The 57,671-nt window shown below is 40.6% G+C and carries 44 protein-coding genes (1 of these 44 running past the window's edge); 20 read left to right on the forward strand and 24 right to left on the reverse strand.

Annotated elements, in window-relative coordinates; translation table 11 throughout:
• Positions 1-332 precede the first annotated feature (332 nt).
• Positions 333-2,969, reverse strand: coding sequence for a valine--tRNA ligase (locus J2X77_RS22415; RefSeq protein ID WP_209578972.1), 2,637 nt, complete (start codon positions 2,967-2,969; stop codon positions 333-335).
• A 287-nt stretch (positions 2,970-3,256) separates the two neighbouring features.
• Between J2X77_RS22415 and J2X77_RS22420 the strand changes: the two genes are divergently transcribed.
• Complete coding sequence (locus J2X77_RS22420) at positions 3,257-5,137, forward strand: LTA synthase family protein (RefSeq protein WP_209578971.1); 1,881 nt, start codon at positions 3,257-3,259, stop codon at positions 5,135-5,137.
• 4 nt (positions 5,138-5,141) lie between these two features.
• Positions 5,142-7,067 carry an LTA synthase family protein gene (locus J2X77_RS22425; RefSeq protein ID WP_209578970.1) on the forward strand — a complete coding sequence of 642 codons (1,926 nt, stop codon included), beginning with the start codon at positions 5,142-5,144 and terminating at the stop codon, positions 7,065-7,067.
• A 12-nt stretch (positions 7,068-7,079) separates the two neighbouring features.
• Here the strand turns inward: J2X77_RS22425 and J2X77_RS22430 are convergent, their stop codons facing one another.
• The 4 genes from J2X77_RS22430 to J2X77_RS22445 all read right to left on the reverse strand — a co-directional run bounded on the left by J2X77_RS22430 (position 7,080) and on the right by J2X77_RS22445 (position 13,921).
• On the reverse strand, positions 7,080-8,144 hold the full coding sequence (locus J2X77_RS22430) for a hypothetical protein (protein ID WP_209578969.1): 1,065 nt from the start codon (positions 8,142-8,144) through the stop codon (positions 7,080-7,082).
• A gap of 295 nt (positions 8,145-8,439) precedes the next feature.
• The gene (odhB, locus tag J2X77_RS22435; RefSeq protein ID WP_209578968.1) at positions 8,440-9,678 is read right to left on the reverse strand and encodes a 2-oxoglutarate dehydrogenase complex dihydrolipoyllysine-residue succinyltransferase; all 1,239 of its coding nucleotides are present in this window, start codon (positions 9,676-9,678) and stop codon (positions 8,440-8,442) included.
• Between the two features lie 63 nt (positions 9,679-9,741).
• The gene (locus J2X77_RS22440; RefSeq protein WP_209578967.1) at positions 9,742-12,483 is read right to left on the reverse strand and encodes a 2-oxoglutarate dehydrogenase E1 component; all 2,742 of its coding nucleotides are present in this window, start codon (positions 12,481-12,483) and stop codon (positions 9,742-9,744) included.
• Positions 12,484-12,664: 181 nt separating this feature from the next.
• Complete coding sequence (locus tag J2X77_RS22445; protein WP_310082585.1) at positions 12,665-13,921, reverse strand: deoxyribodipyrimidine photo-lyase; 1,257 nt, start codon at positions 13,919-13,921, stop codon at positions 12,665-12,667.
• 329 nt (positions 13,922-14,250) lie between these two features.
• Here J2X77_RS22445 and J2X77_RS22450 point away from each other — a divergent pair, with 329 nt between their 5' ends.
• The 3 genes from J2X77_RS22450 to J2X77_RS22460 all read left to right on the forward strand — a co-directional run bounded on the left by J2X77_RS22450 (position 14,251) and on the right by J2X77_RS22460 (position 17,492).
• Positions 14,251-15,120, forward strand: coding sequence for a hypothetical protein (locus J2X77_RS22450; RefSeq protein WP_209578965.1), 870 nt, complete (start codon positions 14,251-14,253; stop codon positions 15,118-15,120).
• Positions 15,121-15,264: 144 nt separating this feature from the next.
• Positions 15,265-17,103 carry a UbiD family decarboxylase gene (locus tag J2X77_RS22455; RefSeq protein ID WP_209578964.1) on the forward strand — a complete coding sequence of 613 codons (1,839 nt, stop codon included), beginning with the start codon at positions 15,265-15,267 and terminating at the stop codon, positions 17,101-17,103.
• Between the two features lie 53 nt (positions 17,104-17,156).
• Entirely contained in the window at positions 17,157-17,492 is a 336-nt protein-coding gene (locus J2X77_RS22460) for a HopJ type III effector protein (protein ID WP_310082587.1), read from the forward strand.
• Between the two features lie 160 nt (positions 17,493-17,652).
• Here the strand turns inward: J2X77_RS22460 and J2X77_RS22465 are convergent, their stop codons facing one another.
• A complete protein-coding gene (locus tag J2X77_RS22465) occupies positions 17,653-18,114 on the reverse strand; it encodes a VOC family protein (RefSeq protein WP_293882245.1) in 462 nt (153 codons plus the stop codon).
• Positions 18,115-18,275: 161 nt separating this feature from the next.
• Entirely contained in the window at positions 18,276-18,863 is a 588-nt protein-coding gene (locus J2X77_RS22470; protein WP_209578961.1) for a Crp/Fnr family transcriptional regulator, read from the reverse strand.
• Positions 18,864-19,098: 235 nt separating this feature from the next.
• Between J2X77_RS22470 and asnB the strand changes: the two genes are divergently transcribed.
• The 3 genes from asnB (at position 19,099) to J2X77_RS22485 (ending at position 23,650) form a co-directional block, all read left to right on the forward strand.
• Positions 19,099-20,787, forward strand: a complete 1,689-nt coding sequence (gene asnB / locus J2X77_RS22475; protein ID WP_209578960.1) for an asparagine synthase B — start codon at positions 19,099-19,101, stop codon at positions 20,785-20,787.
• A gap of 323 nt (positions 20,788-21,110) precedes the next feature.
• A complete protein-coding gene (locus J2X77_RS22480; RefSeq protein ID WP_209578959.1) occupies positions 21,111-22,679 on the forward strand; it encodes a M20/M25/M40 family metallo-hydrolase in 1,569 nt (522 codons plus the stop codon).
• A gap of 2 nt (positions 22,680-22,681) precedes the next feature.
• Positions 22,682-23,650 (forward strand): polysaccharide deacetylase, encoded by a 969-nt coding sequence (locus tag J2X77_RS22485; protein WP_209578958.1) that lies wholly within the window; start codon positions 22,682-22,684, stop codon positions 23,648-23,650.
• Here J2X77_RS22485 and J2X77_RS22490 read toward each other — a convergent pair.
• The 3 genes from J2X77_RS22490 to J2X77_RS22500 form a co-directional block, all read right to left on the reverse strand.
• Positions 23,647-24,258: a CDP-alcohol phosphatidyltransferase family protein gene (locus J2X77_RS22490; RefSeq protein WP_209578957.1), complete on the reverse strand. Its 612-nt coding sequence runs from the start codon at positions 24,256-24,258 to the stop codon at positions 23,647-23,649. The genes J2X77_RS22485 and J2X77_RS22490 overlap by 4 nt on opposite strands.
• Before the next feature lie 123 nt (positions 24,259-24,381).
• Positions 24,382-26,565, reverse strand: a complete 2,184-nt coding sequence (locus J2X77_RS22495; protein ID WP_310082592.1) for a DPP IV N-terminal domain-containing protein — start codon at positions 26,563-26,565, stop codon at positions 24,382-24,384.
• Positions 26,566-26,829: 264 nt separating this feature from the next.
• The gene (locus J2X77_RS22500) at positions 26,830-27,558 is read right to left on the reverse strand and encodes a DUF1080 domain-containing protein (protein ID WP_209578955.1); all 729 of its coding nucleotides are present in this window, start codon (positions 27,556-27,558) and stop codon (positions 26,830-26,832) included.
• 73 nt (positions 27,559-27,631) lie between these two features.
• Between J2X77_RS22500 and J2X77_RS22505 the strand changes: the two genes are divergently transcribed.
• The 3 genes from J2X77_RS22505 to J2X77_RS22515 all read left to right on the forward strand — a co-directional run bounded on the left by J2X77_RS22505 (position 27,632) and on the right by J2X77_RS22515 (position 29,459).
• Positions 27,632-28,000: a dihydroneopterin aldolase gene (locus J2X77_RS22505; RefSeq protein WP_293882260.1), complete on the forward strand. Its 369-nt coding sequence runs from the start codon at positions 27,632-27,634 to the stop codon at positions 27,998-28,000.
• Between the two features lie 78 nt (positions 28,001-28,078).
• Complete coding sequence (locus J2X77_RS22510; protein WP_310082594.1) at positions 28,079-28,789, forward strand: ATP-binding protein; 711 nt, start codon at positions 28,079-28,081, stop codon at positions 28,787-28,789.
• 226 nt (positions 28,790-29,015) lie between these two features.
• Positions 29,016-29,459, forward strand: coding sequence for an Hsp20/alpha crystallin family protein (locus tag J2X77_RS22515; protein ID WP_293882264.1), 444 nt, complete (start codon positions 29,016-29,018; stop codon positions 29,457-29,459).
• 169 nt (positions 29,460-29,628) lie between these two features.
• Here J2X77_RS22515 and J2X77_RS22520 read toward each other — a convergent pair whose 3' ends face one another.
• Positions 29,629-30,066: a thioesterase family protein gene (locus J2X77_RS22520; protein WP_293882266.1), complete on the reverse strand. Its 438-nt coding sequence runs from the start codon at positions 30,064-30,066 to the stop codon at positions 29,629-29,631.
• A gap of 118 nt (positions 30,067-30,184) precedes the next feature.
• On the opposite strand from J2X77_RS22520, the gene J2X77_RS22525 reads away from it, so the two are divergent.
• The 4 genes from J2X77_RS22525 (at position 30,185) to J2X77_RS22540 (ending at position 33,984) form a co-directional block, all read left to right on the forward strand.
• Positions 30,185-30,688 carry an RNA polymerase sigma factor gene (locus J2X77_RS22525; protein WP_293882268.1) on the forward strand — a complete coding sequence of 168 codons (504 nt, stop codon included), beginning with the start codon at positions 30,185-30,187 and terminating at the stop codon, positions 30,686-30,688.
• Positions 30,678-31,319 (forward strand): hypothetical protein, encoded by a 642-nt coding sequence (locus tag J2X77_RS22530; RefSeq protein WP_293882270.1) that lies wholly within the window; start codon positions 30,678-30,680, stop codon positions 31,317-31,319. Before J2X77_RS22525 ends, J2X77_RS22530 begins: the two co-directional genes overlap by 11 nt.
• Positions 31,320-31,470: 151 nt before the next feature.
• Positions 31,471-33,123: an AarF/ABC1/UbiB kinase family protein gene (locus J2X77_RS22535; RefSeq protein WP_293882272.1), complete on the forward strand. Its 1,653-nt coding sequence runs from the start codon at positions 31,471-31,473 to the stop codon at positions 33,121-33,123.
• A 75-nt stretch (positions 33,124-33,198) separates the two neighbouring features.
• Positions 33,199-33,984 (forward strand): SDR family oxidoreductase, encoded by a 786-nt coding sequence (locus J2X77_RS22540; RefSeq protein WP_209578947.1) that lies wholly within the window; start codon positions 33,199-33,201, stop codon positions 33,982-33,984.
• Positions 33,985-34,049: 65 nt separating this feature from the next.
• Here J2X77_RS22540 and J2X77_RS22545 read toward each other — a convergent pair whose 3' ends face one another.
• A complete protein-coding gene (locus J2X77_RS22545) occupies positions 34,050-34,643 on the reverse strand; it encodes a YceI family protein (RefSeq protein ID WP_209578946.1) in 594 nt (197 codons plus the stop codon).
• Positions 34,644-34,746: 103 nt separating this feature from the next.
• Positions 34,747-35,334, reverse strand: coding sequence for a Crp/Fnr family transcriptional regulator (locus J2X77_RS22550; RefSeq protein ID WP_209578945.1), 588 nt, complete (start codon positions 35,332-35,334; stop codon positions 34,747-34,749).
• A gap of 247 nt (positions 35,335-35,581) precedes the next feature.
• Between J2X77_RS22550 and J2X77_RS22555 the strand changes: the two genes are divergently transcribed.
• Positions 35,582-36,121 (forward strand): GNAT family N-acetyltransferase, encoded by a 540-nt coding sequence (locus tag J2X77_RS22555; RefSeq protein ID WP_209578944.1) that lies wholly within the window; start codon positions 35,582-35,584, stop codon positions 36,119-36,121.
• An 8-nt stretch (positions 36,122-36,129) separates the two neighbouring features.
• Here J2X77_RS22555 and J2X77_RS22560 read toward each other — a convergent pair whose 3' ends face one another.
• From J2X77_RS22560 to J2X77_RS22590, 7 genes are all read right to left on the reverse strand, one after another.
• On the reverse strand, positions 36,130-36,531 hold the full coding sequence (locus J2X77_RS22560) for a DUF1634 domain-containing protein (protein ID WP_209578943.1): 402 nt from the start codon (positions 36,529-36,531) through the stop codon (positions 36,130-36,132).
• A 78-nt stretch (positions 36,532-36,609) separates the two neighbouring features.
• Positions 36,610-37,443, reverse strand: a complete 834-nt coding sequence (locus J2X77_RS22565; RefSeq protein ID WP_209578942.1) for a sulfite exporter TauE/SafE family protein — start codon at positions 37,441-37,443, stop codon at positions 36,610-36,612.
• A 226-nt stretch (positions 37,444-37,669) separates the two neighbouring features.
• Positions 37,670-40,777, reverse strand: a complete 3,108-nt coding sequence (locus tag J2X77_RS22570; RefSeq protein ID WP_209578941.1) for an efflux RND transporter permease subunit — start codon at positions 40,775-40,777, stop codon at positions 37,670-37,672.
• Positions 40,778-40,798: 21 nt separating this feature from the next.
• Positions 40,799-41,890: an efflux RND transporter periplasmic adaptor subunit gene (locus tag J2X77_RS22575; protein ID WP_209578940.1), complete on the reverse strand. Its 1,092-nt coding sequence runs from the start codon at positions 41,888-41,890 to the stop codon at positions 40,799-40,801.
• Positions 41,880-43,214 (reverse strand): TolC family protein, encoded by a 1,335-nt coding sequence (locus J2X77_RS22580; protein ID WP_310082603.1) that lies wholly within the window; start codon positions 43,212-43,214, stop codon positions 41,880-41,882. Before J2X77_RS22580 ends, J2X77_RS22575 begins: the two co-directional genes overlap by 11 nt.
• 206 nt (positions 43,215-43,420) lie before the next feature.
• Positions 43,421-44,797, reverse strand: a complete 1,377-nt coding sequence (locus J2X77_RS22585) for a HAMP domain-containing sensor histidine kinase (RefSeq protein ID WP_310082605.1) — start codon at positions 44,795-44,797, stop codon at positions 43,421-43,423.
• Complete coding sequence (locus J2X77_RS22590; protein WP_310082607.1) at positions 44,794-45,480, reverse strand: response regulator transcription factor; 687 nt, start codon at positions 45,478-45,480, stop codon at positions 44,794-44,796. Before J2X77_RS22590 ends, J2X77_RS22585 begins: the two co-directional genes overlap by 4 nt.
• 159 nt (positions 45,481-45,639) lie before the next feature.
• Here J2X77_RS22590 and J2X77_RS22595 point away from each other — a divergent pair, with 159 nt between their 5' ends.
• Positions 45,640-48,153, forward strand: a complete 2,514-nt coding sequence (locus J2X77_RS22595; RefSeq protein ID WP_310082609.1) for a phosphocholine-specific phospholipase C — start codon at positions 45,640-45,642, stop codon at positions 48,151-48,153.
• Between the two features lies 1 nt (position 48,154).
• Here J2X77_RS22595 and bioB read toward each other — a convergent pair whose 3' ends face one another.
• Positions 48,155-49,246: a biotin synthase BioB gene (bioB, locus tag J2X77_RS22600; RefSeq protein ID WP_310082640.1), complete on the reverse strand. Its 1,092-nt coding sequence runs from the start codon at positions 49,244-49,246 to the stop codon at positions 48,155-48,157.
• Between the two features lie 128 nt (positions 49,247-49,374).
• On the opposite strand from bioB, the gene J2X77_RS22605 reads away from it, so the two are divergent.
• Positions 49,375-50,859 (forward strand): PLP-dependent aminotransferase family protein, encoded by a 1,485-nt coding sequence (locus J2X77_RS22605; protein ID WP_310082611.1) that lies wholly within the window; start codon positions 49,375-49,377, stop codon positions 50,857-50,859.
• Between the two features lie 372 nt (positions 50,860-51,231).
• Here J2X77_RS22605 and J2X77_RS22610 read toward each other — a convergent pair whose 3' ends face one another.
• From J2X77_RS22610 to J2X77_RS22620, 3 genes are all read right to left on the reverse strand, one after another.
• On the reverse strand, positions 51,232-53,202 hold the full coding sequence (locus tag J2X77_RS22610) for a transglutaminase domain-containing protein (RefSeq protein WP_310082612.1): 1,971 nt from the start codon (positions 53,200-53,202) through the stop codon (positions 51,232-51,234).
• Between the two features lie 146 nt (positions 53,203-53,348).
• Positions 53,349-54,620 carry a TonB family protein gene (locus tag J2X77_RS22615; protein ID WP_310082614.1) on the reverse strand — a complete coding sequence of 424 codons (1,272 nt, stop codon included), beginning with the start codon at positions 54,618-54,620 and terminating at the stop codon, positions 53,349-53,351.
• Positions 54,607-55,185, reverse strand: coding sequence for a sigma-70 family RNA polymerase sigma factor (locus tag J2X77_RS22620; protein WP_310082616.1), 579 nt, complete (start codon positions 55,183-55,185; stop codon positions 54,607-54,609). The genes J2X77_RS22615 and J2X77_RS22620 overlap by 14 nt, the downstream gene beginning before the upstream one ends.
• Before the next feature lie 81 nt (positions 55,186-55,266).
• On the opposite strand from J2X77_RS22620, the gene J2X77_RS22625 reads away from it, so the two are divergent.
• Complete coding sequence (locus tag J2X77_RS22625) at positions 55,267-57,129, forward strand: von Willebrand factor type A domain-containing protein (protein WP_310082618.1); 1,863 nt, start codon at positions 55,267-55,269, stop codon at positions 57,127-57,129.
• 280 nt (positions 57,130-57,409) lie between these two features.
• Positions 57,410-57,671, forward strand: the 5' portion of a protein-coding gene (locus J2X77_RS22630; RefSeq protein ID WP_310082620.1) for a hypothetical protein. It continues 149 nt past the right edge of the window; the window shows 262 of its 411 coding nt (coding positions 1-262); its start codon is at positions 57,410-57,412; its stop codon lies off the right edge, out of view.

The following is a 57,671-nucleotide window of genomic DNA, read 5'->3' on the forward strand; positions in this document are numbered from 1 at the left end:
CGTCCGCACATGAGTTGTGATTTTCTAACACCTGCGGTAGCACATGTAACAGATGTACCATTAATCAAGCGTTGGAAAAACTGTAGGAAAAAATATAAAAGTTTACAAAAAAACAATTAAATTCATAATATCAATTCACCCACCAAAACTGTAAAGTAAGAACCGTATTAGACCTTTTGTAAACCTTTTTCAGGAATGGACAAGGCGGTAACACCTTAAAAAAGTATAATCTAACGGCGAATTCAAGAAGAATGTGGATGTTTCAATTGGGCGGTATGCAAAAAAAAGTCCCGTGCATTACACGGGACCTGATCACCTGTATCGTTTAGGTGTTAACCTAATGTTATTAAACTTTCTTGCAGTATTTTAATCTTAGCTTCTGCGTCAGCTTTTTTGCTTTTCTCGTTTTCGACAATTTCAGGTTTTGCATTTTGTACAAATCGCTCATTAGAAAGCTTCTTGTCTACCGAAATTAGGAAACCCTTTAAGTATTCCAATTCTTTCTCAATGCGTTCACGCTCGGCATCCGCATCAACATTGTTTTCCAAAGTCACATAACATTCATCTTTGCCGGCAAGGAAACTGGCAGCACCTGCAATTTTCTCAGAGACAAAAGTCACGTCCTCCAAATTGGCAATCTTAGTGATGATAGCAATGTATTGTTTCAAGTTGACCTCAGATTGCTGATTGATCGCTAATGGCAACGCAATTTTAGGGGAGATACCTTTAGAATTACGGATATTGCGAATCTCAGAAATGATCTGTTGTGCGACAGCGAAATCTTTAATAAGCTGCTCATCAAAGGCATCTGCCGTCGGGTAGGGAGCGACGATAATGCAATCTTTCTCTTCTTTTATTCCGAACAATCCGTCGTGCCATAATTCTTCCGTAAGAAAAGGCATGAAAGGGTGCACCAGCGTAAGTATACGTTGAAAAAATGATTTTACCGTGTCTAAGGTTTCGCCAGAAATCGGTGAGCCGTAAGCCGGTTTTACTAATTCAAGATACCAGGCGCAAAAGTCATCCCATACTAATTTATAGGTTGTCATCAGCGCATCTGATAAACGATAATGCTTAAAGTTTTCCTCGATATCGACCAAAGACTGATTTAATCTTGCCTCAAACCAGGCAGCCGCAATTTTATCGGACGCCGAAGCTGGTGCGGCGGTGATTTCCCAGCCTTTAACCAAGCGGAAAGCATTCCAGATTTTATTGGCAAAATTCCGTCCCTGTACACAGAGTTCAACATCGAAAGGAAGGTCATTACCCGCTGGAGCAGTCAATAACATCCCCATTCTCGTCGCATCGGCACCGTATTCGTTCATCAAATCAATCGGGTCAGGTGAGTTGCCCAGCGATTTGGACATTTTGCGGCCGAGTTTGTCCCGTACAATCCCAGTAAAATAAACATTTTCAAAAGGCAATTGTCCGCGGAATTCATATCCTGAAACGATCATACGTGCTACCCAGAAAAAGATGATATCGGGGGCAGTGACCAAATCTTGGGTTGGGTAATAATAATTTATTTCTGGATTTTCTGGTTCATTGATACCATTGAAGACCGAAATTGGCCATAACCACGCTGAAAACCACGTGTCAAGGACATCTTCGTCTTGACGGAGATCTTCTGCTTTAAGATTTGCATTGCTCGACTTTTCTTGCGCTAACACCAGTGCTTCTTCAACTGTTTGTGCAACCACAAAGTCTTCGTTGCCATCGCCATAGAAATATGCCGGTATTTGATGGCCCCACCACAATTGTCTTGAGATATTCCAGTCGGTCACATTCTCCATCCAATTGCGGTAAATATTTTTGAATTTTGTCGGATGAAATTTGATGGTATCATCCATGACATTATCCAAAGCCGGATTCGCAAGGTCTTCCATTTTAAGGAACCACTGATTGGAGATTTTGGGCTCGATCACCACACCGGTTCGCTCTGAAGTCCCCACATTATTGGTATAATTCTCAACTTTTTCCAATAACCCCTTTTCCTCAAGCTCTTTCTCAATTTCCTTCCGGACTTTAAAACGATCCATACCAGCATAGTGTAAGCCGTTGTCGTTCAGCTTTGCTTCGTCAGTGAAGATATCCACAAACTCCAGATGGTGTTTTTTGCCGAGCGCATAGTCGTTTACATCGTGTGCTGGTGTAACTTTTAGACATCCGGTACCGAACTCCAAATCTACATATTCATCCTCAATGATGTTCACTTTTCTGCCTACGATCGGTACAATGACTTGCTTTCCTTTTAACCAGGTGTAGCGTTCGTCGTTGGGATTGATACAGACCGCTGTATCACCAAAAATTGTTTCGGGACGGGTCGTTGCAACAACAATGTATTGATCAGTACCATCAACCTGATATTTCAGGTGATATAATTTACCATTTTTCTCTTTATAAATAACTTCTTCGTCGGAAATATTTGTTTTTGCTTCTGGATCCCAATTGACCATGCGATAGCCCCGATAAATCAATCCTTTGTTATACAGATCTACAAATACGCGGATAACAGATTGATACAACTCTGGGTCCATCGTAAAACGCGTGCGATCCCAGTCACAGGAAGCACCAAGTTTTTCCAATTGTTTCAGAATAATACCACCATATTTTTCTTTCCATTCCCAAGCATGCTTTAAGAAATCTTCGCGGGATAACGATCGTTTGTCAATTCCTTGTTCTTTCAACATAGCGACCACCTTGGCTTCAGTAGCAATGGAGGCGTGATCGGTCCCTGGTACCCAACAGGCGTTTTTCCCCTGCATACGTGCTCGGCGAATCAAAACATCTTGAATGGTATTATTTAGCATATGCCCCATGTGCAACACTCCAGTGACGTTTGGAGGAGGCATCACAATCGTGTAAGGTTCACGTTCGTCAGGGGTGGAACGGAAAAATCCGTTCGCTTTCCAATAGCTGTACCACTTTTCTTCAGCTTCTTTTGGATTATAAGTTTTCGCTATGCTCATTTTAAATTTTCTATTCAAACTTTTAAGGAACACAAAAGTAAGTATTTCTATGTTATTTTCCTTAGTTATCAGCTGATCTTGTGCGCAAACAAAAAGATGCTATCCATCACGTATCGGCAATTCATTCAAACACCATCCTGCTTTAGCAGAAGAGTTTGCTATTTATGCGGTATACTACCTCAGGGGTACTTTATAATTTTTTAATCTTTTATTCATATTACTAAGTAATTAGCCTGTATTTCATGTAAATTAATGTAAATTTGCCTGTTTTATTTTTACGCGAAAGAATGCAACGATTTGCTAAAGAGTTGAGAGCTTTAACACAGTATTTTCTATTCTGGTTAATTATCTGTTTTATAGATAGATTGATTTTTGTTACTGCTTTTTTTGAGAAAATTGGTTTTTCCAATATTACAGAGGTTTTCAGAATTTACTATCATGGCCTCAATCTGGATTTCTCTGCTGTTTCTTACATATGTGCACTACCCTTCCTTGTGTATTGTATATTAAGTTTTTTTCCAAAGCTCAAACCCAAAAGGCGGATCTTGGATGTCTATACCATTATTGTGCTGGTTTTATTTTTTGTGACAAGCTTTATCAATGTCAATATCTACCGGGAATGGGGGGACAAGATTTCCAAGCGTGCGATTGATTCCTTTTTGGCCTCACCTTCAGGAGCAGTAGCTTCGGCAGAAGCCACGCCGGTATTTCTTCCAATCGTCGGCATGGTGATCGGCATATTGTGTGGCTATTTTTTATACCGCTGGATGTTTAAAAAGGTATTCTTTTTCAATATCAAATCTCCGGTTGGTAATATCTTTAAACTGCTCGTCGGAATGTTTGTCCTTTTCACGTTTATTCGCGGCGGTTATGGGCGGGCAACATTAAACCCCAGTAAAGCTTATTATTCGGAAGATACATTTTATAATCATGCGGCAGTCAATACGCAATGGGCTTTTTTACGCGATTTCTTTGCTAAAAATACCAAACTGAAAAACCCATATAGTTACTATAGCGATCAGAAAGAGATCGCAGACAAACTACGGCCAGCCTTTGAGCATCAGCCCGATTCGGCGGTTCAGGTGCTTTCAACGACTCGTCCGAATGTGGTTTTTATTATGTTAGAAAGTTTTGTCGGAGACCTCATCCAGTCCCTCGGGGGGGAGAAGGGAATTACTCCACACATGGAAGAGTTGATCAAAGGGGGGATTTTGTTTGACCATATTTATTCTGCTGCTGATCGATCTGACAAAGGAATGGTTGCGATATTGAGTGGCTTTCCGGCGCAAGGCCCGGAAAGTATTATTAAATATATTGATAAACATGAAAATATGCCTGCAATTGGGCAAGAGCTTGATCATGCAGGTTACGAAACATCCTTTTACCACGGTGGACAAAGTGAGTTTTACAATTTTAAATCGTATATGCTGACACATGGGATAGCTAGGGTTGTGGACAATGCTAATTTTGGCTTGGATGCTGAACGTGCCTCGTGGGGGGTATATGACCATGTGGTTTTTAATCGGATGATCAACGACTTCAAAAAGGAAAAACAGCCTTTCTTTTCTACGATCTTTACCTTGGTCAACCACGAGCCATTCGATTTAAAAAACGGTTATAAATTTGGCAATGCTACCAATGCAGATAAGTTTAGAAGCACAGCATATTACACGGATTCAGTAGTGTATGACTTTATCTCAAAAGCCAAAAAAGAAGCTTGGTATAAGAATACTCTTTTTGTTATTGTAGCTGATCATGGACACCGCCTTCCTTCAGAAAAATGGGAGCTATTCCATCCTAATCGCTTTCATATTCCATTGATTTTTTTCGGAGATGTTATCAAGCCCGAGTTTCGGGGGAAAATTTTCAGCAGAATTGGCAATCAGACAGATTTGGCAGCAACGTTATTGACCCAATTGAAACTTCCAACCGAACGTTACCATTGGAGCCGGGATTTGTTTAATCCAACGACACCTCAAATTGCCTTTTATAATTCCAAAGATGCCTTTGGAGTGATTACTCCAGAGCAAGCTGTTTCATTTGATAATGTGGGAAGGATAATCAACTATAGGTCGAACAAGGAATATCCAGTGAGCAAAACAGATAGTTTGTTGAATATCGGTAAAGCGTATTATCAAGAGGTATATCGTGAATTTTTAAAATATTAGGACTATGAAATTAAAAGGAGTACTTGCACCGTATTTTGCTGTCGCAATTCGTTTTATCTTTCTTTTGGTCATTTATGCGTTGTTAAGATTGGGGTTTTATGGCATCAATGCCTCCTTATTTCCGCACGTCGATGCGGGTAAGCTCCTGGTGATGTTTGCCGGTGGTGTGCGTTTCGACATTGTAGCCCTGCTGTATTTAAATATTCTTTATATTGTGATGATGACTGTTCCGGGACCGTTTAAGGATAACCGGGTCTATCAGCAAGTCGCGAAATGGATCTTCGTTGTGGTCAATTCAATAGGAATAGCCTTGAACCTGATTGATTTTGCCTATTATCCCTTTACACTCAAAAGAACTACAGGTACAGTAATCGATCAATTTTCAAATGAATCAAACTTGATGAAGCTGGCCTTTGATTTTTGTTTGGACTATTGGTATCTTATCGTACTATTGGCTCTTATCGTGTATGGCCTGATGAGATCCTATCAGCTTATTCAGCTGGAAAAGATCACGAAATATAACTGGAAGTCATTTTTGATCCAAGTACCTTTGTTTCTATTGACCGCCTTTCTTTTCATCGGTGGGGTACGTGGGGGCTGGGCCCATAGCACGCGTCCCATTACGTTAAGCAATGCCGGAGATTATGTAGAAACACCAGAAGAAATGAATATTGTACTGAACACACCATTCAGTATATTGAAAACATTAAAGGCTGTAAATCTGAAACCTGTTCATTATTATTCTGACCAAGAGCTTGAGCAGTTATACAATCCCATTCATATACCAAAAGCAGACCAGCCTTTTGCAAAGAAAAATGTCGTCGTTCTGATTTTGGAGAGTTTTGCAAAAGAGCATTTTGGCGAATTGAATAAAGATATCCAAGGTGGAAAATACAAAGGTTATACGCCTTTTTTGGATTCATTGATCCGCCATGCTTACACTTTTACAGATACGTATGCCAATGGGCGTAAGTCAATTGATGCACTACCATCCGTGATTACCGGAATTCCTTCGATAGGTGAACCTTTTGTACTTTCCATATACTCGGGAAATGAAACCACGAGCTTAGCAAAGCTGTTGGGTAAGAAAGGGTATGAGACGGCCTTTTTCCACGGGGCACCTAATGGCAGTATGGGCTTTTCGGCTTATATGAAATTGGCAGGCATTCAGCATTATTTTGGTAAGAATGAATATAACAATGATGCGGACTTTGATGGCATATGGGGAATCTGGGATGAACCTTTTTTGCAATTTGTCGCAAACAAGATCAATACTTTTCATCAACCATTTTTCGTCAGTTTCTTCTCATTATCCTCACATCATCCGTTTAAAGTACCCGAAAAATATCAGGGAAAATTTCCAAAAGGACCTTTGCCAGTACAAGAGCCCATTGGATATACCGATAATGCGCTGCGCGAATTTTTTGCGACAGCATCTAAAATGCCCTGGTACAAGAACACCGTCTTCGTGATTTGTGCAGACCATGCTACTGTAAGCTACCTGCCAGAATATCAAACGGCAGCAGGGGGCTTCCAAATTCCTATTATATTTTATGCACCAGGCGATAACCTAGTTGGCAAAGCGGATAAACTGGTACAGCAAATAGATATTATGCCGACGATTTTAAATTATTTGCATTACGATGAACCGTATTTTGCCTTTGGTTCGGATGCCTTCAAACCAGGTAAGGATAATTTTGTGCTCAATAACAATGCAGGGAGCTATAACCTCTATTATAAAGATTATATGATGTCGTATGACGGGCTGAAAGTGACATCGTTTTACGATCTAAAGAAGGATCGTCTGATGAAGCACGACCTGCTTAAGCAGCATCCCGCCGTATTGGATACGATGGAGAGTAAGATGAAAGCATTTATTCAGCAGTATAACAACCGCATGATTGAAAATAAGCTAACCTACAAAAAGTAGGCTGCTGGTTTTCTAGGTGGAAAACCTTGATCGGATACTTCTGTCGATAATCAATAAAACCAAGTCGTAAATGATGTAGATTAAGGGTAAGGTGAAGATGACTAGCAGTATAAAGCCCCGGGACTTCTGGTCAAATGAACCGTTGATCAGATAGTTGGCCAGACTGGACCAAAACCAGCAGAAGAAATAGAAGGAGCTTGGAATAATTAGGTTTCCAATAAGCAGTGCATAACGGTATTTGCCACCTTTGTATTTTAGATAAATACATCGGATATGTAGGTATAACAAAAATAGCGATCCGATCAGCGCAAGCAGTTCGGGGTGCACCCAAAGAATTGCTTTTGCGAACAAAGAGGTTTTTAGGCCAACTTCAATATGAAAACTCTCTTTCTTTTCTACCTGATCAATGTCCCAGTGCATGATTGAATCCGTTTTTAATTTGGCGGTTCCTAGGTTCTGTGCAAGGACTTCCATGTCACCGTTTAGGTGGAGATACAGGTCAATTGGGCCAAAGGAAGACCAGTATCTGGAAGGAAATAAGAGGTAATCAATTTCGTATCTGGTTCGGATATCGCGCCGGTCATAGCCCATATAAGCGCTGTATTGAACCTGAATATTGTTTTCACCTTTGTGTAGCTTAGCGGTAAAATAAAATGCATCATCCAGCGAAATACGCTTCCATTCATCGCTGTCGTAACTGATTTCATAATAACCATCCTTTAAACGTAAAAAAGGGAACTTCGAATCGGGCTGATCCATCGCCTTTGCTTTGATCTCTTTCTGATTGACAAGTACCCGATCTAATCCATCCATATTTAGCGCGAGAAATACGAGCGGTAATTCGATCTCTTCTTCAGCATGGATATTGTATACAATGCTGAAGTGACTACGATAGTCCGAATGATCATCAGTGCTGTCCAATAAAAGGCGGATGTCGATACGCTCATGGGTGACTTTTACCTTGCCGGCAGGAACGAGCTGTCCTGTTATGCTGTGCGGACTTCTTGGGTTTGCCATGTTGGCAAACAGTGTCGTTACAGTGAGTAATAGATATGCAGCTGTTATTAAAATTTTCATTTTGTTTGATAAGGTCTGCTTAATAATCAATTTCGCGTTCGTATAGGAGCTTTTATGTTATAAAGCCGGCTGTATATAGAGATATGCTTGATCTTTAACAAGATGAAAGTAAAAAATAAAAGGGAGAAATTAAAAAGGCGATTTATATTCGGCTATCTCTGATTTATATTCGTTAAGTAGACCGTTTCTTTTTTGAAGGTTGTTTCTGGTCAATAAGATCAGACACTTTCAGAAAAAAAAAGACCTATACCACAAAGGCATAGGTCTTTTTTATATTTCCAAACTTTATTGCGGTTTAAACACCCAACAATAAACGAGCTGGATCTTCCAATAATTGTTTTACACGAACCAAGAAGCTAACTGATTCACGACCATCAATGATGCGGTGGTCATAAGAAAGCGCGATATACATCATTGGACGGATCACCACCTGACCATTTTCAGCAATAGGACGTTGGATGATGTTGTGCATACCCAGGATTGCCGATTGTGGCGCATTGATGATTGGCGTAGACATCATTGATCCGAATACACCACCATTGGTAATTGTAAATGTACCACCAGTCATTTCGTCGATCGTTAATTTGTTGTCACGTGCTTTACCTGCCAATGCGGCAATTGCTTTTTCGATCTGCTCCAATGACATGGCATCAGCGTTACGGATAACTGGAACTACCAATCCTTTAGGTGCAGAAACCGCAATTGAAACATCTGCGAAATCAGAATATACAATTTCGTTATCTTCAATACGTGCATTGACAGCAGGCCATTCAGCTAACGCAGTTGTTACTGCTTTTGTAAAGAATGACATAAAACCTAGACCGATACCAAATTTCTCTTTAAAAGTATCTTTATATTTGGCACGTAAATCCATGATCGGCTGCATATTGACTTCATTGAATGTTGTCAACATCGCTGTTTCGTTTTTAACGGCAACTAAGCGTTTTGCGATCGTTTTGCGTAAGGAAGATAGTTTCTCACGACGTTCGTTTCTAGAACCCGCTACTGGAGCAACTGTCGCAGCTGGAGCCGCAGCAGGTTTTGCTGCTGGTGCTGCAGCTTTAGCAACGGGTTGAGCTTTTTCGGCATCTTCTTTTGTGATACGGCCTTCTTTCCCTGTTCCTTTTATTGTAGAAGGATCAATTCCTTTTTCTCTTAAGATTTTTGCAGCAGCAGGAGAAGCTGTACCAGCAGCGTAGCTATCTGGATCTTCGTCTTTCGCGGCAGCCGCTGGAGCAGCAGTTGATGATGCCTCCTTAGCAGGCGCAGCAGCTGGAGCTGAATCGCCAGTAGGGGCAGCACCCTCTTCAATTGTACAAACAACAGCACCGATTTCTAAAGTATCACCTTCTTGTGCAATGATTCTTAAGATACCTGCTTTTTCAGCTGGCAATTCAAACGTTGCTTTGTCTGATTCCAGTTCGGCGATGTTTTCATCCATCTCCACATAATCGCCATCTTGTTTCAACCATTGTGATAAGGTTACCTCCGTGATTGATTCACCTACGGTTGGTACTTTAATTTCTAAGCTCATATATAATGTTCTTTATTGACAATTGCGTCCTATAGCTAGGACGCAATTGATTTTAAATTGTTTTTATTCGAATGATTTATTTAAGATTGCTGCCTGTTGAGCAACGTGTTGCTTCATATAACCTGTTGCTGTACTTCCACTTTCTTTGCGGGCAACAAAACCTGTAAATGCAATCTCAGTACCCATGAGTTTACGGCAATAATAAGACCAAGCCCCCATGTTTTCGTTTTCTTCCTGAACCCAGACAAACTCTTTTGCTTTTGTGTATTTTTTGCGGATTGCTTTCAATTGATCTGTAGGGATCGGAAACAACTGCTCGATACGAACGATAGCAACATCTTTGCGCTTATCCGCCTCTTGTTTTTCTAATAAGTCGTAGTACACTTTACCAGAACAGAACAATACGCGTTTAACATCTTTTGCTGAAACATTAACATCGTCGATTACCTCTTGGAAAACACCTTCTGTAAAGTCTTTTAAAGGCGACACGACTTTTGGATGACGCAACAATGATTTTGGTGTAAATACAATCAACGGTTTGCGGAACTCGCGTACCAGTTGACGACGCAACAAATGGAAGTAGTTTGCAGGTAAAGTACAGTTGGCTAAGATCATATTTTCATCTGCACACAGCTCCAAGAATCTTTCGATACGTGCTGAAGAGTGCTCAGGACCCTGACCTTCCATACCGTGAGGAAGCATCATCACCAATCCGTTGGAGCGTTTCCATTTCGTCTCTGCACTAGATAGATATTGATCCACAATAATTTGAGCACCATTATAAAAATCTCCGAATTGCGCTTCCCAAATGGTCAATGAATTGGGATTAGAGGATGCATAGCCATATTCAAAACCCAAAACAGCATACTCGGAAAGTAAGGAGTTATAGATGGAGAATTTATCGCCGCCTTTCACATGAGCTAAAGGAACATATTTTTCTTCTGAATCTTCAAGCGTTAATACGGCATGACGGTGTGAGAAGGTACCACGTTGCACATCTTGCCCCGAAATACGCACACGGTTACCTTGATCCAATAATGTCGCGTAAGCCATCAATTCACCCATTGCCCAATCGTATGAATCCGTATCGATCATTTTGGCACGGTCTTCAAATAAACGCGTAATCTTACGGAAGAATTTTTTGTCAGCAGGTAAGGTTGTAATTTCTTTTGCTAATTTCAAAAATAGATCCTTTGCAACTTTGGTTTTATCGGAGGTTGTTAATACTTCACCTTTTTTAGCAGGACGCAATCCTTCCCATGCCCCTTTAAACATCGGAATCTCTTCAGTCAATACCTCAACTGTTTTAGATTCCTCAAATTTAGTCTGTAGTGCAGCTTTAAATTCCTTCTCGATAGTTTTGGAATATGCTTCGTCAATACTTCCTTCGGTAATTAATTTTTTAGCATAAACTTCTTTCGGGTTGGGATGCTTATCGATAAGTTTGTACAACAATGGCTGCGTGAATTTTGGTTCATCGGCCTCATTATGTCCAAATCTTCTATAACATAATAGATCGATAAAGACGTCAGTTTTGTATTTCTGACGGTATTCAACAGCTAAATTGATGGCGTATACTACTGCTTCAGCATCATCACCGTTGACATGGAATACAGGTGAAGAAGTGATTTTTGCGACGTCGGTACAATATGTACCCGAACGGGCATCCTTATAGTTTGTTGTAAATCCAATCTGGTTGTTAATGACAATATGTACAGTACCACCAGTTTTGTAACCATCTAGTTTCGACATCTGGGTTACTTCATACACGACACCCTGGCCAGCAATTGCCGCATCACCATGGATGATGATCGGTGCGATTTTAGAAGAATCTCCTTCGTATTTAAAATCGATTTTCGAACGAACCATACCTTCTACGATTGGATCTACCGTTTCCAGATGTGAAGGGTTAGGAGCCAAACTTAGGTGGACAGATTTGCCATCGTTGGTTTTGACTTCAGAAGAGAAACCCAAGTGGTATTTTACGTCACCACCAAAGTTTACTTCGGGATCGTCGGCATAAGTCTTACCTTCAAATTCAGAAAATACTGACTTGTAAGATTTACCCATAATATTGGTCAATACATTGAGACGGCCACGGTGAGCCATACCGATAACAAATTCCTGAATACCGATTTCTGCTCCTTTTTCGATAACAGAATCTAGCGCAGGGATTAAACTTTCGGCACCTTCAAGCGAAAAACGTTTTTGACCTAAAAACTTAGTGCCCAAAAAGTTTTCGAATACAACAGCATGGTTTAATTTGTTTAAGATTCTCTTTTTGGTATCTAAAGAGAATTTAGGCATGTTACGATCCGCTTCCATACGGTCCTGTAACCATTTAATTTTCTCTGGGTTACGGATATATTTGAATTCTGCACCAATGGAACGGCAGTAAGTATCCTCTACCAATTGACGGATGTCTTTTAATGTGGCTGGACCTAAGCCTACTTCAACACCGGCATTGAAAACGGTACTCATGTCTGCTTCAGCAAGACCAAACGTCTCCAATTCCTTGCCAGGATAGTATTTACGTCGCTCACGTACAGGATTTGTGTGTGTGAATAGGTGGCCACGATCGCGGTAGCCGTTAATCATGTTCAGCACGTTGATTTCTTTCAAAACGTGCTCAGGAGTAGCTTCACCTACTGAACTTGTTGTTCCACCAGCATTTTGACCGAAATCAAAACCTTCAAAGAATTTTTGCCATCCGAAATCTACCGATTGGGGATCTTGCTTGTACGATTGATATAAGCCATCGACATAAGCCGAATCAGCATTACTCAAATATGTCAGATTGTCCATTTACAATTAAAACTATGAAATTTGTCAAAGTTATGAATAAAAAAAGAGTTTCTAATACTGAAATTGAATAATTTAATCAATAAATCTATCCAATTCTTAACATTTTTAGCATGATTTTAAAGGGGATTCCGGCGTGCTAAAAAGACCTTTTCCCTCGGAATTATTTATTTCCGAAGAAGATTTATTTAACCATTATTTCATCCAGTTTTGGAAGTCCATTCGGGAAATGAATTTTGATCAATTTTTGCCAATCCAATGCCTTATTATCTTTTTCACTCGTCCCCACGCCAGCGACATGAGACCATTGTCCATATACGGTGGCAGGAGAATAGTCCAGCAGGTGCTCCTCATACCAGGAAGCTCCACGAAGCCAATTGACACCGTACTCATGGACCAAATAACTGGCGGCAATAAAGCGTGCCTGATAGGGAATGTATCCCGTCTTCTGCAATTGAATCATCACACTGTTTACAAAATCATGCTCTGTACGGCCAGATTTCCATTTATCAAATCGTTCGTCATCGCCGTCTGTGGATGGAAAACCTTGCGGTGCACTAGTTGTAAAGCCCTGTGATTTAAAAAATATATTCGGATATTTTTTTAGCATAAACCTAAAATAATCACGCCAAAGAAGTATGTCAATAATCTTCTCAAACCGTTTGTCCTTTCTGCCTTCACCCAATTTTTTGATATTTTGATATAAAAGGATAGGGGATAAGGCGCCTGAGGCAATAAAAGGACCGAGGATGAGTGGATCCTGATCCGTCTCTGGGTAGGTTGACAATAGCGCATGCATAATACTGAGTGCCGTGTCTTCGCCTCCGAGAATGTAAATGTCGTCGACAGATTTGATCTCCTCAGCTGAATAACCTAAGTCTTTCAGTGAGGGGATTTTGGTGTCCTCTAAATGGGGAGGCGTCAGGAAGTTGGTCGGTAATGGAATCGGTTGCCGGACTAAACTTTCCCGCTCAACTTTTTTCTTGAAAACAGAAAAACCATTGGGTATATCCTTGATCGGAAATGGAAGGTCTTCTTTGTGATAAAGGGTATGACCGATGAAATGCCGGAGATTTATTTTGCTGCTCCAAAGTCCACTTTCTACTTTTTCGGAAATAGAGGTCTCCCGAAGTGCTACTTCGCGGTGGTGATAAACTTCGTGAACTTGATACTTTTGTGCGATTCTAGGGATAATATCTTCAGGCTTGCCCACATAAGTCAACAAGTCGCTACCATGGCTCTTTAATTTTTCTTTTAAAGCCGTGACGGCTTCGATAACAAAGGCCGCTCGCAGAACACCAGTGTTCAAGTTGCCAAACTGATTTCGGTCGAAGTATCGCGGGTCAAAACAATAAACGGGGATAATAAATGAACTTTTCTCAGAAGCTTGATAAAAAACCTCATTGTCATGAAGTCTTAAATCATTTCGAAACCAGATCATTGTAGCCCTTTTGTCCATAGAGGTGAAGATAAATACTTTTTAGTGCAGCCTATTTTCAGAAGATTTACAAATATATAAGGATATTGTGTTCTTGAAAGCATTAATTCATGAATTGACAAAAAAAGGACAATGACGGTCGCCACGAGGCTGGCTGGGTCTTTTTTATCGAAAAAAATAAAAATTAGTGTTAAACTTATTTGACGTTTTTCTGTTCTAAAATCAGAGTAAACACAGTTTACTAACGGGCAAGGATCATCTTTAATGTCCACTATAGTGAGAACGAATTATAAAATCGGGATGGTTTCATAGCCATAAAATAGAGCATTCGAATGAAAAAGGTTTTAATCAGCGGGCTAAATACCTATTTGGGACGACGGGCATCCTGTTATCTGCAATCCAGCGATTTTGATGTGACGGGATTAGTCCGCAATTTATCTCTTTTTAATAGGATTGTGAAGGAAAAGGTTACGGCTAAGCTTTTTGAACTCGACCTCTTGCGGAAAGGCGAAGCTTTTGAGAATTTTGAAATCTCAGATCTTAATTTTGGAATTTATTTTACGCAAGTTCCTTCGCTGGATAATGATATACAGCTTCAGCTTGAATTGCTCGGTCTGCGCAATTTCGTGGAGCTTTGTAAGCGGGCAGGAAATAATCGTATTATTTACGTCGCGCGGTTAATGGACGAACATTTCCTGGAGCCTGTGCGCAATCTTCTTGAAAATTTACGTGTACAATATACGATTGTGATTAAAAGCAGTGTGGTGGGAAAAGAGAGTGTACTGAACCGAATATTTGCTAAACTAGCGCGACGGCAAACTATATTTTATTGGAATTGGGTGGCTTCCCTAAAGTTTAGGCCACTTCCTCTGCTTGATGTATACCGTTGGCTGCGGGAAATGCCCTGGGAAAATAATTTTATATCGGAGGTCATCTACCTTGGCGGCAATGAGGAAATGACTTTTAGAGGCTTATTTTACCATTTTCTGAACTGCTCATCCGAACGTCCCAAAAAAGAGATCGGTGTGAATAAATTCTTTGCTAAACTTCTGTTAACAAGATTGAATGATATCAATAAAGAAGATATCGATGAGTTTAGAAGAGTGCTTTATTATGAAAAGAATGTCGATAATACTACTTGGCAGAAAATACAGGCATTTGAATTTACCCCTTTGAAAACCTATGTCTGCGTAGACACCTAATGTACCGTTCAGGGGGATATCGAAACAATAGTTTTGATAGCGGTTTTTTAGATAAGTGTTTTCGTATGTTATACCGGTTTTTATCCTGTATAATCAATAATTCTGTTAAATTTGTGGATTGACGTGGTGAAACAGATTTAATATATGGGATACAATAGTTTAGAAGCATGTGTTGCGGATCTTGAAAAGCATGGGCATTTGATCCGTATCAAAGAAGAGGTTGATCCTTATCTCGAAATGGCTGCAATTCATATGCGGGTATTTGATGTTGAGGGACCGGCCTTGTATTTTGAAAATATCAAAGGTACCACATTCCCTGCGGTGTCCAATTTGTTTGGTACGTTAGAACGTTCGAAATTTATGTTTCGCGATTCGCTGGATCACTTAAAGAAATTGGTGGACGTTAAAATGAATCCTGCAGCGGTGCTGAAAAACCCTTTCCAATTTATTGGTTCGTCAATGACAGCTTTAGGGGCTCTACCCTGGAAAAGGAAGTCGGGTGCTCCTATTCTTCATGGAAAGACATCCATTAGTAAACTTCCGCAGATTGTCAACTGGCCCATGGATGGTGGTGCTTTTGTGACTATGCCGCAAGTGTATACCGAAGATGTCAGCAAGCCTGGTATCATGCATGCTAATCTCGGAATGTACAGGATTCAGCTTTCTGGTAATGATTATCTACCGGATCAGGAAATTGGTTTGCATTATCAGTTGCATCGTGGCATAGGGATACATCAAACAAAGGCAAATGCTCTGGGTAGACCTTTAAAGGTGAGTATTTTTGTCGGTGGACCTCCTGCACATCCTTTAGCTGCTGTAATGCCATTGCCGGAAGGACTTTCTGAGATGATTTTCGCGGGCGCATTGGGGAATAGAAGATTCCGTTATTTCTATGATGATGAAGGTTTTTGTATTTCGGCAGATGCTGACTTTGTAATTACAGGTACTGTATATCCGAATGAAAATAAGCCAGAAGGTCCTTTTGGTGACCATATTGGATATTATAGCCTGACCCATCCATTCCCATTGATGAAAGTGCATAATGTGTACCATAAGAAAAATCCGATTTGGTCTTTTACGGTTGTGGGGCGTCCACCGCAGGAAGATACCAGCTTTGGCGCTTTAATCCACGAAATTACGGGAGCAGCTATTCCACAGGAGATTTCAGGCCTTCATGCTGTTAATGCTGTGGATGCCGCTGGGGTACACCCCTTGCTTTTCGCCATAGGTTCTGAACGTTATACGCCTTACCAACGTGTGGATAGACCACAGGAAATTCTAACAATAGCGAATCAAATACTCGGGAAAAACCAGCTTAGTCTTGCTAAATATTTGTTTATTTCAGCGCATGAGGATAATCCGCAACTGGATATTTATGATATTCCAGCTTTTTTGGGGCATATTCTTGAGCGAATAGACCTGACCCGTGATGTTCACTTTCAAACCAATACGACAATTGATACTTTAGACTATTCTGGAGAAGGATTAAATGCGGGCTCAAAGGTCGTCTTTGCCGCTGCCGGATCGAAGAAAAGAACCCTCGGACGTGAATTGCCGTCTTACTTTGAACTGCCGCGGCCATTCAACCAGGCGAAATTTGTGATGCCCGGTGTTATAGCGATCGATGGTCAGGCATTCTCTAGTTATGAGAATGAATTGAAGATTATGGAAGAATGGTGCCATGCTGCAGCAGGCAGTTTCTGGGAGGGGTTTCCGTTGGTTGTTTTATGCGATGATGCGAACTTTACCGCCGCTTCGGTCAATAACTTTGTTTGGACAACGTTTACCAGAAGTAATCCTGCATTTGATATTTACGGGATACACAGCTTTACGGATTTTAAACATTGGGGCTGTGAAGGTCCCTTGATTATTGATGCGCGAACAAAACCCCACCATGCTCCGGCTTTGATCAAAGACGAAGCAGTGGAAAAACGTGTTGATCAGCTTGGAGCAAGAGGAAAATCACTGCATGGAATTATTTAAGAACGCCTAATGCCTATTCATTTACAATAAAATTTACAAGGAGCAACCTTAAGATGAAGACAGAAGAATTATTGAATAAAGTAAAAGAAAATGAATTACCCTTTCAGGAAGTGCTGACGCATATTGCTGATCAGTATAGCTACACGCCCAGTGCATTTCAAAATGGGACGTTGAAAAATTCAAAAGAAGAAAATCAAGGGAGTGCAAAAGTGTTCTATTTCGCCAAGCTGAATAATCTGTCTCCCGAAGATACATTGTGTCTTTTTGCCGAACATTATCAGCATGTACTCGATAATCCAGCGGGAGATAGCCATCAGAATATTCGTCAATTTAGGACAAATGGCTGGGATGGGATCTCGTTTGAGCAAGAGGTATTGGTAAAGAAATAATAGCAATCTCAAGGGGAGAAGCTCGAGATGAAATAGACGCTTCCTGTAGCGGCAGTTTCGATTGAGATCGCTTAAAATAGGCAAAGTCATAGAAAAAAGAAAGGGCGGTAAACTGTTTTTATCGCCCTTTTTTAGATATATTGCTAACTGTTTGGCTTGCTTAAGGCTTACTTTCGCAATCTTCTTCTTTATTTCCACCAAAGTAAACCATCCAGCAAATGCCGAACTGGTCTTGAAATGCGCTGTACAGTTCAGCGAAAAATGTTTCTCCGAGGGGCATTTCGACCAACTTTGCATCGGTAGTTAACGCATCATATAATGTTCTTGCCTCTGTCGTGCTTTCACACATGAGCATGACATAGCTGTTGTTTCCTTGAATATAGTGTTGTCCAAAAGCGGGGACAACATCAGCGCCCATCAGCATGCTATCTCCATTGATGGAAATTGCGGTATGACAGATTTTATTTTTTGCTTCGTCCGGAACTGGAGGCATTTGTGGATCAGCAGGAATATCTCCGTAGCGCATGTAACCTGGGTTCTTTGTGTTGAACACTTTTTCATAAAAATTGAAAGCTTCTTCGCAATTTCCGTTAAAATTTAAATAAGCGTGTAATTTTGCCATAATCTCTGATTTTGAATGTGCATTACTTTTTGGGCTTCCTATATTCATCTTGCTATCCTATTGAAGCGATTACATGTAGCCAAGAAAGCTTTAGTAAAAATAACCTGAAACCTGCTTAAAAAACTTGCCTTAAGACAAGTTTTAAAAAAATAGCACGCTAATCAGGAAAAGGGCCAATTCGCTTGAGCAATTTCTTTGCGGATACGACTCAAAGAAGTATCAGTAATGCCCAGATAAGAGGCAATATGCTTGAGTGGTGCTTGCTGTATCAATAGGGGTTTTTCTTTCATGAGGTGGAGATAACGTGCCGTTGCCGGTTCGGTAATCATAGCGATAGCTCTATTTTTACTGTGAACAAGCTCTTTTGCCATCCAGGATCGGCCCCATTCCCTAAATCCAGGAATCTGATGAAAGAGCTCCTGAAAATCTTCGAATTTTATTTTCCAAAGACGGGTTTCCACGAGTGCCTGAATATTTTCAACTGTTGGACTGCGTTGAAAAAAGGAGGCCACTTCAATGACTATCTCCTTTTCAATGCAGAATCCGGTCGTTACTTCATTACCGTTGAAATCATGTAAAAAAGAACGTGTGAGCCCGTGCTCAATCAGGTAGTAGGCATTTGAAACCTGCCCTTTGGTCAATATAAAGTCGCCCTTCTTGACGGTAATGGGCGCATGTTTTTCAATGATAGCAGTTAATTCCTCAGGTGTGAGCGCTAGCTCGCTGTAAAAGGTTCTGATTGGATCCATGTCCTGGTTATTTGATTATAAGTTCAATTTAATCATTAATGTCCATACCAAGTGCAGATCTGTTGTGTGATTATTTTAAACAAACAAGTGTTTCATTGATAATTTTGTTTGTTTTGAAAAATATTTTTAATAAAAATATAATAAAAATTAAAAATTATTATGAATTTAGTTTTTAATTGTTTTACTTTGTGTCAATAACATAATGTAAAAACGAAATCTTTAAAAAGTTCATAATATGTGTGGAATTATTGGCGCTTTTGAATTAAAGCAACCTGCAAGCTCATTGAGATCTCAAGTATTGGAAATGTCAAAACGTATTCGTCACCGTGGTCCTGACTGGTCGGGTATCTTCACTGGCGAAAAAGCTTTGTTGGCACACGAGCGATTAGCTATCGTTGATCCTAAATCGGGAAGTCAACCTTTGTACAGTCCAGATGGTCAAGTTGTACTGGCAGTTAATGGCGAGATCTATAACCACCATGAATTAAGAAATAGTCTTCCCGATTATGAATTTTCGACACAAAGTGATTCTGAGGTTGTGTTGGCTTTATACTTAGCCAAAGGGCCTTCATTTGTTGACGAATTGAATGGTATTTTTAGTTTTGCACTTTATGATTCGCGTGACGATTCCTTTTTTGTTGCTCGTGACCATATGGGGATTATTCCCTTATATTATGGTAAAGATAAAGAGGGGCAGTTGTTTGTCGCATCGGAATTAAAATCACTGGAAGGTTTCTGTGAGACGATCGAACAGTTTCCTCCGGGACATTACTTGTATAGTAAAACCGGAACAGTTCCGCAGCGCTGGTACCAACGCGATTGGGAAAGTTATGATACAGTAAAAGATAACGAAACTGATATCGCTGTTTTGCGCAAAGGATTGGAAGATGCGGTGCATCGTCAGTTAATGTCAGATGTGCCCTATGGTGTATTGCTTTCTGGAGGCTTGGATTCATCTGTTATTGCTGCTGTAACGAAGAAGTTTGCGTCTAAACGTATTGAGAGTGACGATCAGGAAGATGCTTGGTATCCTCAATTGCATTCATTTGCGGTAGGTTTGAAAGGTGCCCCAGATTTAATTGCAGCAAAAAAAGCTGCTGATCATATTGGCACGATACATCACGAAATTAATTTTACGATCCAGGAGGGGTTGGATGCTATCCGTGATGTAATCTATCACTTGGAAACGTATGACGTTACAACAGTCCGTGCTTCGACACCAATGTATCTATTGGCGCGTGTAATCAAATCGATGGGAATTAAAATGGTATTGTCAGGCGAAGGTTCGGATGAACTTTTTGGTGGGTATCTCTATTTTCATAAAGCACCCAATGCACAGGAATTTCACGAGGAAACTGTACGCAAGCTAAAAAAACTTTATCTATATGATTGTCTTCGCGCAAATAAATCACTCGCGGCTTGGGGGGTTGAGGGACGTGTGCCTTTCTTGGACAAAGAATTCATGGATATTGCCATGCGCATCAACCCTTCCGATAAAATGATCCGTGATGGAAGAATGGAAAAATGGGTGGTACGTAAAGCTTTTGAAGACTATCTGCCCGAGAGCATCGCTTGGCGCCAGAAAGAGCAATTTTCTGATGGTGTAGGCTACAGCTGGATCGATACATTGAAAGAGCAGGCTGAAAGTAAAGTTTCTGATCAGGAATTTGCCGAGGCTTCGACGCGCTTCCCGATAAACACACCAAAAAATAAAGAAGAGTTTTTATATCGGACAATTTTCGAATCACATTTTCCGTCAACAGCAGCAGCACAAACTGTTCCTTCAGTAAAATCTGTTGCATGTAGTACGCCCGAAGCGTTGGCATGGGATGCTTCTTTCCAGAACCTGAACGACCCTTCGGGTAGAGCGGTGGCTTCTGTGCACCAAGAGAGCTACGAAAAATCCAAAGTGGAAGCCGTGTAACTAATCAACCTTCATATCTATATTTTTAGTAAAGCCTGGAAAGTTTTTTTTCAGGCTTTTTTTATTCTTTCTTTTGTGATTTCCGAGCCAAATAGAAAGATATCATTGAGCTGCTTGAAAATAATGTGTGTTTTTAAATATTCTTTAGTAATTTTCGGAAACACCAATCAGCGGAAGCTTTGGTTTTTCAAATTAATTACAGTTAACCAGAGTGCTGTCTTTTTTTGAAGATCCGATTGGAGCTAATGGAATGTACGCGAAGTGCATCACGCTTGCGGTGTCTGCTTGTCAACGGATAATTATAAAGTAACTAATAATAACATATGAAAATAGATGCAACGATACCACTCGGAATAAAATCTTTGGGATTAGCACTTCTTTTATGGAGTACTCCCCGGGTTTTTGCTCAGCAAAAGGAAGCGATGGTTTCGTCGATTGTTCAGGAAGCAAATGCAAATTCGCAATTGGAAAAGTATGCATTTGAGCTGATCGACATGATTGGTCCTCGCCTTGTTGGGAGTCCACAAATGCAACAGGCGCACGACTGGGTTGTTAGAAATTATAATTCGCTCGGAGCGCAGGCCCGTAATGAGCCTTATGGCGAATGGCGTTCTTGGGAGCGGGGTACTTCGCAAGTGACGATGACCTATCCGCGCGTGAAGTCTTTGGAAGGTACACAATTGGCTTTCAGTCCGATGACAAAGGGGAAAGGTGTCGAGGGGGAGGTGGTGACTATGCCTTTGTTTCAGTCCCAGTCCGACTTTCAGTCGTGGCTTAGAACAGTCAAAGGGAAAATTGTGCTTATTGGCATGAATCCACTGTCGGGACGTTCAGATGCCAACTGGAAGGAATCTGCTACTGCTCAAGGTTACGAAAAATACCAAACCTTAAAAAACGATCAGCTAAAAATGTGGGAGCGCAGTATGGTCTACACGGGAAGCACTCGTCGGACATTGCCTTTAGTATTGGAAGAAGCTGGTGCAGTTGGTGTCATAGATTCTTACTGGACAGAGTTGCCGGGTATCACGCGTATTTTTGACGCAAAGTCTAAACAGATTCCCGTATTTAATGTGGGATTGGAAGATTATGGTCTGTTACACCGCATGGCAGAACATGGCGTCAGACCCCGGGTGTTGCTTCAGGGAAATTCAAAAGAACTTGGAATATCAAAAACCTATAATAGTATCGCCGAGATCAAAGGTAAGGAAAAGCCCAATGAATATGTTGTACTGTCGGCACATTTAGATTCTTGGGACGGGGCCTCTGGCGCGACAGATAATGCTACAGGTGTGATTACCATGATGGAGGCCGTCCGTATTTTAAGGAAGGTTTATCCGGATAATAAAAGAACAATTTTGGTCGGGAACTGGGGGAGTGAAGAGCAGGGGCTGAACGGTTCTTCCGCATTTGTCGAGGACCATCCTGAGCTTGCAAAAAATATACAGGTGGTGTGGAACCAGGATAATGGAACCGGTCGAATCGTTCGTATCGGGGGCAGTGGTTTTGAAAAATCCTACGAATACATTAGTCGTTGGCTGCACTATCTACCTGAAGATTTTCGCAATGAAATTCAAACGAGTTTTCCCGGTATGCCAGGGACCGGCGGAAGTGATCACTCTTCTTTTGTTCAAAAAGGAATTCCGGCGTTTGGACTTTCCTCGACTTCTTGGGACTATGGTAAAGTGACCTGGCATACCAACCGTGATACTTACGATAAGATTGTATTTGATGAGGTGAAGCAAAATGCCATTATTGTTGCAATTTTGACTTACTTGGCCTGTGAAGAGCCGACATTGGTTTCACGCGACAAAATCACATTACCTATCGATAAAGATGGTAAGCCAGCAGCATGGCCAACGAATCTTCAGTCGAAAAGAACAAGCGGCAATTAGCTATGAAACAACTCATCTTAGTTTATCTATTTCTCGTATGCGGTCTTTTTTCTTTTGGACAGACTTCATTTGTCAATTTAGAAAACTACAGGACCGAGTGGCTGATCCTTCGCGAAAATGACCGATCTTTGGTGGGTATTCGAAGTTTCACATCGAATGCTGTAAAATATTACCTCACGGTAGATCCTACTACACTGCAGACGCGTGTAGTAGGTGGTCGATCGGTAAGCGTGCGCTATAATGATGCGAATCAGGTTAATAAAAGTTTAAAGGGTTCTGTATATGAAAGCTGTTTTTCCTTCGTTAGGAAAACGGAGAATAACTTACAGGATGCTGGTCTGAATTTTAGCCTTCCTAAAGAAGCGGGTATTAATTTGACAATCGATTTATGCCCTTCACATAAGCCCTTGGATAAAACTATTTTTGAAGATCTTCTATTGGCGTTTAAGGGTGTCGATGGTACTTTGCCATTGGCAGTTTCTGTTTCGGGTAAATGGATGCTGAATCATGGGGCTGATCTGGAATGGCTGAAGTCGCTGGCAGGAAAAGGTATCAAGATTACCTGGATCAATCATACGTATGACCATGTCTTTAACAATCATCCACTGTCGTCCAATTTTCTGCTTTCTAAAAATACGGATCTAAGATTTGAAGTGTTGGAAAATGAAAAATTGATGCTGAAGAATGGCCTTATGCCTTCGGTGTTTTTCCGTTGTCCGGGCTTGGTTTCAGATCGCCGAATTATTGAACACTTGATATCTTATGGTCTCCTTGCCGTTGGCTCGGATGCCTGGCTGGCTAAGGGGCAACAGGCGAAGAATGGAAGTATTGTCCTGATTCACGGTAACGGAAACGAGGAGCTTGGGGTACATGACTTTATCAAATTACTCCAGACAGAATCGCAGGCAATAAAAACGAAGCATTGGACATTGTATAGTTTGTCTGAAGGCTTAGATCAAAATGAGCACTAGCCATTAAATAGCTTATTTCTTACGATCGTTTTACCTTGACGGAGTAAAATAGCATGATAAAAGCTGGGTATATCATTTGACCAGTTTTTAAGTATTAGGATGATTGCAACAATCTCCAGGCGGGTTATTAATCCTATCCAGACTGTTAATTGGAATAGGATGGTGGATTGGCCGTGGAGTAGTAATTCGATTAAAAATGCGAATAAAAAAAGTGTCCAGACCTTGGCTCCGATAGAGTGTGTTGCGATTTCTTTTTTGAACTTGATGAAGCTAATGATGTAGGTTAATGCTTCTGATCCGATCAGGGTCAAGATCAATGCGGCATTATCTTTAAAAAAATCGGGATTGCTCAGGTAGGCTGCCAGGCAGATACAGCAGAAAAATAACAGGTCCACACTTGAATCCCAGCGTCTTAACAAGGCGGTAGCGACGCCCAATCTTCGGGCAATGATACCGTCAAAAATATCACTCAATAATCCGATGATTAGGAAAGAAATAGCATACCAGTTGAAATGATCAATCTGGAGCCAGTACAAGAGGATAAGCAACGGTCCTAGAATAAGGCGAAGTAATATCAGGATAAATGGAATGTGTCTTTTCGATAGCAATGTTTACTTGGTTAAAACAGTCTGTCTAAAGATAGTTATTGTTCGTTAAAATACAAAAAGGCCAATCAGTTGATTAGCCTTTTTGTTGTATTAAAAATCGTGACTCTTCTTGGCTTTTTTTAACTAAGAAGGGTTTTTAAGATGTTGATTAAAATAGTCAGCAATTTTTTCGTACATATGGATACGGTCTTTCCCCATCACATTGTGTTCGTGCGTAGGGTATAGAAAATAATCTACTTGCTTACCGGCTTTAATGCAGGCTTCTAAAAACTCCATGCTATTTTGCTGTACAACAACAGGGTCTTGTGCACCGTGAATAATCAATAGTCTTCCTTTCAGCTGATCGGCTTTATTGAGCAGTGATGTTAATTTATAGCCTTCTGGATTTTCCTGTGGAGTGTCCATGTAACGCTCTCCATACATCACTTCATAAAATTTCCAGTCGATGACTGGACCTCCTGCTACTGCAGCCTTGAAGATCTCGTTGTGGTGCAGCATGAAGGAAGTGGTCATGAATCCACCGAAGCTCCAGCCAAAAATACCCATCCGTTGTTGGTCAACAAAAGATTTTGATTTAAGGAATTCTATTCCTTTCATTTGATCGGCCATTTCATTTTGGCCGAGGTTGCGATGGGTAGCGGTGTAAAAATCCCGACCTCTGTAATTGGTGCCGCGATTGTCCATCGTGAAGACGATATAACCTTGCTGGGCCATATAGATGTCGAAGTAACCTGCTCCGCCTAACCATTTGTTAGACACCAACTGTGAGTGTGATCCGCCATATAAATAGTACATGACCGGGTATTTCTTGGCAGGATCGAAATCGTTGGGGTAAATGATACGTCCTGTCAAAGGGTATTTTCCATCTGCAGAAGTTAATTGTACAAATTCGATTTTAGGATCATTTATTTTCCCCGTAAAAGGGTTTTCGGCATTGACTAAGGTTGTTTCTTTAGCAGATTTGATGTTCTTGATCTGAACTTTATTAGGTGTTTTTAAATTGCTGTATTGATCGTAGATATACTTGCCGTCGTCACTTAAGGCAGCATGGTGCATACCAGATTCATGTGTTAACTGAATCGTCTTACCCGATTTTAGATCAACTTCGAATAATTGGCGATCCAAACCATTATTGGTTACGCCGGTATAACTTACTTTGTTGCCATCGGCCGAGAAGTCGAGCAATGTTTCCATGACGATGTCTTTATAGCCTAACTTTTTAATCAAATTACCGTTAGTATTGTATAGGTAAAGCTGATTGTAACCATCCTTGTCAGATTGATAAAGGAATTGATCTGGTTTGTTTGGTAAAAATGTTAACGGGTTTTCAGGTTCAACCCAGGTTGTTGCAGTTTCTTCAAATAATGTTTTGACGAAGGAACCATTTTCAGCATTGTATTTGTTGACTTTAAGGTCATTTTGTCCGCGGTTAAGGAGTCCGACATAGATGTATTTTCCAGAAGGATCCCAGGTAACCATGGTGAGATACTGCTCTGAATGCTCACCGGTTTGAAGTGTCACTTTTTGTCCAGTGGTGGTATTGTAAACTACCAAAGAAACTTCTTCTGATTTTTGCCCTGCCATTGGGTATTTTATCCATTTGATGTCCGCAATTCTGGAGCTCCATTGTGGTAAAGGATAATTGGCTACCATAGTTTCATCTTTACGGTAGTAAAGTAGTTTGTCATTCTGATTGTTCCACCACATTCCTTTCTTGATACCAAATTCCTGACGGTGTGTGTAATCGCTTCCATTGACAATCCCTTTATTGCTGTCATCTGTTACAGCAGTAATTTTGCCATTCTTGTCAATAACTTCAATGTTGTTTTCGACTAAGTAAGCGATTTTAGAAAAGTCCGAACTTACTTCACGATTCGCACCTTTGTTGTCATTGCCGATAAAGCTTTCAATAGTTTTTGATTGAATGTTGTAAGTTACGGAGTACGTTTTATCTTGTCCTTCAACCTGAAGTAAGAGCGAATTTCCGTCATGCCATTTATATTCAAAAGGAAACATCCGAAGACTGAATGAGTCATTTGGAATAGCCGCCTTTAAAGCGGTTTCAAGGTCCGTTTTAGATGCCAGAGTTGTCTCGCTCCAATTGTTTGTCGAGCTTTTCGATAATAGATTCTGGTATGATTTATCGAGATAGGAGATGGTGCTGGATTTTGGGATCCACGACACACCAACGATCGATGTCGGCGCATAGGTGCGGGGGCCAAAGACTGTTTCTTCTAAATTGAGGTTGCGTTGTGCATAGCTGCCTAAGGAGCTTGCCAACAAGAAGAATAGCGCAATTCTTTTCATTAAGCTGTAATATTTTGTGAAAGTTTATTCTCAACGGCATATGTGAACCCGTTCTAACGGTTGTTTTGCGCTTTGCTCTACACACTTCGAACTAAGAGGTCTGCTGCGGGCAAAAAATTAATGCACAAAGAACGTAGTATATTCCGTTTTATTTTAACATTTATAGGGCTAAAATTAGGGAAATAGCCCTATAAAACCTAATACAGAATTGTTGCTTTTGTAACTAAAATTGCTTGCTGCAAACCTTTACTTCTTGCTGGTTTGCTACAATTTACGTAACCATATGTTTCGGAATTGAACCAGATCACCATGATCCTGTAGCATGATCGGGCCTGGACCGTGGCTTACTTGCTTGGGCAGTCCTATATACTCTGTAGTACCCTCGATTTGGGTGTTGTTTTGCACTAATACGCCATTATGTAGCACGGTTACAGTTCCTTTACAGATTAATATTCCGTCTTTACTGAATTGGGGGGCTTTGTAAATAATATCATACACATGCCATTTGTCTGGCGCAATTACCTGTGCCAGTGGTGGACGCTGCTTGTAAAGACTTCCTGCTCCACCGTTGACATAAGTCGGATTGTTGTTGTTGTCCAGTACCTGAATCTCATATAGCCCTTGTAAAAAAATTCCACTATTGCCTCTTCCTTGCCCCTCACCTTTGATTACTTCGGGGCTTTTCCATTCCACATGCAGTTGGAAATCGGTGAAATGTTCGTTGGTTTCTATGGCTCCAGCTCCGGGTTTTACTTCGAGTACATTATTGTTCACCGTCCAGTTGGCTTGCCCTTTTTCACCTTTCCATTTACTGAGATCCTTGCCGTTAAAAAGGACAATGGCATCGCTCGGTATGCCATGATCGATTGTTATGGTTGGAGGGACAGGGCTGTAATATTCCGTGTCAGTGGGTTTCATATTGGTCTGGGCATGTAGCCCTGTCGCGCCAAATAAGAGTGTTAATGCTATCGCTGAGGATAAAAAAGAGTTCATCTGTTGGGGTTTTGGTAATGGTTAAATATACAAATAATCCCTTTTGTATGGAACAATTTCCTTAGGTTTGTACATGGCAACCATTTTACAGACAGTATCACTAAAAGAAGCGCGATTCTATGCACCGATAGGTTATTATGAAGAAGAACAGGTGTTAGGTAACGAATTTTTTGTCTCTATTGACGTATGTTTTCCATTTCTGAATTTGGAGACGGAGAATTTGAAAAATACGCTCAATTACGAGGAACTTTACCAGATTACCGCCAGCGTAATGCGACCTAAACGAAAATTGCTTGAATCTGCTGCGTCAGAAATATTGGATCAGATTCGAAATAGGGTATCCCATGCTGTAACGATCGAAGTCGTAATACGAAAATCAAATCCTCCTTTCGGCGGCGATCTTGCCTGCTCACAAGTCAGTCTTAACTATTTCAAGGATTAAAACCAAACTGGATCAGCCGTATGTCGCCTGAAAGATTTAGTTTTAGCAACCGTTATTTGAATGTCTTAAAAGTATACTATGAATATTTTTGATCTGGTCATTGCTGAAAAAGAAAAGATCGCTTTGGAAGCGGTTTTCTTACAGGAAGAAAGTCGTCAGAAGCTTTTGCAGCTCATTAAAGAGCATCGTTATATCAAAGAGCTTGCACAATATGGTCTGCCGGTCAGCAATAAGATTTTACTGTATGGTTATTCTGGCTGTGGAAAAACCACAACGGCCAAAGCCCTGGCAACGGCGCTCGACAAACCCATTTATGTGTTGAATTTGAGCAATCTTATTTCGTCTCGTATTGGGGAGACTTCGCAACACTTGAAACAGGTCTTCGACAAAGCGGGGCGCGAAAAGGCCGTTTTGTTTTTAGACGAATTCGACCAGATTGGCAAGGCACGGATTAGTGAAGAGAAGGATGTGGGTGAAATGCGCCGCCTTGTAAATTCCATTATCCAGCTGATCGATTATTTTCCTGCTGAAGCGGTATTGGTTGCTGCTACGAATCATCCCGAGATATTGGACACCGCCATCATTCGACGTTTTCAGCTTCGTCTGGCGTTTGAGTTACCGACCAACGGGCAGTTAGATGCCTATTATGAAAACCTGTTTATGCCTTTTCCACAGTATGCTGAAGTCGTTCCTCGGCGCTATGGGATTTCTTATGCAGAGGCCAAAGATTATATTTACGATGCCGTCAAATCCTTGGTGATTGCTGCGCTAGAAAACCATGAAATTTAACGTTTTTTTGAATACGTGTGTCGCTGTGCTTTTCTGTGCATAGCAAGGTGAAGGGGGAGCCTAAACCGTCATATTGCGTCCTGATGTAGACAAAATGACATTTATTTTTATTGATGAGTGTCATTTTGTCTCTAAAATAGCTATGGTACGCAAATTGAATAATTCCTCTCAAATAGTTAGAACAAAAAAGCTTAACAATAAAACAAAAAATTAGGAGGACAAAAAAATGGCATTAATTAAATTCCCATCAAAAAGTTTAAATACTGATGCAGTAAATCCATTTGTAAACACTGTATTTGATAATTTATTCAATGATAATTTTATTTCAGATCGTTTGGTATCTCGTGTTCCGGCGGTAAATATATCAGAAACCGAGAAATCCTTCAAAGTTGAAATGGCTGCGCCCGGATTGGATAAGTCTGATTTTAAGATCAATGTAGACAAAAATCTGATTACGATTTCGGCAGAGAAAAAGGAAGAAACTGTCAGTGAAGAAAAATTATACAGTAAAAAAGAATTCAATTATTCATCGTTCTCGCGCTCGTTTACTTTGCCGGATACGGTAGACTACAGCAGTATTGAGGCTGCGTATGAAGGAGGGATATTGATTTTGACTGTGGGCAAGAAAGAGGATGCAATTATCGCTAAGCGTTTAATTGAAGTGAAGTAATTGAGAAGAGTCGTACAGCATATCCGCTTTTGAGATGACCGAAAGAACGAGAGAAGAAGAATAAAGGAAAATAGTTTTTAGGTTTAGTTTATGTTTTAATCCCTTGGAACCTGATTTGTGTTCCAAGGGATTTTTTCTTTTGTATCAGTTTGCTGGTATTTTAAATAAATTATTCTGTCTCCTCATATTTTTCAGCTCGAGGAATTTTGGCGAGAAAGGGCTCTAGTTCTGCTGGTAATTTTGTTAATTTTCGTTTTTGAAGGTCTAACCATGCTCCATCGACATGAACTGTGCAGCAGCGGGTTCCGTCAGAACGAAATACCTGATGCATAAATGAAAACCGGCTATTGTTTTTGTTGTATTTCGTCAATTCCACTCTGACTTGTACATATTCGTCCAGATGGATTTCTTTAAAATATAGGAGTTCTTCTCTGAATAGTATAGGGCCGATATGATATTCGGCAAATTTATCGAGAGAAAATCCCATCTTGTGCAGCATATTACTGCGGGCCTGTGCACAAATATCAGCGTAAGCAGAATGGCGCATATGTCTATTTGCATCGATCTGCGCCCAAATGATCTGACCTTCATAAAATATATTTTCCATAATCTCTAGCGATAAGTCTCTTTTTTAATAACAATTTACATATTTTTAAATAAAGCTGTAACATTTTGCATGTTTACTATACTTATTACCTAAACTAAATTTAATAAAAAGTCGCTAGGTGAACCCATCGGAAATAGAATTTCTTAGATTGATTGATGAGAATAAAGGTATTCTCGTTAAGGTGAGCCGTATGTATATGGATGATCACGATGGGCGGCAGGACCTGTATCAGGAAATCGTATATCAATTGTGGAAATCCTACGGAACATTTAAGCGGGAGAGTAAATTTTCGACATGGATGTATCGTGTTGCTCTTAATACGGCCATGGTATTCTTAAAAAAGGAAAAGAAGCATCAGATTTACGATGCGTTGGACGAACGGCATGACGCTGCGGATGAAGGTTATGACGCTGATAAAGACGAGCAATTAAAAGTTTTCTATCAGGCAGTACAGGAACTCAATGCAATTGAAAAAGCGCTGATCTTTTTGTTTTTAGAGGGCCAAAGTCATCGGGAAATTGCAGAGAATTTGGGTATATCGGAGGTGAATGCCCGGGTGAAATTGAACCGCACAAAAGAGCGAATTCAACAGATCATTAAAAAATATAACTATGAATTTTGATGAGTTAAAGAAATCTTGGCAGGAACAGCCGACAGATGAAGATTTGCAGAATCCAAATCTCAAGTACTACAAGGAGGTGGGCAATATTATGGGCAAGCTGCGCAAGAACATCAAGCGCGAGTTTATTTCATGGTTGTGTTGTATGTGTTTTCTATTTTTGGTGCCTATATTGCCCATTTATAAGATCGAAGGTTATGCAGCATTTGCCTATTATTTTTTTATCGTACAGATATCGTTATCGAGTCTTCTATATTACCGGAGATTTTTTTACTTGGTAAAAAGTACAAAGCAGATCGAACTGTTAGCCTCTAAAGAACATTTGCTCAAAACGTATTACGATTTAAAGTATGCCGTTGAGACGTATCGTATTGCAGCTTATGTGATGATTCCACAAGCATTGTTTCTTTATCTGATCATGATCGCCCAGAACCGAACGAGTGTATGGTTTGATCGATTATATCACTTCAAGGAGACTTTTGCAGCGGATCCTAATTTTATTGTTTGGATGATCCTCTCGGCAATTGTGTCTATTGTTTTGGTTGTTGGTGTGACGGAAATTATGATTCGTTGCTATTATAGTCGTTACCTCATTCAGATCAAAGAGAAGCTGGATCAATTGGAGACGGAATAAAGACTGTCGGAGCTAAAACAGGTAAGGTTTTTGTTTGGTGTATTGGTAATAGTATTTTAAATCTATATGAAATATCAACGTCGTTTCACAGCTGGCTGTGTTTTTTGGGCATGGATATTTCGTATATTGTTATCGAAATCCAAGGTCCGTTATGTTTAATCCGACAAAGAAGTTACAGCGTAGTTCCCAGATCTTAAGTATATTGGCCAAATATGGTTTTAAAGACGCAATCGCTCGGTTGCCATGGAAAGGGTCTAGAGCGTCGGTAGATCATTCCATTGACGTTGATACAGTCAGTGTATATGCCCGTATACGTATGGCGCTTGAGGAGTTAGGTCCGGCTTTTATCAAGCTTGGACAATCTGCTTCGACTCGGGAGGGGCTGCTGCCGAAAGATTTGGTAGATGAACTTAAACGCCTGGAGGATAATGTTCCGCCTTTTGAAGTGGACATTAAATCTTATCTCGCAGAAGAACTGGCGTTGGATATTGACGCGTATTTTCAGGAGATTGTGGCCGAGCCGTTTGCTGCAGCTTCTATCGCTCAGGTGTACAGAGCAACCTTAATAGATGGTACCCAAACGGTGTTAAAGGTGCGACGCCCGGGTATCGATGAGATGATGCGCAGTGATCTGGCACTCATGCGTGATATTGCCAAAATCCTGACCATGTACAATGATGTACTGGAAAACCTTAATCTATCTTTGATTGTCGAATCTTTCTCCATGACTTTGCAGGAGGAGATGTCTTTGGCGATTGAACGACACAATATTGAGCGGTTCGCTAAAAATTTTAAGGGAAATAAAGATATAAAGGTGCCCAGGGTTTACCCCGAACTATCGTCTGATCGCGTGCTTTGCATGGAGTATCTGGATGGTTTTAAAGTTACGGATGTGGCAGAAATCAAGCGGCGGGGAATGGACGTTCAATCGCTTGTTAAGAATGGGATCAATTTGTATCTCGAACAGGTAATTATCCATGGATTCTTCCATGGCGATCCGCATCCAGGGAATATGATGGTGATGCCAGATGGTCGGATTGCCTTTTTGGATTTTGGAAATATGGGTAAATTATTGGGTATAGACCGTAGGCTGCTGGAAGAGTTTATTCAATCGGCAATATCGGAGGATGCTGTCCGGCTTGCTGACGTGATTGAAGATGTGGCTGTAGTTAGTCATATACCAGACCGCAATCAGTTTGAGCGCTCGCTTTATGAGATTTTCGATATGATCGATAATGTATCACTTGGTGATCTTAGCTTAGATTTATTGTTCAATAAATTATGGAAAATTATTGGCGACAATCGCCTGTATTTTCCGGAGTATATTTATCAGTTGATGCGGGGCATCTCCTTGATGGAGGGGATAGGCCGTCAATTATATCCTGATCTCAACATTATGGAAAGTATTAAGCCTTTTGCGCGACGGATTATGATGGAAAGGCTCTCTCCGCAGGCAATGTTCAAAAAAGGAAAATATAAAGTGGAGTCGTTTGTTCGTGATGTGGAGAAACTACCAGAAGATATGCGTGCGCTAGTACGCTTATTCCGGACAGGAAATTTTACCCTCAACCATCGTTTGATCAGCGCCCGATCTTTCAATACGATCCTAAGAAAAGGGGTCAATCGTATCGTCATTGGCATTATGTTTATGTCGCTCAATTTGCTGGGCGGAATGATCATCGTGGCTCGAGTTGAACCGAAATGGTGGGGAATCCCCGTTTTTGCCTGGATATGCTTAGGTTCGGCTTGGGTTTTTGCAGTCTATTTATTTATTGCCATGATTCGGGCAAAGGACAATGATTAATCGTATCGAATATAGCGTTTTAGTGAAGAGGACTAGTTAGGCATGTTTCTACAGAATAAGATAGGAAATAACAATATGGAAATTAATCTAAATGGGAAAAAGGCTTTGATTGGAGCGAGTTCAACGGGTATAGGTGCTGGGATTGCCCGAGTGCTTGCCTCTTGTGGCGTATCGGTAACTTTAGCCTCCCGAAATGAGCAAAAGCTACAGCATGCCTGTGAAAGTCTAGACAGGTCTAAAGGGCAGGTACATCAATATTTACTGGTGAATTACAACGATCACGAAGCCTATAAAAAACAGATAGCACATTATTTTGAGTCGAATAACGTCGATATTTTAATCAACAATTCGAATGGGCCCCAAGCAGGAACCATAGCACAAAAGCATCTTGCAGATTATCAGGATGCTTTTGAACTCTTGTTTCAAAATCACTGCTACACGACCGGATGTGCGTTGCCCTATATGCAAGCTAACGGATATGGTCGTATTATTAATGTTTCTTCTTCTACGGTGAAGGAGCCGGTTTCTAACTTGGTATTATCCAATACCATCCGTACGGCATTGGTTAGTTGGAGTAAATCGTTGGCGGAGGATGTTGCCAAAGATGGTGTGACAGTAAACAGCATCTTGACAGGACTATTTGATACCGACCGCATACAGTCGCTAACCAATCTGGATGCACAGCGTTTGGGCATATCCTATGATGACGCGCTGCAAATACGCTTAAAACAGGTTCCGGCACAACGTTTGGGTAAACCGGAGGAATATGGCTATCTTGTCGCTTTCCTTTGCTCAACTTACGCAAGCTATCTTACCGGTGCCAATATTCCGCTGGATGGCGGTCTGCTAAAAGGTCTGTAAAAAATGATGGCTATCCGATATCAAATCGGATAGCCACCAAGTTTGTGTGATTTATTATTTTCCAATTAATTTAACACCAATTCGGTGTTTACAATGATGTCAACATCCGAAGCAACAGCTTCTACACCCGAAGGTAGTTTATCGTTGTATTTTAATCCAAAATCGTGGCGGTTAATTGTTGTTTTGGCAGTGAAGCCTGCACGTGTTTTGCCCCAAGGATCAGTAATGATTCCTCCATTTTGCGTGACCTCGAAAGTTACCTTTTTCGTTACATCACGGATTGTTAGATCCGCTACCATCACATATTTTCCTTTTACTTTTGCATTTTTAAAACTAACAGACTTCAAGGTCATTTTAGGGAATTTTTCTGCAGCAAAGAAATCGTCAGTTTTCAAGTGGTTGTCTCGGGCAGCGACACGTGTATCGATACTGTTGACATCAATAGAAAAATTGATTTTGGCATTGTTAAAACTTGTACCTGTTGCAGTTTCAACTGTACCTTCTACTTTTGTAAATTCACCATCAACAAAGCTGATACCTAAGTGTTTTACATCAAATCTTGCATTTGTATGCGCTGGGTCTGCAGACCATTTTACTTGTGCTACAGCAACATTAATCATTAATACTGCTACTGCCAAAACTTGGAAAAATCTATTCATCTTGTTTTCTTTTTATTTAGATAACTGAAATATGTTCAAATTGTTTGTTTGAACAAACTTCTGCAAAGTTGGTATAAACTTGTAAAGAAAAAATTGATGTAGGTCAAGAATTTCGATTCGGCTTTAATAGCTGTCTTTTTAGGCGACTAAGAAACTCTTGTGTGACGCCGAGATAGGAAGCTAATTGCATATTTGAAATCCTAGGGTAGATTTTGGGATACCTCTTGATAAAATCAAGATATCTCTCCTGAGCAGTAAATCCGATACTCGAAATGATACGATGTTGGGATGCGATCTGTGCACGCTGTGCCATTATCCTCGAAAGTTTTTCAAAGATTGGATGATCTTTGTAGAGTTTGTCTTTATCTTTTTTTGACAGGGTAAGCACGACAGCGTTTTCTAGCGCCTGGATGTTTTGTAGTGCCGGCTCCTGATAGTTGAAGCTCGCAATATCACCAATCCACCAATCTTCAATCGCAAATTGTAGGATATGTTCTATCCCGTCGGCAGTGATATAGAATGATTTAAATAGACCGCTCACCACATATGCTTCATGATGGCAAACTTCACCGGCGCGTAGAAAATAGTCTTTTTTCTTTATTTTTTTGACTTGATAACGTGAAACGATGTCATTCAGCTCGTCCTCTGTGACATCAATACGTTGTTTTACAAATTCCCTAAATTGTTCCATTTGGCTGTAAAATACAAAATTTTGTAAAGCTAATTTAACATGCGCTAAGATTCCTGTCAATAGCTAATTCAGATTAGGCTTACGATTACACTGAGATTAGCTTCATCCTCGAATAAAATTTTTGTTAAGATCTACATTTCTGTGTAATATTTATCTTGTTAGCCCCTTAATTTAGCTAGTTTCATCATTAATTGGTATATTCTATAGAAATTGAAATATTTTGATTACTAAACTAGCACTGTGTCGCATGAAGTTTGTCGCTCCCAACACGCTCGAAAATGATAATGTCTTATTAAGGATCATGGAACCATCGGATTTCGATGCACTATACCAAGTTGCCAAGGATCCACTGATCTGGGAACAGCATCCCAATAAAGACCGTTGGAAAGAAGATGTTTTCCGCCAATTTTTTGAGTCTGCTTTAGCAAGCAAATCGGCTTATTTAATCTATGACAAGAAGAATGCTGCATGTATTGGCAGTACACGGTACTATGGGCTTGACGAGGTTGGAAGATCAATTTTTGTTGGATTTACGTTTTATGCGCGCGCTTATTGGGGGGTGGGCATTAATCCTTTGGTCAAAGAGATGATGTTTGACTTTGCATTCAATTTTGTAGACAGCATTTTTATGCATGTTGGTGCGGAGAATTATCGCTCACAGAAGGCCGTGGAACGCTTGGGGGCACTTAAAGTCGCCGAGCGGATGGTGAGTTTTGTAAATGAACCTGAGAGGAAGAATTTTGAATATGTGCTGGAGAAATCTTCTTGGCTGCGCGCCAAGAGATAAGGTGATTATTATCCCTTGACGCCGCTAAGTATGCTCCCTATAATGACTGCTAATACGATCAATGTAATGATGATATAAAGCTTGTCCTTTTCGATTACAAATCCAAATAGTGAACCAATTACCCGTACAATAGGGGTGCAAATCAGTAAAAGGACTCCAAGCTGTATGACTTGGGGGACATTTCGGCTGAATGCGCCAGTAATGATCCCAGTAATTGTAGTGTTGGCGTTTTCCTCACCGACAAAATCGCTGTAATTTGGTACAGTTTCCTGTCCATGAACAATCAGGTAGAGGATGCCGCCGAGGACGAGAATGGAAGAAGCGATGACAACTCCTGTTCGTAAAATTTGTCCGACGAGTAGCGAGATATCTTTGTCTCCCCAATAATGTTTGGAAAATACGTGTTTCATTTTGATTATTTATTTTCCTTCTTCGTATAGATGAAGGTTCTTACACAATTAATTATGCCATTGTGTAACGTATGTTTTTTAAAATTTATGTTGGAATCCATTGAAAATCATCTCTAAGGCCACGAATGTTATGGCGACAGCGAAAATGATCCGTAAAGTCTTTGGATTCATACGTTTTAGGAGCTTAGATCCTGTAATGGCACCACCTAATACCCCTAAAATTACCGGAAATGCAATACCTGGATCCATATAACCTCTTTGCAGATACACGACAGCAGAAGCTGCTGCGGTAACACCGATCATAAAGTTACTCGTTGTTGTACTGACTTTAAATGGAATTTTCATCATGCTATCCATTGCAAGTACTTTAAGGGATCCGGAACCAATCCCCAATAAACCGGAGATAACACCCGCCACACCCATCAATGAAAAGCCTCCCACAATATTGGTTAGCTTGTAGGGAATTAATTTTCCCTCCACTGGATACGTACTGTTTAGCTTTAGTTTTTCAGCTAAAGGGGAACCTCCAGCGTGTGCGTGCTCATTTTTTTTACGCACAGTCATGGCTGCCGAGAAGATTAGTACAAAACCAAAGATTATGGCGATGGTATTCGTGGGCATATAAATGGCGATAACAGCTCCAATGACCGCCCCAATAGTGGTAGCGATTTCTAAAAACATACCTAGCCGGATATTGGTAATGCCTTCCTTGACATAAGCTGTTGCGGCACCGGAAGAAGTGGCTATGGAAGCAAGCAATGCTGCTCCAATGGCATAACGAATATCAACATGAAAAAAGAGTGTCAATAAAGGTATCACAACGACCCCTCCGCCTAAGCCTGTCAGCGATCCTAATAGCCCTGCTACAAACGCACCTAGGAGAAGGATGATTGTAAACGTGAGAATAGTCATAAATATATTATTTGTTTTGATCCTTACAACACAAATTGTTTTAAGGAAGGTAATTTGTTTCAAAATTAAGGGCTTTTTATCGCTTTTTAAACATAAAAGCCGCAAGAGATACAATTGTTACATCGATACTGCCTCAGCAATTGGCATGTGTTGTGGCCTTGTCGCTTAGTGTAGTATCGATGGCGCTCATTGATCGAAGTAAATTGTATACAAGCTATAGACAACACTATTCGGCTATTGTTTGCTGTATCTTTTCTTTTCTATTGAAGATATCATAGATGATCGGAAAAACCAGCAAGGTCAATATAGTTGCTGAGATTAATCCGCCGATGATCACGATTGCCAGCGGTTTTTGTGATTCCGAACCGATACCGGTAGATAGTGCAGCTGGTAAGAGTCCTATAGAAGCCATCAATGCTGTCATAACCACAGGTCTTGTTCGCGATTTTACACCTTTATAGATCGATTGGTCATTCGGTAGTCCATCTTTCTTATTCTGATGGAATTCTGAAATCAGGATTACTCCATTCTGGATACAAATACCAAATAATGCAATCATGCCTACGCCTGCCGATATCCCAAAATTCATACCTGTAACGTGCAAAGCTATAATTCCACCAATCAGAGCAAAGGGAACGTTGGCTAATACGAGCAAAGAGTCTTTGATATTACCAAACAGAATGAACAGTAAGAAGAAGATAACGACCAGACTGATCGGAACCACCTGAGCTAAACGGTGTGTAGCACGTTGCTGATTTTCAAATTGCCCAGTCCAGCCAATGGAATACCCTTCAGGTAGCTTTATTTTACTGACTTTTTGCTGTGCTTCGGCAATGGTGCTTCCTAAGTCACGGTCACGGATGGAAAATTTGATGCCGATATAGCGTTTGATGTTGTCGCGATAGATAAAAGCAGCACCATTATCTTTTTCAATGGTGGCAATACTTTTAAGTGGAATTAATGTGCCATCACCACAGGGAACCATCAGCTGCGCAATATCTTTTTCTGTTTTCCGGTATTCGGGAGCGTAGCGCAGACGAATATTGAACTTACGTTCGCCATCGTACAAGATGGAGGCTGTTTTTCCTCCGAAGGCCATTTCGAGTACCGCCTGTGCATCGGCGGGCAGAACGTTAAACGCTGCCATACGTGTTCGATCCAATACCACGCTCACTTCGGGCTGGCCAATATTGAGAATAATACCTGGCTCTTTAATTCCTTGTATACCTTTTACTTGTGCATAAACTTCTTTTGCAAGACGGTCTAGAGTCGTTAAGTCGTCGCCAAAAATCTTAATTCCGTTTTCAGCTTTGAAACCAGCAACTGCCTCAGCAACATTATCCGAAATAGGTTGTGAATAGTTGTAGGTAATACCTTGATATTGTTTGAGTTTGTGATCCATCTCATCAATCAGCTGATCCATTGTGATTTTGCGCGTCCATTCTTCTTTGGGTTTTAGCGCTACGGCAAACTGAACAAAACCAAACCCGTTAGGATCTGTACCATCGTTGCTCCGTCCAGTTTGGGAGAGCACACCAGTGACCTCAGGGAAGGTTTCCAACGTACTTTTTAATAGTTTGGTTGTTTTAACCGATTCACGTAAAGAAGTACTCATAGGCATCTCAGCAGTAACCCAAAGGGATCCTTCGTTTAATGTTGGTAAAAATTCTGTTCCTAAAAATTTTGCAGAAAACAAGACTACCGCCAATAAAGTAATTGCGAGGATCATGCTCAGACGTTTGTTTCTAAAGGTGAAACCAAATCCTTTAGCAACGACCCTATTCCAGAATTCCACAAAGGGATTGTGGCGCTCGCGCACATTTTTATTGAGCAGAATATGTGATAAAGCAGGAACGAGCGTTAAGGTAAAAAGCAGCGCTCCCAATAAGGCAAAACCTAGAGTAAAGGCTAGTGGCGCAAACATCTTTCCTTCAACTTTCTGGAAGGAGAAGATAGGAATCAATGAGGTAATGATAATCAGTTTGGAAAAAAAGATGGCTTTACCCAATCCCGTTCCCGTCTGTTTGATCCAGCCTGCTTTGGCCATCTTGTTGAATTTTTCCATGCCAAGTTTGTGTGCCTTATGATCCAGCATGACAAATATCCCTTCCACCATAACCACGGCACCGTCGATAATAATACCGAAGTCTACCGCGCCCAAAGAAAGCAGGTTGGCACTCATACCGGCCAGTTTAAGGCATAGAAAGGCAAAAAGTAAGGCGAGAGGTATGATAATGGAAACGATAACCGTGGTGCGCCAGTCTGCCATAAAGAGCAGTACCATCAAGGTGACAAGCACAATACCTTCGATCAAGTTATGCATAACGGTATGTGTTGTAAAATCCATGAGGTTGTCACGGTCATAGAAAGTTTGCATCTTGACGTCTTTGGGGAGGATTTTGTTGTTAAGCTCATCTATTTTCGCTTTTACAGCAGTCAATACCTCTCTTGGATTTTCACCTTTGCGCATTACGATGGTTCCTGCTACTACATCATCATTCTTACCAAAACCGGCTTGGCCGACGCGAGGCATCGCGCTTTCTTTCACTTCAGCCACATTCTTGACGAATACAGGATTTCCCTTTTGATTTATTACGGTGATGTTTTCGATATCATTGATTGAGTTGACTAGACCAATACCTCGTACAACGTAGGATTGACCGCTTTTTTCGATGACATCTCCACCCACATTCAGGTTACTTTTGCTCACGGCATCAAATACCTGTAAAGGTGTCAGGTTAAATTTGTCGAGCTTTATGGGGTCTGTACTGATTTCGTAAACCAAATCTTGTCCGCCAAAAACATTGATATCGGCTACACCGGGGACACCCCGCAGCGCCCGGTCAATGACCCATGTCTGTAAAGTAAGGAGGTCACGTGAATTGCGTTGATCGCTGTGTAATGTATAGCGGAAAATTTCTCCTGTAGGACCGTAAGGGGGCTGTACGTCCGGATTGACATCGTCTGGCAGGCTCACGGACCGCAAGAGGTTATTGACTTGGTTGCGGGCAAAAGTATCGTCGACACCATCATCAAAGATGATTTTGACAATGGAGAGGCCAAACATGGTCGTGCTGCGTATACTCGTTTTCTTTTGCACCGGGCTCATGCCCAATTCAATCGGTGTAGTTACAAAACGTTCGACTTCCTCTGCGCTCCGACCATTCCATTGGGTAATGATGGTGATCTGTGTATTGGTAACATCAGGAAATGCCTCAATGGGCATACTTTTAAAACTGATAAACCCAGAAATAGCCAAAATACCGACCCAAATAAAGGTAAAAGCTTTATTTTTTATGGAAAATGCAATGATATTTTTAATGAATTTGTTCATTCGTGTAAATGCTAAGACGGATTAATTATTCAGTGCTCTATAGATCAAAAGTTTATTGTTTACAACAACTTTATCTCCTTCCCTTAGTCCCGTAGTCATATAGGTTGTTTCTTCATTTTGCTTAATCGGCAGGATTTCACGAATCTTGATATCATTTTGAGATTTGTAAACCAATACGAAATATTTGTTTTGATCAAAAATGACTGCGTCCGAAGGAACAGCTAACGCTTGTGTGTTGGATCGGTGTGCTACTTTAATTGTTGCCTTACTATCTGGAATAAGTAGTCCGTCTTTATTGTCGAGTACCACACGTGCCTGCATAGCGTTGGTCTGCGGGTCGATAATCTTAAAAATTTTGTCGATACTACCTTGAAATTTTTTGTCCGGGTAACTCAGCGTTGACACAACAGCTGGCATGCCCATACTAATCTTTTCAATATCTGTTTCGTTGACATTCAGAATGGCCCATACATCTTTTGTATTGGCCACATCGAAGATGTTGTCGCTTCGGTCACTTCGCAGTTGCATGTCCTTGTTGATATTTTTTTGTACGACGTATCCATCGATTGGTGATACCACCGAATATATATTACCGCGTCGGACATTATAGATCTGACTGACGGCTTCTGAGCGGCGGAGCTGCTCTTTGGCTTTCGTTAGCTGTCCTTTTGCTTCTAGCATGTCCTTATCCGTACTCAGTTTACCTGTATACATGTCTTCAGCCACACGGTAGTTTTTTTCAGCGAGCAATACATCGGTTTTGGCATCCGAAAGATCTTTTTGTATCCCTGCGACTTCTGTACTTCTGATTGTGGCCAATACCTGACCTCTGTGTACATAATCGCCCAAGGAAACATTCACGGATACCACATTACCGCCAACCAGTGGGAAGATATCGATGTAATTGTTCTGATCAGCAGATATTTTACCAAAGAAATTGAGTTCTTCGCTCACATTTTCTTTTTTAACCGTTGCAAAACTGGTCGATTTTAGCATCGTCTCACTCATTTCGAAACCTTTGCCGACCGCGGTATTATCCGTTTCTTTATGATTTTTGCAAGAGTAGAGTAGCACTACTGCCACTGTGGCTATGAGAAGTTGTTTATTGGACATGAGTTGAATTGAATATAGAAGTTTGCGCCAGGTAGTTTAATTGTTCGGCATTGAGAATAATTTCCTTTTTCATATCATATAGCTTGAGCATGGATATGCGGTAACTATCCATAAAATCAGTGAATTCCACGAGAGAAATGTTACCTTTTCTGAAATTGTTGAATACGCCATCATAGACGACTGCGATGTCGTGGAGGTCGTCAGGTGTAATGGTAAAATACTGATTGTATTGGTTTTCCCAGGACAGGTAATTGGAACGTATCTGTGATTCGAGCTGCTGCCGTTGGACTTCAATATTTTTCTTTGCTTCTTCTTCGGCGTATTTTGCTTTGATAACATTTCCTTTATTTTGTTTCCATAGCGGGAGTGGAATTGCTGCCGTTAAGTTGATTTCATTGCGAAAAGCACCTGAGTTTTGACTATAGGCAAGACCAAGATTGATATCAGGCGTATTTAACGATTGTTGCCATGTTGTAAATAATTGTGCGCTTTCCGAGGTTTTTAATGCAAATTGATAATCAGCATTGTTTTCCAGGGCCAATTGGTAGATTTTGTCCAAAGGCATTGTTGGTTTTATGGCAAGTTCCTGATCTGCTTCTTGATCTGTTAATTTCGGTAGTACGTCTTCCTGGCTGGAGATGAGTACACGGATTTGTTGTTGTAAGCTAATGCTATTGTTAATCGCATTTGTTTTTTCATTATTGAGATCGATAGCCATCGTTTGAAGGCGAACTTGATCTTTTAATGATACGTTTCCTTTCTTGCCTTGTTCTTTGTATGCAGTCAGTAGATTATTTAGGTAGTCAAGCTGAATTTTGATATCCGCCAATTTATGCTGTTCAAAGTAAAGGGAATAGAAAGTTGTACGTAACTGCGCGCGAAGACTTGCCAGCAATTGACTGAATTGTAGCTTGGCAAGTTCGACATTTGATTTGGCGAATTCTACTTGATTTTTCTTTTTTCCACCAAGATAGATCAATTGGGATATACTCGCTTCTTTAGAAGGACCGACATGGAATACCTTTTTGTTCTGCGGATCATAGGCGTTAACATTCATTTCCAGCTGTGGCAGATCCCATATTCTAGCTTGTATGACGTCTGCCTCGGCCTGATTGATGTCATATTGTTGGGCGAGTAGAGAGAGATTACTCTTTACAAATGCTGCTTCGCATTCTCGAAGCGTCATCTGCTGTCCGGCGATATCGCCTTGCTTTTTTATAATTGTACTTTCATCAATACGCACATAATCTTTTTGCGGTGGTCTTTGCTGCGCAAAAGCCATACTATTTAAAAGTAATAAAAATAGGAAAGGTCTTTTTGTCATGTGTTTCAAAACTTATGTAACAAAATAACTGGTCAAGTATTAAAGACCCCTTAATAAATGCTTAAAAAAAGCTTAAAAAAGCATGTTATTCCAATAGATAGATCCCTAGTGAATAGGTGTAATAAATCCCTAATAAATGGGTTTAACAGATATATTTGGTTCTTGCTTAATCGCTTGGCTGTAATTTGAAGCTATTTTTGCGACAATTATTTCTGTTTGTGAAACAATTTAAATAGTAATACAAAAGTATGTGTAGATTGTTTTGGATTTGCTTGATATTCTATTGTTGCCTGATGCGACTTCATAATACGTTGCACAATACGAAGTCCCAATCCTGATCCAGTTGTTTCACTTGCATTTTCACCGCGGCTGAATGCATCAAAAATTCGTTTTTGGTCGATAGTACTTAGGGCGGGGCCAGTATTACTAACGAGCACCTTGAGTTCCGAGACTGATTCCAAAATCATTACTTTTACCTCTCTGGTATCGGAGTAGAGCGCGGCATTTTTAAATAAGTTTACAAAAACAATTTCAATCAATTGTAAGGAACAGAAAACACAGAGTTTGGGATCTTCGATGCCGCCAATTGAAAAATCCAGCTGTAGGTCGGGAAATACCTTAACTACTTTTTCATAGGCCATAAAGATAATTTCATCGATTCGCTCTTCCTTATAAGCCATTTTCAAATTCTCGGAGTCGAATTTTGAAAGTAGCATCAGCGAATCCGTCACCTCCGAAAGATGCAAGGTTTCCTTGGATATATTACGTAATACCTGCCTTACTTCTTCATTCAGCTGATTCTGATGGTACAGGTTTTCAAGCTGAAAGGACATGCGGGCAAGGGGCGTTCTCAACTCGTGAGATGCGCTGGAATTGAACTCTTTCTGGGATTCAAAAGCAGTAGAAAGCCGCAATAGCATGGTGTTAAATGCCCGCGTTAGCACTGCAATCTCGTCGGTATGCCCATTATATTGGACTGGGCTGGTCAGTTTGCTGGCATTAATCTGTGTGATATTATCTTTTAATTTATCAAGTGGAATCAGTAGGCGTTGAATCAGATTATAGCTGAATATCCAAACCAATACAGCGCTCAATACAAACAATATGGATAGTACAAGGGCTAGATGGTCCATTTTTTCATTTCCAGAATAGTCCTTGGCTTTTACAATAATATAATACGGAGTGCCATTGATGAGGTAATATTTGGCTAGTGTTTCATATTGGTCCTGGTTGTAGAAAATCTGTTTTTCCTGGTTAAGCCGGTTGATAATCGATGTATTCCAGGTGATAGTCTGATCTTTTATCGTGCTGAATACCAGTTGTTTGTTTTTGTCAAGAATAACTACGTCTTCATAAAAGAGACCGTCTTCATCATCTTGGAAATAGTTTTTATAGGACTGTCTGTTGAAATAGGGATTGCTGGCAATATAGTGCGATATATTATCCAGTTTATCAATAAGTCGCTGGCGGAATTGATCTTTGCGAAAGTCGAAACTTGCGTAATAGATGATCAACATCGCAATGCCGAAAAGAATGGAGAATGCGACGCTGAAACTAATGGCAATTTTCTTCTTTAAATTCATTTGTTGGCGGATAAGTAATACCCAAATCCGGGTCTCGTATGAATCAGTTTATTCTCAAAGTTCTTATCGATTTTCTTGCGTAAAAAGTTGATGTAAACTTCGATTGTATTCTGCGTAGTTTGAAACTGATTTTGCCAGACTTCCTCCGAAATATGCTGTTTGGATAATGTACGCCCCTTTGCCTGTGCTAAAATAAGCAGCAACTGAAATTCCTTTTGAGTAAGATTAATCTCTTCGTTGGCCCGCAGTACACGCGCATCCGCCGGATAAATAATCAGATCATCTATTATTAAGGTCTTTGAATCGTCGTTTTCGCTGTACTGTTGTCTGCGCAATAAGGAATGGATGCGCATCACTAACTCATCTAAAATGAAAGGCTTTACGAGATAGTCATCGGCAGCCCGCAGAAAAGCCTCTTTTTTATCGTCTATATCATCGTAGGCCGAAAGGATGATAATAGGTATAAGGGCATCATGACTTCTTATCTTTTGACAAATTTCCAATCCGTTTATTTTAGGGACATTAATGTCCAGTAAATAAAAATCATATTTCTTTTGGTGCGTTTTGGCCAGAAACTCAATCCCGTCGAAGGCTTGATCACAAGAAAAGCCCTGGTTTAACAAGAACGATCGGATTTCCTTAGAAAGCACTTTGTCGTCTTCGAGTAGCAAAATATCTACCATACGTATAGCTGTTGTCTTTCGTAAAATTAAACAAATTTTTGACATCCCATAAAGGAGATATTTTCAATGGAATTAATTTAGTAACGTAACATTTACACGAAGAGATATGAAAGCAAAAGAAATCTAAGTAGATTCAAATCGAAATTATTAATAAGCGTTATGGAAAGCAGAAGAGAGTTCCTAAGGAAAACCCTATTATTTTCAGGAGCAGCAGGAATTGCCGGCTTTATGCCAACATCGATACAGAAAGCCTTTGCAATAGATCCTGTTCCAGGAAGTAATTTCTTGGATGCCGAGCATATTGTTATCCTAATGCAGGAAAACCGATCTTTTGATCATACTTTGGGTAGCCTTTCAGGAGTGCGTGGTTTCAATGATCCACGGTCAATCCGCTTACCAAACGATTTGCCCGTATGGTATCAAACGGATAAAAAGGGAAAGATTTATGCACCCTTTCGGTTAAATCTAACAGAGAGTAAAGTGACGTGGATGGGTTCTCTTCCGCACAGTAGGGCAAGCCAAGTGGATGCCTTTAACCATGGACGCTACGATCAGTGGCTGTTGTCCAAGCAGTCGGGTAATAAGGAATATGCAGGTATGCCCTTAACATTGGGGTATTTTACTCGTGAGGATCTACCTTTTCATTACGCATTGGCGGATGCATTTACAGTGTGTGATCAGAACTTCTGTTCAGGGATGACGAGCACCACGCCGAACCGTTCCTTTTTTTGGACAGGGAAGATTACAGAAATGAAAGAGGGCTTGCAAAAGGCAAATATTAGGAACGACGATTTTGCATACGCTAAAATGACCTGGGAAACTTTTCCGGAATTGCTTGAAAAGAATGGAGTTGCCTGGCGTTTTTATCAAAATGAGACAAGTTGCGGCGGAGGATTTGCAGGGAAAGAAAGGGCATGGTTGTCAAATTTTGGATGTAATTTACTAGAGTTCTTTCAGGCTTATCACGTTAAATTTAAAGAAAACTATATCAGAAATCTGGAAAAACAGGTACGGGATTTACCGGTGCAGATTTCGAACTTGGAAGAAAAGTCTGCTGGCTCTGAGGAACAAGCCGAAAAAATCCGTGCTGATATCCGTAAAAAAAGCGAGGTATTGGAGCGAGCCGAGAAGGAACTCAAAGCATATAATCCGGACAATTATAAAACGTTAAGTGATTTTTCTAAATCATTGAATGAAAGAGCTTTTACGGTAAACAAGGGCGACACTAATTACAGGTCGCTTGATACCTTGCATTTGAAGTGGAAAGGAAAAAAGGGTACGCTGGAAGTTCCTAAAGGGGATGTTCTTTATCAATTCAGGAAGGATGTTGATACCGGTAGATTGCCAGCCGTATCCTGGCTGGCTGGTCCGCAGAATTTTTCGGATCATCCGAGTGCCCCCTGGTACGGAGCTTGGTATGTATCAGAAGTTTTGGAAATTTTAACGAAAAAACCTGAAATCTGGAAAAAAACAATTTTTATCATTACTTATGATGAAAACGATGGTTATTATGATCATGTAAAGCCATTTGTTGTTCCTGATTTGACTAAAAAAGACACTGGGGCATGCTCTGCTGGTATTGATACGGAGGTGGAAATGGTCCGTTTAGAAAATGAGCTTAAGCAAGGGATTCCTAAAAAGCAAGCGCGTGAAGGAGCTGTGGGCTTAGGTTTTCGTGTGCCCATGTATATTGTTTCGCCTTGGTCGAGGGGTGGTAAGGTGTGTTCTCAGGTATTTGATCATACCTCTACCTTGCAGTTTTTGGAATACTTCTTTAATAAAAAGTTGAACAAGAATATATATTTGAAAAATATCAGTGCATGGCGTCGAACGATCTGTGGTAATTTGACTGCTGCCTTTACACCTTTTACAGAGCAAAAAGAACAGATCACTTTCCTAGACCGCAATCAACACATTGAAACGATCTATAAGGCACAATTTAAGGATAATCCGCGAGCTTTTGTAGAAGTCAATGATCCTGAACTTGCGAAGAGAAGGGGCTGGATTCCAGCATTTGACCGAGTACAGGAGCGGGGGATTCGAAGATCACTGCAGTTACCTTATGCACACGATGCGGTGGGCTATGTGCGGGAAGGACAGTTTCATCTGGCAATGACTGTAGATACCAAGCTTTTTGGAAAAAGAACTGCCGGCACGGCTTTCAATGTGTATAGCCCGCTGGCCTATCGTGATGACCAAGGACAAAGCGAAACCTATCGTAACTGGAATTTTGCGGTGAAGGCCGGTGATCGTTTGGAATACCAATGGGACCTAGCAAAGTTTGAAGGAGATCGTTATGCTTTCGAACTACATGGACCAAATGGTTTTTATCGTAAATTTTCCGGGGAGAAGGGGACAGCAGCAATACAAGCCGCGGTATCTCCGGAGCTTAAGGCCCTGACTCAGGCAGCTACAGGAAAATTACAGCTGAAACTAAAGAACAATAGTGGCCAGCGCGTAACCATAGCTGTTGAAACCCTCAACTATAAAAAATATGCCACAACAAAAGAAATCGCCCCGGCCGAGGAAGTTATATTGATCCTGGATATTGAAAAACAAGGTAATTGGTATGATATTGCAATAAAGCTTAATGGAAACAATAATCCAATTATTCAGCTCGCCGGGCGCTTGGAAACAGGGACAGAAAGTACAACTGATCCCTTATTAGCATAAATTATTCTTTCTTCTGCTGCTTAGCGATGTTGCGGAGAACTGTATGTTTGGGTCTTGACCATTTGGGTCTTTCTCCAAGATCGTGATAAATTGCCATTTCTTTTGCGATGGTTTCGGGCTGATTTTTTTTCTCAAACGGCTGCTGTGTAACCAGACCTAATGCTTTAAATAGGTCGAGGTCTTCGTTTCCTTCGGGATTGGGTGTGGTGAGTAGTTTATCGCCCGAGAAAATCGAATTGGCTCCTGCGAAAAAGCACAAAGCTTGTCCCTCCTTACTCATATAGGTGCGCCCTGCCGATAGGCGGACTTGGGTTTTGGGCAGTAAAATCCGCGCCGTAGCAACCATGCGTACCATTTCCCAGATGGATGCGGTTTCCATTGTCTCCATTGGTGTACCCATTACAGGCACTAATGCATTGACCGGCACCGATTCGGGCTGCGGAATGAGTGAAGCCAGCGTAATCAACATTTTGGCACGATCTGCAATAGTTTCGCCCATTCCAATGATGCCGCCACTACAGACTGTGATATTTGTTTTGCGGACATTTTCGATCGTTTTTAAGCGATCATCGTAACTTCTGGTCGAGATAATTTCTTGATAGTAATCGGCAGAAGAATCGAGATTGTGGTTGTAGGCATACAATCCAGCTTCAGACAAACGTTGTGCCTGGTTTTCGGTCAACATTCCGAGCGTACAACAGACTTCCATGTCAAGTTTGTTTAGGGTACGAACCATATCAAGTACACGGTCAAACTCATGACCATCCTTCACATTGCGCCAGGCGGCTCCCATGCAGATCCGTGAACTACCACGAGCCTTGGCAGCCAAGGCTTGCTGTTTGACCTGATCAACGCTCATCAAGCTCTCTGCCTTAACATGTGTATGGTAACGTGCGGCTTGGGGACAGTAAGCGCAGTCTTCGGGACATCCACCTGTTTTTATTGAAATCAATGTGGATACCTGCACTTTATTGGGGTCATGATATTTTCTATGTGTTGTTGCAGCTTCATATAGAAGCTCCATCAACGGTTTGTTGTATAGTGCGACAACTTCTTCTTGCGTCCATTTTCGTTTTGATTCCATGTTATCCATAAGTTTTGTTATAAAATCGGGTCTAATTCCTTTAATCATGTTGCGACATCCTATTTAAAGATGTTTTTTTATCATGGTTACAAAGATTATAGATTAAATTTTAACTTTGATCGTCCGAAATAAACATAATGAGTAGTCCGGTTGGTATAGCTTTTCATTCTATTATTAAGATTGACCGTCGCAAGGATGACGCTGTCTATCTACAGATCGTGTATCAGTTTATCAATGCAGTTAAACGGAATCTTTTAGAGGATGGAGATTTGTTGCCTGGGAGCCGAAAGATTGCAGATGAATTGAAAGTGCACCGAAAAACTATCGTAGCCGCATTTGCTGAATTGCAGGAGCAGGGCTGGGTGGACATTGTACCCAATCGAGGTACTTTTGTGAAAAATCCCGAACGTATCGACGCTTCGATATCGACCATTGGTGCCTTTAGGCAGCCACCTAGTTTTGCACCTTATTCTTTCCGAAGGGAGCTGATATTAGATATGCCTAAGTTAGAAGCTTCAGAGAAGTATTATTTTACGGATGGCACACCAGATTACAGTATTATTAGTGCTGAGGAACTGGTACGTTTTTACGCATCAATGGTTAAACGCAAAAAGAAAAGTGATGACTTTCCAACCACTACGGAGGGGAATTTGTTTTTTAGGGATCAGTTAAGTTATTATTTGAACTTGACTAGGGGATTTCATCTTTCCCGGAACTTCTTGTTGCCAATTGCCAGCCGTGAGCAAATCTTTTCCATTTTATCCCGATTATTAATTCGGCGTGACGACGTTGTGCTGGTGGAGAATTTAAGTTATTTTCTTCCCAATATGATACTTAGTCAAGCAGGAGCCAAACTGAAAACCGTTCCGGTAGATGCGGATGGTATGATTATAGATAGGATCGGCGATCAATTTAAGCCCGGCGAGATCAGATGTGTTTATCTCAACTCCAGATGTCAGTATCCAACGACGGTTAACCTTTCCGAAAAACGGAAAATTCAATTGTTACAACTGGCCGAGCAGTACGATTTTATCATTATTGAGGATGATGTAGATTTCGAGTCATCCTTTTTTAAAACAAAAGGGGAATCGCTTTTTCGGAAAAATGCAGGCAACCGGGTGATTTATACCGGTGCTTTCGGAAGTTTCTTTGCCCCAGGTTTCCAAATGAATTTTTTGATCGCGCCTCAGGATCTGCTAGATGAAGGTAAAAAATATCAGAATATCTTCGGGAAGCCGAATTTTATGATTGAGAAAACATTGGGTGAAATTATCCATCAGGGTGATATCTTTCGTTATCAGCGTAAATTTCAGAAAGTTATTGCAGAGCGCAAAGAGTTGTTTGGAGTGTTGTTGCGGCGTTATTTTGAAGATGAAGTTACTTTCACAGTTCCGGAGGCTGGACTGGCTTTTTGGGTACAGTTCAAATCTGTTTTTTCGTTGACTGTTTTACAGGAAAAGGCACGAGGCAGGGGATTATTAATCCCAAGCAATTGTCTATATCAAAATAGGATGGTTACTGCATTGCGATTGGGTTTTGCTCATTTAGATGAGCAGCGTATGTCGGATGCAATTTATTTGTTAAGGTCGGCCTATGGAGACTTGATGGACACTAACTCATGAAATTTACAAAAAATGTGTGCAGCCAATGTTTACTTTTGATGGCCTTTTAGCTGGTATACTCCAGTCTGGATAAGCACGAAATTCGCGTTTGCTTACTCGGCAGTCATTTTGAGGATGTAAAGAAAAAGCCCAGCAAAGAATGTCTGGGCTTTGAGATTATATAAGGGGAATAATACTTGCTTAAAAAGTGAAGACCTAGTCTTCATCGGTGATAATATCATCACCATCCAATTCGAAGCCTTCTCCAAGGAAGGTACGTTCTAGTTCGAATAAATCTGAATCTTTAATCATTTTATTTTATTTTGATATTCAAATTTATCACGCTTATTTAAGCTTATCATCAATATAAAATGAAGTTTTTGTTAAGGTTTATTATATTTTTTTGAGCACGATATCCAATTTTTCTGCCTGGATAATTCTGCTGAAAAACTCTTTTAAATCAAAGTATTCTTCAGGCATAAACAAAGGTTTGTTTAATTGGGTAGCAGATTCGATCACTAAAACATCGGGGGCCGCATTGTTGATTTTGAAGATATATCTTGCGGCGCGTTCTGGAAGAGCCATACTGATGTTTTTTAACTTATCTGCTATGGAGTAGGAATACCCTTTTGGCAGTTTTATTTCCATATAACTTTCTTCTTGGATTAAAGAACCAAAGTCAATTGGGTAATTTCTCTCTGTTAGATTGAAAGGATTTTTAGACATTTTGGTATCAATATAAGGATTGAATAGAAGTTGATCATTTTGCAAGGTTGCAAAATTTTTAATCTCAATTTCAAACTCCTCAGTTAATGGTTTATCAAGTGACTCCCGATTAGATACTTTAAAACTGTTGATTTTGATGCGATTGTTTTCTTCGTCTATTTTTTCATAGAATTCTTCTTCAGAATTGCTTCCTTGAAGACGCTCTCGCATTTTGGACGCACCATAACCATTCCGTGATGTTATCCATTTTCCTGTTAGTTCACCATTTTCAGATAGTTCGCCGTAGAAAAAGTTGCTGTAGGTGGAAGGAAGGTTTGCATCGAGTTTTACCCAGTCGGATTCACCTTCAAGGGGAATCGATCTTCCCTGGTAGTTGACACATTTCATCGGAATATTTCCAAACATTTCATATGGAGAGGTGGCATCCAGCAGGTAGTAATTTTCACCTATTTTTACTTGTGCAATCACATGGTTGAACTCTGATATTGCGGGGGCATAAAGTCCGGCATATCCATTGTCGCGTGTAGATAAGATCACAGGATTGGCCTCTAGTTTCGCGTATCGTAAAGCATTGACAAGTCCGAGGTTGATATCCGCACTATTGCCTGTTCTCTTTTCAATGGCTTCTTTAATGTTTTTTGCATAAATTGAATGTTGATTGTTCCATTTTATTTGTTTTTGAAAATAGGAATACAATCGTGCCGCTTTTTCTAGGTCATCTTGTGCATTTTGTAATATAGGGTCGATAAAATCTTTCAATGCACCTTTTCGCTTTGCCTGCCCACCAAAGCTTTCACTTTGTACCAGTTTATCTCTGACATTTTCCCAAGTGAGCGAGAAGTCTTTTGTTGTTCCCATTGGAACACTGTATCTGCCGAGTTCGAAGAAAATAATTGATCTAAAGTTTTTGGAAGAAGTCATATAATCTTCGGCATGGAAAGCTGGAATATTTTCCATGGTATAGATGGTTTTACTTCCTAAGATTTCCCCAACTTCAGAATATAGACCTGTATTGTAATTTTCTACTTTTCTGTTACTGACGGCCAGCCCGCCTTTTAGATTGGCTTTGTAATGACAGATTTCGGGAATGCGAGTAACGTATTGACTATAAAGTTTCGGAAGATCTTCCTGAAATTCCCAAGAATTTAGGTTAAAGATGAATGGAGACTCCGTACGATAGCGGTATTCAATAATTGTACCTTCTTGAACCTGTGGAATAGCTGCTTTCGTTATTGCATAGTTTTCTGAGGAGTTTTCGTAAAATATATTTGCTTTGGTCATCTCTGTTTCTACAATTTTGTCACCAACAAGATGATAGGATGATCCCTTAATGTCCATAAGAACTTCCCGTTCATTTCCACTTTTGTATAATGGAATGCTGAAGTTTGCATAATTATAGGCTTCCTTGTTTAAGATTTTAATGCGTACATGTTTGAAAAACTCAACAACAAGACCCTTATTCTTGTTGTAGTTGACTTCTGCAGAGCCATATTCACGTAAGACAAAGGCATTTGCGGCCGTATCTATTTTGTCCATAGTAATGGCAAAATCTTCCTTTTTTATTTTACCGAATGAAAAATCTTGTGCTTGTACGTATAAACAGCTAAGCACGAGCAGGCCAGTTAAAAAACTTTTCATAAAAAATGACTGTATGGTTAATAATTATAGCGCTAAAGTAGGAAATAATTTTAAATCAAAATCACTTTGTTAATTAATTTGGTGTAAAAATTAATGCATTGATCAGTTTAGACTGTTTTTGTATTTAGGAAATAAGTTCTACGTATTTACAGCGTGAATTCGAAGGTTAATGTAACATATCGGTAATCTTCTCCATTCCATTTGGGACCTGAGAGTATAATTTCCTTGGCTTTGGCATCAAGGTACTCGTTTGCACTTTGGAGAATACTGATATTCGTTGGAAATCCACCCTTATCAATATAGAAGCTTATGCGTACGGTGCCTTCATAACGGCTTTTGGCTGTTTTTTTCTTGATATAATTGTTGAATGATCTCCAGCCCCATACAGGTTCAGCACTTTTTGATTTGCGTGAAGACATCGTGGTGACGACAACTTCATCCAGCGAATTGTTGGAGGGCTGCAATCTGATTGTGGTATTTTTACTGCGGCGCATATTCACTGCGACGGTATTGTAACCTAGGGCCACGATGTCGACGAGTGAATCCACCGAGCTTGGTTGGATGGTCGCCTGTCCCTGCGCGTCAGTGTTGGTTGCCAATTTACTATTGGGTTGAATGATGGTGACCCCAGAAAGAGGTAAGCCCGTTTCTTTGTCGCGAACGGTGAGTTGAAGGGGTATACCGCCTTGTTGTACTGACGAAATCCCCGCAGCTTTGCCAGTAAGTGTACTGTTTAAACTTGAGTTTCCTCGCATCATCATCGTTTGAGAGGCCTCTTTTTTCTTTGCCATCGGTGTATAGCTAATCACGGTCGCACTGTCTTGAGGTCTTAATCCAAATACAGGGCGATCACTATTAAGACGTCCTTCCATTTCTTCCAGTGATTTTACACGTAGGGAGGGTTCGCGCGATAAAATCGTGACCTCCTCTTGTGGATGTTGTTCACGAAAACGGGGGCTGTTGTTATCTGCCAATTGTGGCGAACGATCTTGCGGTTCGATATTTGACTTGATATCATCCGTGGCCGTGGTAGAATCCTCTCCCATAACCGTTGTTTCTGGCTTATCCTGAGTAACGTTTACGTCAGCAGTACGTTTTGTCTCAGATCTATTTTTTTCCTGCTGCCAGAAAAGTACAAGACCTATTCCCAAAACGATTACTGTAGAGGCGGCGATGGCTAGTCTTTTCCAGTCCAATATTTTAATTTTAGCAACCTTATCCCTTTTTGCACGTTGGCTAATCTGCTGATTGATTGCTGCAATTACGGTTTTATTTTGATCCATCTCTATACCCATCAGCATATCCGCCAACATGGGGTCACGCTGTGCCTCACGCTCAAGCGCGTACATCTCCGTAGGAGATAGTTCACCGTTGACGTATTTCTTTAAGTATGCTATGTCGTAATTACTGTTGCTCATTCCAAGCCTCCATGCAATTTTTTAAATTCCGTTTCCCATTTTGGATATAACTCTTTACTTCGTTCAAGCTATAACCGGTAGATTCACTGATCTCTTTGTAACATTTTTCCTCTAAAAAGAAAAGTCTGACCGACTGTTGCTGTTTTTCTGGCAATTTGTCCAGACAGCCTTCCATGGCCGTTAACTGCTCTTCTTTTTCATCATATTGTTCATACTGATGCAGGTCTCCCGGAAATTTCACAAATTCATCCAAAGAAACTTGAGATTTGTTTTTTTGAGACCTCAAATACATCAGACAATGATTTTTGCTTAATACATAGAGCCATCTTGGAAAATCTTTGATTTCCTGCTTGTTGACTTTATATATTAATTCCTCAAAGATATTCATGACCGCATCTTTACTCAATTCGGAATCTTGGAGATACCTTAAGCAAACATAATATACCATTTCGGTATGTCGCTGGTATAGATCGCCTAATACCTGGAGATCCATAGACTCCTGATAGCGCAACAAGAGCTCGTGGTCTTGTGGTGTATCTATTTTTGACGACTTGAATGCGGACATTATATAGTCTAAAAGTATTTTTTTTTTCTGGTTTATGGAAATTTAATATTTCGTGCATCCCTTGGCAAAAAAATGAATGCTATGAGAACAATACTTTTTGTGATAGGCTTGTTGCTATCCTTCGGTGGATACGCCAAGCAGGGATATGAAGTCAGCGGTAAGGTGGTCGATGCATATACAGGAATTGCTCTTGCTGGGGTGCAGGTAAGCAATGCCGTAACCAAAGAGCAGCGTCTGACGGATGATAAAGGAAATTATCGCATCCAGGTCCAGGATGCTAAAAATACCTTGATTTTTAGTTATATCGGATATCTCGAGCAACGGATCGCGGTCAACCATCGGTCAAAGGTTGATGTGGCGTTGGTTCAGCAAAACAATACACTGGATGAAGTTGTGGTGACCGGATATGAGCGCAAAGTGAAGCGCCAGACGGCACCGATGATGCATGTTAATTCAGCTTTGTCGGGACAAGTGTCAAGTTTGTATATCAGAGGGACGGCATACATGCCTAATCAAAACCAGGAATCTTATCGGAAGGTAAAGGAAAATAAGTTTATCAATCCGCTTAAAGAACCTTTATCAACGTTTGCGGCGGATGTTGATGCCGCCTCTTATAGTAATGTACGTCGTTTTATCAATTCGGGAAGTTTGCCTGAAAAAGATGCGGTACGCGTTGAAGAGATGATCAATTATTTTCAGTATGAGGTATCTGGTCCTAATAATGGTGAGCCTGTAAATATTGTCACTGAATTGACGAAGGCACCCTGGAATACTGCGCATCAACTTATGCGTGTAACGTTAAAAGCGAAAGATATGCCTACGGCAAAGCTTAAAGCTTCCAATCTGGTGTTTTTGATTGATGTTTCTGGATCGATGATGGGGCCGGGCCGTCTGCCTTTAGTAAAAGCTTCGTTGAAGATGTTGGTTGATCAGCTTCGTGACATAGACCATGTGGCTATTGTGACTTATGCCGGATCGGCAGGGGTAAAATTGGAAAGTACGCCTGGAGACGAAAAGATGAAAATAAAATCAGCTATTGAAGAGCTGGAAGCAGGCGGAAGTACCGCTGGTGCAGCGGGAATTAAGAAGGCTTACGAAATTGCCAAGCAACAATTTATCAAAGGTGGAAACAACCGGATTATTTTGGCCAGTGACGGTGATTTCAATGTTGGAGAGCACAGTGACGAATCGATGGAAGAATTGATTGCGAAAGAAAGTAAATCGGGCATTTTCCTTACGGTACTCGGTTATGGCATGGGGAATCTTAAGGATGGTAAGATGGAAATCCTTGCGGACAAAGGTCATGGAAATTACGCTTATATCGATAATATTTCGGAAGCACGAAAGGCGATGGTGACTGAATTTGGCGGAACGTTGTTTACTGTTGCTAAAGATGTAAAGATTCAGGTCGAATTCAATCCAAGGTACGTGCAAGCCTATCGCTTAGTAGGGTACGAAAATCGTATGCTGGAGGCCGAGGATTTCAATAATGATCAAAAGATGGGCGGCGATATGGGCGTAGGCCACATGGTGACAGCCTTGTATGAAATTGTACCTGTCGGTGTTGAGTCGGGAATGGTCGGAACGGTAGATCCATTAAAATATCAGCAGCATGCAAATCCGGCAACTGGAAGGAGAAATGCTGAACTGGCAACAGTTAAATTTCGGTATAAGGAGCCTGAAGGGGAGAAAAGTAAGTTGCAGCAAAAGGTGGTAGGAACTGCGGTAACGGAGTTGAACAATGTGAGTGAAGATTTACGTTTTGCAACTGCGGTAGCGGAACTTGGTTTACTACTTCGTGATTCTGATTTTAAGCAAAAGGCCGATTTTGACCAGCTGATCGTGCGTGCAAAAGCTTCCAAAGGAACAGATGAGGAAGGTTATCGTGCTGAATTTATCCATATGGCTGAAAATGCGCGGGACTTATCGAGATCGAAGGAATAAATAGGATAAGCTTATTCAAAAGTATTTTCAGCAGCGACAACCGAAAGTCTGCTGCTGAAAATTGTTTAGTTTTGAGGATCATAGGCAAAAAAGTGAATAAAATCTATATTTTTAAGCCATAAATAAAAGGAACGTATTTTGCGCCTGCGATTGGTGCTACATGCTATTCTCCTCGGGTGATGAATGGGGTGGATTGTTTTGGTGAATAGAGGTAATTTGTAAAGGAATCGGCCCGGCTGTCGATGGTGAGGCAAATACGAGAATAAAAAATAATAGATAAATGAAAAATTTCTTCTTGTGCTTTCTTTTGGCGATTAGTATTGTAATGCCTACAATAGCCCAAAATGCGGGTTTGAATAAACAGCAAACGATGGCCTATATTAACAAGCTGTATAAAGTTGCTTATCATTATAAGGATACAAAAATTGATACGGTGACGGTAGATGGGAAAGTGCTGACAGTCTTTCTTTCCAGTGGCCAGCATTTTCGAAGTGATATTGCGAAATCAGATGTACTTGTCATTGCCAGGGTAAAATCAGGTT

It is taken from the genome of Sphingobacterium sp. 2149 (assembly GCF_031455655.1).
Classification (GTDB): domain Bacteria; phylum Bacteroidota; class Bacteroidia; order Sphingobacteriales; family Sphingobacteriaceae; genus Sphingobacterium.

Coding starts and splice junctions, on each gene's coding strand:
- J2X77_RS22625 (WP_310082618.1), top strand. CDS start 55,267: ATGAGAACAATACTTTTTGTGATAGGCTTGTTGCTATCCTTCGGTGGA.
- J2X77_RS22550 (WP_209578945.1), bottom strand. CDS start 35,334: ATGGAACAATTTAGGGAATTTGTAAAACAACGTATTGATGTCACAGAG.
- J2X77_RS22440 (WP_209578967.1), bottom strand. CDS start 12,483: ATGGACAATCTGACATATTTGAGTAATGCTGATTCGGCTTATGTCGAT.
- J2X77_RS22515 (WP_293882264.1), top strand. CDS start 29,016: ATGGCATTAATTAAATTCCCATCAAAAAGTTTAAATACTGATGCAGTA.
- J2X77_RS22580 (WP_310082603.1), bottom strand. CDS start 43,214: ATGACAAAAAGACCTTTCCTATTTTTATTACTTTTAAATAGTATGGCT.
- J2X77_RS22540 (WP_209578947.1), top strand. CDS start 33,199: ATGGAAATTAATCTAAATGGGAAAAAGGCTTTGATTGGAGCGAGTTCA.
- J2X77_RS22460 (WP_310082587.1), top strand. CDS start 17,157: ATGAAGACAGAAGAATTATTGAATAAAGTAAAAGAAAATGAATTACCC.
- J2X77_RS22605 (WP_310082611.1), top strand. CDS start 49,375: ATGAGTAGTCCGGTTGGTATAGCTTTTCATTCTATTATTAAGATTGAC.
- J2X77_RS22590 (WP_310082607.1), bottom strand. CDS start 45,480: ATGGTAGATATTTTGCTACTCGAAGACGACAAAGTGCTTTCTAAGGAA.
- J2X77_RS22455 (WP_209578964.1), top strand. CDS start 15,265: ATGGGATACAATAGTTTAGAAGCATGTGTTGCGGATCTTGAAAAGCAT.
- J2X77_RS22470 (WP_209578961.1), bottom strand. CDS start 18,863: ATGGATCCAATCAGAACCTTTTACAGCGAGCTAGCGCTCACACCTGAG.
- J2X77_RS22480 (WP_209578959.1), top strand. CDS start 21,111: ATGAAAATAGATGCAACGATACCACTCGGAATAAAATCTTTGGGATTA.
- J2X77_RS22615 (WP_310082614.1), bottom strand. CDS start 54,620: ATGAGCAACAGTAATTACGACATAGCATACTTAAAGAAATACGTCAAC.
- J2X77_RS22595 (WP_310082609.1), top strand. CDS start 45,640: ATGGAAAGCAGAAGAGAGTTCCTAAGGAAAACCCTATTATTTTCAGGA.
- odhB (WP_209578968.1), bottom strand. CDS start 9,678: ATGAGCTTAGAAATTAAAGTACCAACCGTAGGTGAATCAATCACGGAG.
- J2X77_RS22555 (WP_209578944.1), top strand. CDS start 35,582: ATGAAGTTTGTCGCTCCCAACACGCTCGAAAATGATAATGTCTTATTA.
- J2X77_RS22445 (WP_310082585.1), bottom strand. CDS start 13,921: ATGATCTGGTTTCGAAATGATTTAAGACTTCATGACAATGAGGTTTTT.
- J2X77_RS22420 (WP_209578971.1), top strand. CDS start 3,257: ATGCAACGATTTGCTAAAGAGTTGAGAGCTTTAACACAGTATTTTCTA.
- J2X77_RS22535 (WP_293882272.1), top strand. CDS start 31,471: ATGTTTAATCCGACAAAGAAGTTACAGCGTAGTTCCCAGATCTTAAGT.
- J2X77_RS22510 (WP_310082594.1), top strand. CDS start 28,079: ATGAATATTTTTGATCTGGTCATTGCTGAAAAAGAAAAGATCGCTTTG.
- J2X77_RS22500 (WP_209578955.1), bottom strand. CDS start 27,558: ATGAACTCTTTTTTATCCTCAGCGATAGCATTAACACTCTTATTTGGC.
- J2X77_RS22505 (WP_293882260.1), top strand. CDS start 27,632: ATGGCAACCATTTTACAGACAGTATCACTAAAAGAAGCGCGATTCTAT.
- J2X77_RS22415 (WP_209578972.1), bottom strand. CDS start 2,969: ATGAGCATAGCGAAAACTTATAATCCAAAAGAAGCTGAAGAAAAGTGG.
- J2X77_RS22610 (WP_310082612.1), bottom strand. CDS start 53,202: ATGAAAAGTTTTTTAACTGGCCTGCTCGTGCTTAGCTGTTTATACGTA.
- J2X77_RS22560 (WP_209578943.1), bottom strand. CDS start 36,531: ATGAAACACGTATTTTCCAAACATTATTGGGGAGACAAAGATATCTCG.
- J2X77_RS22530 (WP_293882270.1), top strand. CDS start 30,678: ATGAATTTTGATGAGTTAAAGAAATCTTGGCAGGAACAGCCGACAGAT.
- J2X77_RS22465 (WP_293882245.1), bottom strand. CDS start 18,114: ATGGCAAAATTACACGCTTATTTAAATTTTAACGGAAATTGCGAAGAA.
- J2X77_RS22585 (WP_310082605.1), bottom strand. CDS start 44,797: ATGAATTTAAAGAAGAAAATTGCCATTAGTTTCAGCGTCGCATTCTCC.
- J2X77_RS22430 (WP_209578969.1), bottom strand. CDS start 8,144: ATGAAAATTTTAATAACAGCTGCATATCTATTACTCACTGTAACGACA.
- J2X77_RS22520 (WP_293882266.1), bottom strand. CDS start 30,066: ATGGAAAATATATTTTATGAAGGTCAGATCATTTGGGCGCAGATCGAT.
- asnB (WP_209578960.1), top strand. CDS start 19,099: ATGTGTGGAATTATTGGCGCTTTTGAATTAAAGCAACCTGCAAGCTCA.
- J2X77_RS22485 (WP_209578958.1), top strand. CDS start 22,682: ATGAAACAACTCATCTTAGTTTATCTATTTCTCGTATGCGGTCTTTTT.
- J2X77_RS22575 (WP_209578940.1), bottom strand. CDS start 41,890: ATGTCCAATAAACAACTTCTCATAGCCACAGTGGCAGTAGTGCTACTC.
- bioB (WP_310082640.1), bottom strand. CDS start 49,246: ATGGATAACATGGAATCAAAACGAAAATGGACGCAAGAAGAAGTTGTC.
- J2X77_RS22450 (WP_209578965.1), top strand. CDS start 14,251: ATGAAAAAGGTTTTAATCAGCGGGCTAAATACCTATTTGGGACGACGG.
- J2X77_RS22570 (WP_209578941.1), bottom strand. CDS start 40,777: ATGAACAAATTCATTAAAAATATCATTGCATTTTCCATAAAAAATAAA.
- J2X77_RS22620 (WP_310082616.1), bottom strand. CDS start 55,185: ATGTCCGCATTCAAGTCGTCAAAAATAGATACACCACAAGACCACGAG.
- J2X77_RS22425 (WP_209578970.1), top strand. CDS start 5,142: ATGAAATTAAAAGGAGTACTTGCACCGTATTTTGCTGTCGCAATTCGT.
- J2X77_RS22495 (WP_310082592.1), bottom strand. CDS start 26,565: ATGAAAAGAATTGCGCTATTCTTCTTGTTGGCAAGCTCCTTAGGCAGC.
- J2X77_RS22545 (WP_209578946.1), bottom strand. CDS start 34,643: ATGAATAGATTTTTCCAAGTTTTGGCAGTAGCAGTATTAATGATTAAT.
- J2X77_RS22565 (WP_209578942.1), bottom strand. CDS start 37,443: ATGACTATTCTCACGTTTACAATCATCCTTCTCCTAGGTGCGTTTGTA.